51 protein-coding genes and 1 pseudogene (2 of these 52 only partly in view) are annotated in these 56,378 nt (G+C 61.2%); 31 read left to right on the top strand and 21 right to left on the bottom strand.

Translation table 11 applies throughout. The features are described from left to right. The 7 genes from ACK9YZ_RS28345 to ACK9YZ_RS28315 form a co-directional block, all read right to left on the bottom strand. Positions 1–225: the 5' portion of an extracellular solute-binding protein gene (locus ACK9YZ_RS28345; protein ID WP_416066925.1), read on the bottom strand. The gene continues 1,134 nt to the left of window position 1, outside the view; only the first 225 of its 1,359 coding nucleotides appear in the window; its start codon is at positions 223–225; its stop codon lies beyond the left edge, outside the window. Between the two features lie 419 nt (positions 226–644). Beyond that, positions 645–1,529, bottom strand: a complete 885-nt coding sequence (locus tag ACK9YZ_RS28340; RefSeq protein ID WP_416066924.1) for an HpcH/HpaI aldolase/citrate lyase family protein — start codon at positions 1,527–1,529, stop codon at positions 645–647. Beyond that, positions 1,526–1,978: a MaoC family dehydratase gene (locus ACK9YZ_RS28335; protein ID WP_416066923.1), complete on the bottom strand. Its 453-nt coding sequence runs from the start codon at positions 1,976–1,978 to the stop codon at positions 1,526–1,528. The genes ACK9YZ_RS28340 and ACK9YZ_RS28335 overlap by 4 nt, the downstream gene beginning before the upstream one ends. Then, complete coding sequence (locus ACK9YZ_RS28330; protein ID WP_416066922.1) at positions 1,978–3,843, bottom strand: acetyl/propionyl/methylcrotonyl-CoA carboxylase subunit alpha; 1,866 nt, start codon at positions 3,841–3,843, stop codon at positions 1,978–1,980. The genes ACK9YZ_RS28335 and ACK9YZ_RS28330 overlap by 1 nt, the downstream gene beginning before the upstream one ends. A gap of 9 nt (positions 3,844–3,852) precedes the next feature. Then, positions 3,853–5,463, bottom strand: coding sequence for a carboxyl transferase domain-containing protein (locus ACK9YZ_RS28325; protein ID WP_416066921.1), 1,611 nt, complete (start codon positions 5,461–5,463; stop codon positions 3,853–3,855). Further along, positions 5,460–6,605, bottom strand: coding sequence for an isovaleryl-CoA dehydrogenase (locus ACK9YZ_RS28320; protein ID WP_416066920.1), 1,146 nt, complete (start codon positions 6,603–6,605; stop codon positions 5,460–5,462). Before ACK9YZ_RS28320 ends, ACK9YZ_RS28325 begins: the two co-directional genes overlap by 4 nt. Before the next feature lie 65 nt (positions 6,606–6,670). Next, the gene (locus ACK9YZ_RS28315) at positions 6,671–7,684 is read right to left on the bottom strand and encodes an AraC family transcriptional regulator (RefSeq protein ID WP_416066919.1); all 1,014 of its coding nucleotides are present in this window, start codon (positions 7,682–7,684) and stop codon (positions 6,671–6,673) included. A gap of 146 nt (positions 7,685–7,830) precedes the next feature. Here ACK9YZ_RS28315 and ACK9YZ_RS28310 point away from each other — a divergent pair, with 146 nt between their 5' ends. The 7 genes from ACK9YZ_RS28310 to lpdA are packed head-to-tail and all read left to right on the top strand — an operon-like array spanning position 7,831 to position 15,906. Beyond that, positions 7,831–8,598 (top strand): 3-hydroxyacyl-CoA dehydrogenase, encoded by a 768-nt coding sequence (locus ACK9YZ_RS28310; protein ID WP_416066918.1) that lies wholly within the window; start codon positions 7,831–7,833, stop codon positions 8,596–8,598. 23 nt (positions 8,599–8,621) lie between these two features. Next, complete coding sequence (locus tag ACK9YZ_RS28305) at positions 8,622–9,809, top strand: acetyl-CoA C-acyltransferase (RefSeq protein ID WP_416066917.1); 1,188 nt, start codon at positions 8,622–8,624, stop codon at positions 9,807–9,809. A gap of 16 nt (positions 9,810–9,825) precedes the next feature. Next, positions 9,826–10,953, top strand: a complete 1,128-nt coding sequence (locus ACK9YZ_RS28300; protein ID WP_416066916.1) for an acyl-CoA dehydrogenase family protein — start codon at positions 9,826–9,828, stop codon at positions 10,951–10,953. Positions 10,954–11,012: 59 nt separating this feature from the next. Next, positions 11,013–12,245: a 3-methyl-2-oxobutanoate dehydrogenase (2-methylpropanoyl-transferring) subunit alpha gene (locus ACK9YZ_RS28295; RefSeq protein ID WP_416066915.1), complete on the top strand. Its 1,233-nt coding sequence runs from the start codon at positions 11,013–11,015 to the stop codon at positions 12,243–12,245. Position 12,246: 1 nt separating this feature from the next. Beyond that, a complete protein-coding gene (locus ACK9YZ_RS28290; RefSeq protein ID WP_416066914.1) occupies positions 12,247–13,260 on the top strand; it encodes an alpha-ketoacid dehydrogenase subunit beta in 1,014 nt (337 codons plus the stop codon). 3 nt (positions 13,261–13,263) lie between these two features. After that, the gene (locus tag ACK9YZ_RS28285) at positions 13,264–14,505 is read left to right on the top strand and encodes a dihydrolipoamide acetyltransferase family protein (protein ID WP_416066913.1); all 1,242 of its coding nucleotides are present in this window, start codon (positions 13,264–13,266) and stop codon (positions 14,503–14,505) included. A gap of 3 nt (positions 14,506–14,508) precedes the next feature. Beyond that, positions 14,509–15,906 (top strand): dihydrolipoyl dehydrogenase, encoded by a 1,398-nt coding sequence (gene lpdA, locus ACK9YZ_RS28280; protein WP_416066912.1) that lies wholly within the window; start codon positions 14,509–14,511, stop codon positions 15,904–15,906. Positions 15,907–15,924: 18 nt separating this feature from the next. Here lpdA and ACK9YZ_RS28275 read toward each other — a convergent pair whose 3' ends face one another. Next, the gene (locus tag ACK9YZ_RS28275) at positions 15,925–16,992 is read right to left on the bottom strand and encodes a LacI family DNA-binding transcriptional regulator (RefSeq protein ID WP_416066911.1); all 1,068 of its coding nucleotides are present in this window, start codon (positions 16,990–16,992) and stop codon (positions 15,925–15,927) included. Positions 16,993–17,337: 345 nt separating this feature from the next. Between ACK9YZ_RS28275 and ACK9YZ_RS28270 the strand changes: the two genes are divergently transcribed. The 6 genes from ACK9YZ_RS28270 to ACK9YZ_RS28245 are packed head-to-tail and all read left to right on the top strand — an operon-like array spanning position 17,338 to position 23,945. Further along, positions 17,338–18,444 (top strand): mandelate racemase/muconate lactonizing enzyme family protein, encoded by a 1,107-nt coding sequence (locus tag ACK9YZ_RS28270; protein WP_416066910.1) that lies wholly within the window; start codon positions 17,338–17,340, stop codon positions 18,442–18,444. Between the two features lie 27 nt (positions 18,445–18,471). After that, the gene (locus ACK9YZ_RS28265) at positions 18,472–20,070 is read left to right on the top strand and encodes an ABC transporter substrate-binding protein (protein WP_416066909.1); all 1,599 of its coding nucleotides are present in this window, start codon (positions 18,472–18,474) and stop codon (positions 20,068–20,070) included. Between the two features lie 32 nt (positions 20,071–20,102). Further along, positions 20,103–21,041 (top strand): ABC transporter permease, encoded by a 939-nt coding sequence (locus ACK9YZ_RS28260; RefSeq protein WP_416066908.1) that lies wholly within the window; start codon positions 20,103–20,105, stop codon positions 21,039–21,041. A gap of 50 nt (positions 21,042–21,091) precedes the next feature. Continuing rightward, complete coding sequence (locus ACK9YZ_RS28255) at positions 21,092–21,946, top strand: ABC transporter permease (RefSeq protein ID WP_216760379.1); 855 nt, start codon at positions 21,092–21,094, stop codon at positions 21,944–21,946. Then, a complete protein-coding gene (locus ACK9YZ_RS28250) occupies positions 21,943–22,935 on the top strand; it encodes an ABC transporter ATP-binding protein (protein WP_416066907.1) in 993 nt (330 codons plus the stop codon). The genes ACK9YZ_RS28255 and ACK9YZ_RS28250 overlap by 4 nt, the downstream gene beginning before the upstream one ends. Next, positions 22,932–23,945 carry an ABC transporter ATP-binding protein gene (locus ACK9YZ_RS28245; protein ID WP_216760381.1) on the top strand — a complete coding sequence of 338 codons (1,014 nt, stop codon included), beginning with the start codon at positions 22,932–22,934 and terminating at the stop codon, positions 23,943–23,945. The genes ACK9YZ_RS28250 and ACK9YZ_RS28245 overlap by 4 nt, the downstream gene beginning before the upstream one ends. A gap of 130 nt (positions 23,946–24,075) precedes the next feature. Here ACK9YZ_RS28245 and ACK9YZ_RS28240 read toward each other — a convergent pair whose 3' ends face one another. Beyond that, positions 24,076–24,534 carry a helix-turn-helix domain-containing protein gene (locus tag ACK9YZ_RS28240; RefSeq protein ID WP_416066906.1) on the bottom strand — a complete coding sequence of 153 codons (459 nt, stop codon included), beginning with the start codon at positions 24,532–24,534 and terminating at the stop codon, positions 24,076–24,078. A 392-nt stretch (positions 24,535–24,926) separates the two neighbouring features. On the opposite strand from ACK9YZ_RS28240, the gene ACK9YZ_RS28235 reads away from it, so the two are divergent. The 5 genes from ACK9YZ_RS28235 (at position 24,927) to ACK9YZ_RS28215 (ending at position 29,783) form a co-directional block, all read left to right on the top strand. Then, on the top strand, positions 24,927–26,129 hold the full coding sequence (locus ACK9YZ_RS28235; protein WP_416066905.1) for an MFS transporter: 1,203 nt from the start codon (positions 24,927–24,929) through the stop codon (positions 26,127–26,129). A 207-nt stretch (positions 26,130–26,336) separates the two neighbouring features. Then, entirely contained in the window at positions 26,337–26,897 is a 561-nt protein-coding gene (gene msuE, locus ACK9YZ_RS28230) for an FMN reductase (protein WP_216760384.1), read from the top strand. 239 nt (positions 26,898–27,136) lie between these two features. Further along, positions 27,137–27,973, top strand: a complete 837-nt coding sequence (locus ACK9YZ_RS28225) for a MetQ/NlpA family lipoprotein (protein ID WP_416066904.1) — start codon at positions 27,137–27,139, stop codon at positions 27,971–27,973. 87 nt (positions 27,974–28,060) lie between these two features. After that, positions 28,061–29,143, top strand: a complete 1,083-nt coding sequence (locus ACK9YZ_RS28220) for a methionine ABC transporter ATP-binding protein (RefSeq protein ID WP_416066903.1) — start codon at positions 28,061–28,063, stop codon at positions 29,141–29,143. Then, positions 29,124–29,783 carry a methionine ABC transporter permease gene (locus ACK9YZ_RS28215; RefSeq protein WP_183798883.1) on the top strand — a complete coding sequence of 220 codons (660 nt, stop codon included), beginning with the start codon at positions 29,124–29,126 and terminating at the stop codon, positions 29,781–29,783. Before ACK9YZ_RS28220 ends, ACK9YZ_RS28215 begins: the two co-directional genes overlap by 20 nt. Before the next feature lie 98 nt (positions 29,784–29,881). Here the strand turns inward: ACK9YZ_RS28215 and ACK9YZ_RS28210 are convergent, their stop codons facing one another. Next, on the bottom strand, positions 29,882–31,237 hold the full coding sequence (locus ACK9YZ_RS28210; protein WP_416066902.1) for an LLM class flavin-dependent oxidoreductase: 1,356 nt from the start codon (positions 31,235–31,237) through the stop codon (positions 29,882–29,884). A 117-nt stretch (positions 31,238–31,354) separates the two neighbouring features. Here ACK9YZ_RS28210 and scpA point away from each other — a divergent pair, with 117 nt between their 5' ends. After that, complete coding sequence (gene scpA / locus ACK9YZ_RS28205; protein ID WP_416066901.1) at positions 31,355–33,490, top strand: methylmalonyl-CoA mutase; 2,136 nt, start codon at positions 31,355–31,357, stop codon at positions 33,488–33,490. A 1-nt stretch (position 33,491) separates the two neighbouring features. Here scpA and ACK9YZ_RS28200 read toward each other — a convergent pair whose 3' ends face one another. Beyond that, positions 33,492–34,652: a fumarylacetoacetate hydrolase family protein gene (locus tag ACK9YZ_RS28200; protein ID WP_416066900.1), complete on the bottom strand. Its 1,161-nt coding sequence runs from the start codon at positions 34,650–34,652 to the stop codon at positions 33,492–33,494. Between the two features lie 369 nt (positions 34,653–35,021). On the opposite strand from ACK9YZ_RS28200, the gene ACK9YZ_RS28195 reads away from it, so the two are divergent. The 3 genes from ACK9YZ_RS28195 to ACK9YZ_RS28185 are packed head-to-tail and all read left to right on the top strand — an operon-like array spanning position 35,022 to position 37,561. Further along, positions 35,022–36,032: a Gfo/Idh/MocA family protein gene (locus tag ACK9YZ_RS28195; protein WP_416066899.1), complete on the top strand. Its 1,011-nt coding sequence runs from the start codon at positions 35,022–35,024 to the stop codon at positions 36,030–36,032. A 10-nt stretch (positions 36,033–36,042) separates the two neighbouring features. Beyond that, positions 36,043–37,140, top strand: coding sequence for a Gfo/Idh/MocA family protein (locus ACK9YZ_RS28190; protein WP_416066898.1), 1,098 nt, complete (start codon positions 36,043–36,045; stop codon positions 37,138–37,140). Between the two features lie 10 nt (positions 37,141–37,150). After that, the gene (locus tag ACK9YZ_RS28185; protein ID WP_216760393.1) at positions 37,151–37,561 is read left to right on the top strand and encodes a VOC family protein; all 411 of its coding nucleotides are present in this window, start codon (positions 37,151–37,153) and stop codon (positions 37,559–37,561) included. Between the two features lie 64 nt (positions 37,562–37,625). Here ACK9YZ_RS28185 and cydX read toward each other — a convergent pair whose 3' ends face one another. The 7 genes from cydX to ACK9YZ_RS28150 all read right to left on the bottom strand — a co-directional run bounded on the left by cydX (position 37,626) and on the right by ACK9YZ_RS28150 (position 45,406). After that, entirely contained in the window at positions 37,626–37,748 is a 123-nt protein-coding gene (cydX, locus tag ACK9YZ_RS28180) for a cytochrome bd-I oxidase subunit CydX (protein WP_183748231.1), read from the bottom strand. Between the two features lie 12 nt (positions 37,749–37,760). Next, positions 37,761–38,915, bottom strand: a complete 1,155-nt coding sequence (cydB, locus tag ACK9YZ_RS28175) for a cytochrome d ubiquinol oxidase subunit II (RefSeq protein WP_416066897.1) — start codon at positions 38,913–38,915, stop codon at positions 37,761–37,763. 6 nt (positions 38,916–38,921) lie between these two features. Continuing rightward, complete coding sequence (locus ACK9YZ_RS28170; protein WP_216760395.1) at positions 38,922–40,502, bottom strand: cytochrome ubiquinol oxidase subunit I; 1,581 nt, start codon at positions 40,500–40,502, stop codon at positions 38,922–38,924. Between the two features lie 77 nt (positions 40,503–40,579). Then, the gene (locus ACK9YZ_RS28165; protein WP_416066896.1) at positions 40,580–42,271 is read right to left on the bottom strand and encodes an amino acid ABC transporter ATP-binding/permease protein; all 1,692 of its coding nucleotides are present in this window, start codon (positions 42,269–42,271) and stop codon (positions 40,580–40,582) included. Then, positions 42,268–43,974 (bottom strand): thiol reductant ABC exporter subunit CydD, encoded by a 1,707-nt coding sequence (gene cydD, locus ACK9YZ_RS28160; protein ID WP_416066895.1) that lies wholly within the window; start codon positions 43,972–43,974, stop codon positions 42,268–42,270. The genes ACK9YZ_RS28165 and cydD overlap by 4 nt, the downstream gene beginning before the upstream one ends. Before the next feature lie 4 nt (positions 43,975–43,978). Further along, complete coding sequence (locus tag ACK9YZ_RS28155; RefSeq protein ID WP_216760398.1) at positions 43,979–44,554, bottom strand: GbsR/MarR family transcriptional regulator; 576 nt, start codon at positions 44,552–44,554, stop codon at positions 43,979–43,981. 252 nt (positions 44,555–44,806) lie between these two features. After that, a complete protein-coding gene (locus ACK9YZ_RS28150) occupies positions 44,807–45,406 on the bottom strand; it encodes a HupE/UreJ family protein (RefSeq protein WP_416066894.1) in 600 nt (199 codons plus the stop codon). Between the two features lie 245 nt (positions 45,407–45,651). Between ACK9YZ_RS28150 and ACK9YZ_RS28145 the strand changes: the two genes are divergently transcribed. Further along, on the top strand, positions 45,652–46,683 hold the full coding sequence (locus tag ACK9YZ_RS28145) for a hydroxyacid dehydrogenase (protein WP_416066893.1): 1,032 nt from the start codon (positions 45,652–45,654) through the stop codon (positions 46,681–46,683). Here the strand turns inward: ACK9YZ_RS28145 and ACK9YZ_RS28140 are convergent. Both ACK9YZ_RS28140 and ACK9YZ_RS28135 read right to left on the bottom strand, forming a co-directional pair. Then, complete coding sequence (locus tag ACK9YZ_RS28140; RefSeq protein ID WP_416066892.1) at positions 46,680–47,693, bottom strand: Tim44 domain-containing protein; 1,014 nt, start codon at positions 47,691–47,693, stop codon at positions 46,680–46,682. The two genes, ACK9YZ_RS28145 and ACK9YZ_RS28140, sit on opposite strands and share 4 nt — an antisense overlap. A 79-nt stretch (positions 47,694–47,772) precedes the next feature. Further along, entirely contained in the window at positions 47,773–48,231 is a 459-nt protein-coding gene (locus ACK9YZ_RS28135; RefSeq protein WP_216760402.1) for a YbaK/EbsC family protein, read from the bottom strand. Between the two features lie 190 nt (positions 48,232–48,421). On the opposite strand from ACK9YZ_RS28135, the pseudogene ACK9YZ_RS28130 reads away from it, so the two are divergent. After that, a pseudogene (locus ACK9YZ_RS28130) lies at positions 48,422–48,604 on the top strand (sugar phosphate isomerase/epimerase); the annotation flags it as partial. A gap of 78 nt (positions 48,605–48,682) precedes the next feature. On the opposite strand, the gene ACK9YZ_RS28125 reads toward ACK9YZ_RS28130, so the two are convergent. Next, entirely contained in the window at positions 48,683–48,871 is a 189-nt protein-coding gene (locus tag ACK9YZ_RS28125) for a hypothetical protein (protein ID WP_416066891.1), read from the bottom strand. A gap of 579 nt (positions 48,872–49,450) precedes the next feature. On the opposite strand from ACK9YZ_RS28125, the gene ACK9YZ_RS28120 reads away from it, so the two are divergent. The 7 genes from ACK9YZ_RS28120 to ACK9YZ_RS28090 all read left to right on the top strand — a co-directional run. After that, positions 49,451–50,797 (top strand): extracellular solute-binding protein, encoded by a 1,347-nt coding sequence (locus tag ACK9YZ_RS28120; RefSeq protein ID WP_416066890.1) that lies wholly within the window; start codon positions 49,451–49,453, stop codon positions 50,795–50,797. A gap of 63 nt (positions 50,798–50,860) precedes the next feature. Then, on the top strand, positions 50,861–52,162 hold the full coding sequence (locus tag ACK9YZ_RS28115; protein ID WP_416066889.1) for a carbohydrate ABC transporter permease: 1,302 nt from the start codon (positions 50,861–50,863) through the stop codon (positions 52,160–52,162). 2 nt (positions 52,163–52,164) lie between these two features. Then, the gene (locus tag ACK9YZ_RS28110; RefSeq protein ID WP_416066888.1) at positions 52,165–53,007 is read left to right on the top strand and encodes a carbohydrate ABC transporter permease; all 843 of its coding nucleotides are present in this window, start codon (positions 52,165–52,167) and stop codon (positions 53,005–53,007) included. Next, positions 53,007–54,056, top strand: coding sequence for an ABC transporter ATP-binding protein (locus tag ACK9YZ_RS28105; RefSeq protein WP_416066887.1), 1,050 nt, complete (start codon positions 53,007–53,009; stop codon positions 54,054–54,056). The genes ACK9YZ_RS28110 and ACK9YZ_RS28105 overlap by 1 nt, the downstream gene beginning before the upstream one ends. Positions 54,057–54,059: 3 nt before the next feature. Then, complete coding sequence (locus ACK9YZ_RS28100; protein WP_416066886.1) at positions 54,060–54,833, top strand: glycerophosphodiester phosphodiesterase; 774 nt, start codon at positions 54,060–54,062, stop codon at positions 54,831–54,833. Next, on the top strand, positions 54,817–55,824 hold the full coding sequence (locus ACK9YZ_RS28095; protein WP_416066885.1) for a LacI family DNA-binding transcriptional regulator: 1,008 nt from the start codon (positions 54,817–54,819) through the stop codon (positions 55,822–55,824). Before ACK9YZ_RS28100 ends, ACK9YZ_RS28095 begins: the two co-directional genes overlap by 17 nt. Beyond that, positions 55,824–56,378 carry the 5' portion of an inositol monophosphatase family protein gene (locus tag ACK9YZ_RS28090; RefSeq protein ID WP_416066884.1) on the top strand. The gene runs 261 nt beyond the window's last position, so 555 of the gene's 816 nt are visible here — the first part of the coding sequence; the start codon lies at positions 55,824–55,826; the stop codon falls past the right edge of the window. The genes ACK9YZ_RS28095 and ACK9YZ_RS28090 overlap by 1 nt, the downstream gene beginning before the upstream one ends.

The following is a 56,378-nucleotide window of genomic DNA, read 5'->3' as shown; positions in this document are numbered from 1 at the left end:
GTTCTGCAGCGAGGCGTCGTATGAGCCCTGGCTGGTGCAGACGACTTCATAATCGCCCTGGGACTGGTTGAAACGGTCGCACTGTTCCTGAACGCGCTTTGCGATGTCGCCCGAGTTACCGAACCAGAAATCGATCTTGGTCTTTTCGGCGGCGGCGGCAGGACCAGCAGCAAGGAAGGCTGAAGCGAGAAGGGCGCCTACGGCGCCGAGAAGCTTGGCTTGCATGAGAACCCTCGAAAAATAGGACGCGCCCCCTCTTGAGCGCACGCCCTATTAACTGGTTCAATTTGCGGTAACCAATGAAGTTTCTATGACATGAATAGAGTAGAAAACTTCTGTCACAAAATATTCATGTCGTAATTTCCTGAACATTCCGTGAGTGGCTGATAGATTAATTTCCCGCGCTTCGTCGTTGGTATCGGCTATATTTCAAATATATATAAAATATAGCTGAGCCAGCGAAAGCATATGGCGCTATTCAATTCTGTTAATAGATTTTATTATTAGGTTTATTTCGAAATCTCACGGAGGCCTAATCAAGAACAACCTGTCGCCAGAAGATTTCGACCTCGAAAATAGCTTTGCACAGCTGTGCGTTGAGCTATCGAAATGCGCCATTTGATATTCATTGCGCGACATTTCGGCTATTTTGCTTGTTTATTGGGCGCTTCCGGCGTCGCTGAACTGTGCCATTCACGGCCTTGCGACGCCAGAATGCGTTTCGCCAGTTTCAGATGCGGCAGGTCGAGCATGCGCCCGTCGATCTGGATAACGCCGATATCGGGTGAGACGGCAAAGGCGGCCACAACTTTTTCAGCCCAGGCGATTTCCGCTGCATCCGGCGTGAAGGCGTGGTTGATCGCTTCGACCTGGCTCGGATGGATCGCCATCATGGCAGAGAAGCCGTCGCGCCGCGCGCGGGCCGCGTAGGCCGTGAGGCCGTCGAGATCGCGGAAATCAGGAAAGACGGTTTCGATGGCAGGAATGGCGGCGGCGTGAGCGCCAAAGAGAACGAGGGAACGGGCGAGTTCGTAGGGCGCGGTATAGCGCCCATCGGCCTCTCGGGCAGTGGCCGCACCGATCGCGGCAGGCAGATCTTCCGCGCCCCAGGTCAGTCCGCAAAGATGAGACGCGACATCCCGGTAGCTGCCGATCTCGAAGATGGCCGCTGGCGTTTCAGTCGCGATCGGCAGGATGAGAGCGGAGGATGAGAGGCGGCTTGCGAGCTGGCGCACGGATGCCGAACCTTCCGCCTTCGGCAGCATGATCGCGAAGGGAGCAAGATCGCTGAGTGCAGCAAGATCGTCCTCGAAGGAGGGCGAGGCGAGGGGATTGATCCGGATGACAAGAGCGGTATCGGCCGCGCGGCGCATGGTGAAATCGTGCACGGCATCCCGCGCCTTCGGCTTGTTCTGTATGGAAACGGAATCTTCCAGATCGAGGATGACAGCATCGGCACCCGAGGCGACCGCTTTGTCGAAACGCTCCGGCCGATCGCCGGGCACGAAGAGCAGCGAGCGCAGCCTCATGACGGTTTCACCTGCAGCATGGCAGTGCGCAGGCACTGGCAGACGATCTCGTTTTTCTGGTTCAGCGTGATATGTTTGAACGTGATGATCCCGGCATCGGGCCGGGAGTTGGAGCGGCGCAGTTCCATCACCTCAGTTTCCACCCGCAGCGTATCGCCGATGAAGACCGGTTTCGGCATCGTGACCTTGTCATAGCCGAGATTGGCGACCAGTGTTCCAAGCGTCGTATCGCCGACCGAGAGGCCGACAGTGAGCGCGAAGGTGAACGTGCCATTGACGACGATGCGGCCGAATTCCGTGCCCGCCGCATAATCGGCATCGAGATGCAGCGGCTGCGGGTTATGAGAGAGCGTCGTGAAGAGCAGGTTGTCGGTTTCCGTGACCGTGCGGTGGATCTCGTGAACAATGCGGTCGCCGACCGTCCACTCGTCAAAATAACGGCCGGCCATCAGTCCTCTCCCTTTATGACGGTGACGACGAGCTGATTCTCGGAGACCCTGGCGCCCGCAGAGACAGGCAATTTGCCGACGATGCCGTCGAAAGGCGCGCGCAGCGTATGTTCCATCTTCATCGCTTCCACTGTCAGCAGCCGATCGCCCTTGGCGACATGGTCGCCTTCCGCAACATCGACCGAGATGACAAGGCCCGGCATGGGCGAGAGGATCGCGCCATCGCCAGCGCCTTGGTGCGCCTCGACTTCACTTGCGACGGGCAGGCCGATCGGCCAGGCATTACCGGCATCGAAAAGGACCATGGTTTCGCCGAACCTGATAGCATTGGTTTCGAGGCTGGGCCGGACACGGCCCCAATAGAGATGATCGCCAACGCGGACGCGCGTGCGGCTATCGCTTGTGCCGGATATGCGCAGGCCGGAAAGCGCGGACCAGGGATCGGTCTCGCCCTTTACTGCCAGCGCCGTAGCGGCCTTGTCGATCGTCACCGCGTCAGGCTCTTTTGGAAGCAGGGTCTCGCCGTGACGATCGAGGAAACCGGTATCGACCTTTGCTGCGCGGAAATCCGCATCGGCGGCGACGCGGGCCAGAAGTCCGGCATTGGATTTGACGGGCCAGACTTCGATATTTTCGCAGGCTTTGGCGAGTTTGGAGAGGGCGATTTCACGGTTCGAACCGTGAGTGATGATCTTGGCGATCATCGGATCGTAGAAGGCGGTGATCTCGTTGCCTTCCTCGACGCCGCTGTCGATCCGGACATGTTCTGGCAAATGCAAATGATCGAGCCGGCCGATCGAGGGCAGATAGCCGGAGGCAGGGTTTTCGGCATAAAGGCGAGCCTCGAAGGCCCAACCCTTCATCGTGATGTCTTCTTGTCGCTTCGGCAGCGGCTCACCTGCGGCGACCTTCAATTGCCACAGCACCAGATCCTCGCCGGTGATGGTTTCGGTGACAGGGTGCTCGACTTGAAGTCTCGTGTTCATCTCCATGAACCAGATGCGATCCGGACGCAGGCCCCGCGAAGCATCGGCAATGAATTCGATGGTGCCGGCCCCGACATAATCCACGGCTTTCGCTGCCTTGACCGCTGCTTCGCAGATTGCCGCACGGGTGGCGGCATCGAGGCCAGGGGCAGGCGCTTCCTCGATCACCTTCTGGTGCCGGCGCTGCAGGGAGCAGTCGCGCTCGAAGAGGTGGACGCAATTGCCGAAGCGGTCGGCGAAGACCTGTACCTCGATATGGCGTGGATTGGTGATGTAGCGCTCGATCAGCACGCGTTCGTCGCCGAAGGAGGATGCTGCCTCGCGGCGGCAGGAGGCAAGCAGTTCAGTAAAGTCTTCTCGACGGTCGACCCGGCGCATGCCTTTGCCGCCGCCACCGGCGACGGCCTTGACGAGTACGGGATAACCTGTCGCATCCGCCTCGGCAGCAAGCCGTTCGTCGCTCTGATCCTCTCCCATATAGCCCGGCGTGACCGGCACGCCGGCTGCCTGCATCAGTTGCTTGGCGGCATGCTTGAGCCCCATGGCGCGGATTGCGGCAGGTGGTGCACCAACCCAGATGATGCCGGCATTCTCGACCGCTTCCGCAAAATCGGCATTCTCCGAGAGGAAGCCGTAACCGGGGTGAATTGCGGCAGCCCCGGTCCTGTGGGCAGCCTCCAGAATGCGCTCCTGCGAAAGATAGCTTTCGCGCGCCGGGGGCGGGCCGATGGCGACCGCCTCATCTGCTTCCCTCACGAAGGGTAGGCCGGCATCGGCTTCGGAATAGACGGCGATGGTTCGAATGCCGAGGGCTTTCGCCGTGCGGATGATGCGGCGGGCGATCTCGCCCCTATTGGCAATGAGCAGGCTTTCCATCATTGCACGACCTCACATCCGGAAGAGACCGAAGCGCGGCCCTTTCGGGATCGGCGCATTCAGGCAGGCGAAAAGGGCAAGGCCCAGCACATCGCGCGTCTGGCGCGGGTCGATGATGCCGTCGTCCCACAGGCGGGCGGTGGCGTAATAGGGATTGCCCTCCGCCTCATAACCAGCCCGGATCGGCACTTTGAAGGCCTCCTCTTCTGCCGCGGGCCAGCTTTCGCCGCGTGCCTCCATCGCGTCACGGCGGATGGTCGCGAGCACTGAGGCGGCCTGTTCGCCGCCCATGACGCTGATGCGGCTGTTCGGCCAGGTGAAGAGGAAGCGCGGCCGATAGGCGCGGCCGCACATGCCGTAATTGCCGGCGCCGAAACTGCCGCCAATGATGACGGTGACTTTCGGCACGATCGCAGTCGCAACCGCAGTGACCAGCTTCGCCCCGTCCTTGGCGATGCCGCCGGCCTCATAACGGCCGCCGACCATGAAGCCGGAGATGTTTTGCAGGAACAGCAGCGGGACGCGGCGCTGGCAGGCGAGCTCGATGAAATGCGCCCCCTTCAGCGCACTCTCGGAAAAGAGCACGCCATTATTGGCGATGATGGCGACCGGCATGCCCCAGATGCGGGCAAAGCCGCAGACCAGCGTCGTGCCGTAGAGCGGCTTGAACTCATGCAGTTCCGAACCGTCGATGATACGGCCGATGACTTCGCGCACATCATAGGGCGAACGAACGTCCTCGGGGATGATGCCACCAAGATCTTGCGGATCGAGTTTCGGCGGGCGCGGGGCCTGAATGTCGATATCGACCGATTTTACGCTGTTGAGGCTGGCGACGATATCGCGGACGAGAAGCAGCGCATGCTCGTCGTTTTCGGCGACGTGATCGACGACACCGGAGCGGCGGCCATGGGTCTCGGCGCCGCCGAGTTCTTCGGCCGAAATGATCTCGCCGGTTGCAGCCTTCACCAATGGCGGGCCGGCAAGGAAGATCGTGCCCTGATTGCGCACGATGATCGTCTCGTCGGACATTGCAGGCACATAGGCGCCGCCGGCCGTGCAGCTTCCCATGACGCAGGCGATCTGCGGAATGCCTTCAGCCGACATCTGCGCCTGATTGTAGAAGATCGCTCCGAAATGATCGCGGTCGGGGAAGACCTCGGCCTGATGTGGAAGATTGGCACCGCCGCTATCGACCAGATAGATGCAAGGCAGCCGGTTCTGCATGGCGATTTCCTGCGCCCGCAGGTGCTTTTTCACCGTGAGGGGAAAATAAGCGCCGCCTTTGACCGTGGCGTCATTGGCAACGATCATCACCTCGCGGCCGCAAACGCGGCCGATGCCGGTGATGATGCCGGCCCCCGGCGCCTCGTCGCCATACATGCCGTTTGCAGCCAGCGTGCCGATTTCCAGAAACGGGCTACCGGCATCGAGCAACAGCTGAATGCGGTCGCGCGGCAGGAGCTTTCCCTTGCCGGTGTGGCGCTCACGCGCCGCCTGCGAACCGCCCTCGCGGGTTTTCGCCGAACGCTCATAGAGCTCGTCAATCAGGCTTCCGTTCTTGCTTGCATTGGCCTTGAAGGTTTCGCTGTCGCGATCGATGGCAGAGGAAATCACCGTCATGATGCGATGAGCTCCCGGCCGATCAGGTAGCGGCGGATTTCGTTGGTGCCGGCGCCGATGTCGTAGAGCTTGGCATCACGCAGGAAACGCTCGACCGGCCATTCCCTGGTATATCCCGCGCCGCCAAGCGCCTGGATAGCCTCCAGAGACACTTTCACGGCATTCTCGCTGGCAAAGAGGATGGCGGCTGCCGCATCCGAGCGTGTCGTGCGGCCGGCGTCGCAGGCCCGCGCCACGGAATAGACATAAGCGCGCGACGAATTCAGGGCGACATACATGTCGGCGATCTTGCCTTGCATCAGCTGGAAGTCGCCGATCGCCTTGCCGAACTGTTTGCGCTCCCGCACATAGGGCAGCACCACGTCGAGACAGGCCTGCATGATGCCGAGGGGGCCGGCGGCAAGCACTGCGCGCTCATAGTCGAGGCCCGACATCAGGATTTTTACGCCCTGGCCTTCCCGGCCCATTAGCGCTTCTGCCGGCACCTCGCAGTCCTGAAATACCAGCTCGGCCGTGTCGCTGCCGCGCATGCCGAGCTTGGAGAGTTTCTTCGAAACGCTGAATCCGGGCATGCCCTTTTCGATGATGAAGGCCGAAATGCCTTTCGGTCCGGCCATTGGATCAGTCTTGGCATAGACGACGAGCACATCGGCATGCGGCGCATTGGTGATCCAGAATTTCGTGCCGTTGAGGACGTAACGATCTCCCTTGCGCTCGGCCTTGAGCCGCATGGAAACGACATCCGAACCGGAGCCGGCTTCGGACATGGCAAGCGAGCCCACGTGTTCGCCGGAAATCAGCTTCGGCAGATAGCGGTGCTTCTGCTCAGGCGTTGCCCAGCGGCGGATCTGGTTGATGCAGAGATTGGAATGGGCGCCGTAGCTCAAGCCGACGGAGGCCGACGCGCGCGAGATTTCCTCCATGGCGACGACATGTTCGAGATAGCCGAGACCTGTACCACCGAACTCCTCCTCCACGGTAATGCCGTGCAGGCCAAGCGCGCCCATTTGCGGCCAGAGCTGGCGTGGAAATGTGTTGCTTTCGTCGATCTCCGCGGCCAGCGGAGCTATGGTGTCGGCGGCAAATCGCGCCGTCGCCTCGCGGATCGCGTCCGCGGTTTCGCCGAGCGAAAAATCAAACATGGCACTCCTCCCGCTGAAATATGTAGCGCGGGTTGCGCCCGGATCAAAGCTCCCTTGATCGAAGCCTATTCCCAACCTGCCGATTTTGTCTCCTCGCGCCGAAAAGCCTCGGGGCTCTTGCCCATCCATTTCCGGAAGGCGCGGAAGAAGGCGCTGGGTTCGGAGTAGCCAAGCTGCACGGCGATCTCGCCGATGGTCTTCGACGTGTTCATCAGCATGTCGACGGCGAGATCACGGCGGATATCGTCCTTGATGCCGGCATAGCTCTGGCCCTCGTCGTGCAGGCGGTGCCGCAGCGTCGAGGACGGCATGCGCATGTCGGCGGCGAGTAGTTGGAAGCTCGTCCATGCGGCGGGCGAGGTCTGTGAGAGGCGGCGGCGCACAGCGGCAGCGATGCCGGCATCGTAACGGTAACGCACGAGAATATTGGCTGGAGCGCCCCGCAGGAATTGCTTCAAGGCCTGTTCGCTGCGCGAAATCGGCAGATCGAGCAGAGAGCTGTCGAAGCCGAGCCGACTGATCGGTTGCGAGAAGCGCACCGGCGCGCCAAAGAAGAGCCGGTAATCAGCGCCCTGGCTCGGCTCCGGGCAACGGAAATCGACGAGGCGGATCGGGATGCGACGTCCGACCAGCCAGCAGATAATGCCATGCAGGATGATCCAATAAGTGCGATAGGCAAAGGCCGAACGCGGCTCGCCGGCGTCCCGAAGTTCGATCTGCGCGAGCCCATCACTGATGACGAGCGTACCGCGCGGATCGTCCAGAACGACATCGAGGAAGCGCAAGGCCCGCCGCAAGGCGTGGCCGAGAGTCGGCGCATGCAGTACACAATGGCAGAGCAGCGTGAAGCTGCCGCTGCGCATCGGCCGGGCGCCGATGCCGAAGAATTCGTCGTCGAGTTCTGCGGCAATTGCCAGCCACAATGCGCCATAGGTCTCGGCCGACACCGGCTGATCGATTGCCGGCGGGAGCCCGAGCTTGGCCAGAAGAGGCGCCACCGGTTTGCCGAGCCGGCGCAGGCTGTCGAGAGCTTCCTCGACAAACCCCGATGCGATCATACGTCGCTCGATTTCGGCCATAGCCGCTCCATCATGACATATTGAAAATGGCAAGACTGGCCGAAATAATGGGGCAGTTGCGTCATCGCTTGCAATAGGCCGAAGGAATAGAATCCGGTTTCGGCGGGCTCTGGAGGAGATATCTGCCGGGCAGGGAGGAACGATCCGTGCAGATCAGCGGCGCAAGTTTCATCGTCACCGGCGGCGGCTCCGGCCTCGGAGCAGCAACAGCACGCATGCTTATCGAAGCCGGCGGACGCGTGACGATCGCCGATCTCAACGTGGATGCAGGCGAGGCCGTCGCGCGCGAGCTCGGGCAGGATGTACGCTTCGTCCGGGCTGACGTGACCGATGATCAAGATGGCGGTGCAGCAATCGCCGCTGCAATGGATGCCTTCGGCACGCTTCGCGGGCTCATCAATTGTGCCGGTGTGGCGCCCGCCGAAAAGGTGATCGGCCGTGATGGCCCGCATCGGCTGGAAAGTTTTGCCCGCACCATTACCATCAATCTCATCGGCACCTTCAATATGATCCGGCTTGCTGCCGCTGCCATCCAGAATACTGAGCCGGATGCGGAAGGTGAGCGCGGTGTGATCATCAATACGTCTTCGGCGGCTGCTTTCGACGGGCAGATCGGTCAGGCCGCCTATGCTGCCTCCAAGGGCGGTGTCGCGGCAATGACGTTGCCGATCGCTCGCGAGCTTGCGCGTCATGGCATTCGTACCGTGTCGATTGCGCCCGGCATTTTCGAAACACCCATGATGGCAGGCATGCCGGCGGAAGTGCGGGAAGCGCTTGGAAAGAGCGTGCCTTTCCCGCCACGCCTCGGGCATCCGGCGGAGTTTGCCGCGCTGGTGCGCCATATCCTGGAAAACAGCATGCTGAACGGCGAGGTCATCCGCCTCGACGGGGCATTGCGCATGGGCGCGCGCTGAGCGTCTGGCCCGAAGGAGGACAAATGGCCCTGCAAGATCCCATCGTCATCGTCGGCGCCGCCCGCACGCCAATCGGCAGCTTTCAGGGCGAACTCAAGGATGCTGCAGCGCCAGAACTTGGCGCGGCAGCGATCCGCGCGGCCCTTGAGCGCAGCGGCGTTGCTGCCGATGCAGTCGAGGAAGTGGTCTTCGGTTGTGTATTGCCGGCCGGTCAGGGACAGGCGCCGGCCCGCCAAGCTGCGATCCATGCCGGACTGCCTTTTGCGACCGGCGCCAGCACCGTCAACAAGATGTGTGGTTCCGGCATGAAGGCGGTCATGATGGCTCATGATCTGATTGCTGCCGGCAGCGCTTCACTGGCGATCGCAGGCGGCATGGAAAGCATGACCAATGCGCCCTATCTCCTTGATCGTGCCCGTGCGGGTTACAGGCTCGGCCATGGGCGGGTCGTGGATCATATGTTCCTCGACGGGCTGGAGGATGCTTATGACAAGGGGCGCTTGATGGGCAGCTTCGCGGAGGATTGCGCCGAAGCCTATCAGTTTACGCGCGAGGCGCAGGACGCCTATGCGGTGACCTCGCTGACGCGGGCGCAGAAGGCGATTGCCGAAGGCTATTTTGACAGAGAAATCGTGCCCGTGACGGTGAAATCCGGCAAGGGCGAGCCGGTGGCAAGCCGTGACGAACAGCCGGGCAAGGCGAGGCCTGACAAGATCCCGACCCTGAAGCCGGCTTTCCGCGACGGCGGTACGGTCACGGCCGCCAATTCCAGTTCGATCTCTGATGGAGCAGCCGCGCTCGTGCTGATGCGTCGTTCGGAGGCGGACCGTCGCGGGCGGAAGCCGCTCGCCACCATTCTCGGTCATGCCACGCATTCGCAGGAACCTAGTCTCTTCGCCACCGCGCCGATCGGCGCCCTGCAGAAACTCTCTGACCGCACCGGCCTGCCGCTTTCCGAGGTTGATCTCTTTGAGATCAACGAGGCATTCGCCGTCGTTGCCATGGCGGCGATGCGCGACCTCGACCTGCCGCATGACAAGGTCAATGTGCATGGCGGCGCCTGTGCGCTCGGCCATCCGATCGGGGCTTCCGGCGCCCGTATTCTGGTGACGTTATTGGCGGCGCTGGAGCGTTATGACGTGAAGCGGGGTATGGCAGCACTTTGTATCGGCGGTGGCGAGGCGACCGCTGTTGCAATCGAGCGGCATTAGGGAAAGGGGAGGGCAGATGATCCTTTCCGAACTTCAGCAGCAAATCTGCGATCTGGCTCGTGATTTCGCTCGGGAGCGCCTGGCGCCCGGAGCGGCAAAACGCGACCGGGAATCTCTCTTCCCCCGTGAAGAACTGAAGGAAATGGGTGAACTCGGGCTTCTCGGCATGCTGGTGCCCGAGGCCTATGGCGGATCGGATACTGGTGTCATTGCCTATGCCGCGGCCCTCGAGGAGATAGCAGCCGGCGACGGTCCCTGCTCCACCATCATGAGCGTGCACAGTTCGGTCGGCTGCGTGCCCATCCTGAAATTTGGCAATGAGGAGCAGCGCCAACGTTTCCTGCCGAAGCTTGCCAGCGGCGAATGGATCGGCGGTTTTGCGCTGACCGAGCCACAGGCGGGCTCCGATGCCTCGAACCTCAGGGCGCGGGCGCGGCGCGACGGCGATCACTACGTGCTCGACGGCGCCAAGCAGTTCATCACCTCGGGCAAGAACGGACATGTTATCATCGTTTTTGCCGTTACTGATCCCGATGCCGGCAAGAAGGGCATCACCGCCTTCATCGTGCCGACCGATACGCCAGGTTACGAGGTGATACGGGTCGAGGAGAAGCTTGGCCTGCATTCCTCCGACACCTGCCAGATCGCCTTCAATGGCATGCGTATTCCAGCCGAGCTTCGGCTCGGCGAGGAGGGGGAAGGCTACCGGATCGCACTTGCCAATCTTGAGGGCGGGCGGATCGGTATTGCTGCGCAGGCCGTCGGCATGGCGAAGGCGGCCTTCGAGGCGGCACGCGATTATGCCCGCGAGCGCAGCGCCTTTGGCAAACCGATTGCCGAACATCAAGCGGTTGCCTTTCGGCTTGCCGATATGGCAACGCGCATCGAGGCGGCCCGGCAACTCGTTTTCCATGCTGCCTGGCTCCGGGAGGCCGGATTGCCATGTCTGTCGGAGGCTTCGATGGCCAAGCTCTTTGCCTCCGAAATGGCCGAACGTGTCTGCTCCGATGCGATCCAGATCCATGGTGGTTATGGCTACATGGCCGACTATCCGGTGGAGCGCATCTATCGCGACGTACGTATCTGCCAGATCTACGAGGGAACAAGCGACGTGCAGCGCATGGTGATTGCCCGCAACTTATAAGAACGAGGCCTGCTTCTGGAGGAGAGAGGCGGAGCCGATAAAGGGAGGAAAGAGACTACATGGTGGAATCTGCTCGTTTGAGCCTGCATGTCCCCGAACCTGCCGTCCGTCCGGGCGGCCAACCCGATTTTTCCAACGTCAAGATTGCAAAGGCCGGGGCCGTGCCCCGACCGGAGGTCGATGTTGCATCCGAGGATATCCGCGACCTCGCCTTTTCGATCATCCGTGTGCTCAATCGCGATGGGGAGGCCGTTGGCCCCTGGGCAGGGTTGCTGAGCGACGAGGAGTTGCTGACTGGGCTTCGCAACATGATGAAGCTTCGCGCCTTCGATGCCCGCATGCTGATGGCGCAGCGGCAGGGCAAGACCTCCTTCTACATGCAGCATCTCGGCGAGGAGGCCGTCAGCTGCGGCTTCCGCAAGGCGCTGCGGAAGGGCGACATGAACTTCCCGACCTACCGGCAGGCTGGCCTGCTCATTGCCGACGACTATCCGATGGTCGAGATGATGAACCAGATCTATTCGAACGAGAGCGATCCGCTGCACGGCCGGCAATTGCCCATCATGTACTCGTCCAAGGAACACGGCTTCTTTACGATCTCGGGCAATCTCGCCACGCAATATGTGCAGGCGGTTGGCTGGGCCATGGCTTCGGCGATCAAGAACGACAGCCGCATAGCGGCCGGCTGGATCGGCGACGGCTCGACGGCGGAATCGGACTTCCATTCGGCGCTGGTCTTTGCCTCCACCTACAAGGCACCGGTCATCCTCAACATCGTCAACAATCAGTGGGCGATCTCCACCTTCCAGGGCATTGCCCGCGGCGGCTCCGGCACCTTTGCCGCCCGGGGCCTCGGTTTCGGCATTCCGGCGCTGCGCGTCGATGGCAACGACTATCTCGCTGTTCACGCTGTCGCCCGCTGGGCGGCGGAGCGGGCACGCCGCAATCTCGGCCCGACGCTGATCGAATATGTCACCTATCGCGTCGGAGCCCACTCGACATCGGATGATCCAAGCGCCTACCGGCCGAAGACGGAATCCGAAGCCTGGCCGCTCGGCGATCCTGTCCTGCGGCTGAAGAAGCACCTGATCGTCAGGGGTGTCTGGTCGGATGCGCGCCATACCCAGGCCGAAGCGGAGATCATGGACGAGGTGGTCGAGGCGCAACGCCAAGCCGAGGCGCACGGTACGCTGCATGATGGCGGCAAACCTTCGGTGCGCGATATATTCGAGGGCGTCTATGCCGAGATGCCGCCGCACATTCGTCGTCAGCGGCAGAAGGCGGGGTACTGATATGGCCCGGATGACGATGATTGAGGCCGTGCGCAGCGCCATGGACGTCTCGATGGCGCGCGACGACAATGTCGTGGTCTTCGGTGAGGATGTCGGCTATTTCGGCGGCGTCTTCCGCTGCACGCAGGGCCTGCAGGCAAAATACGGCAAGACGCGCTGTTTCGACACGCCGATCAGCGAATCCGGTATCGTCGGCACGGCAATCGGCATGGCTGCCTATGGGCTGAAGCCCTGCGTCGAGATCCAGTTCGCCGACTACATGTATCCGGCTTACGATCAACTGACGCAGGAGGCGGCGCGTATCCGCTATCGTTCCAACGGCGATTTCACTTGCCCGATCGTCGTGCGCATGCCGACCGGCGGCGGCATCTTCGGCGGCCAGACGCACAGCCAGAGCCCGGAAGCGCTTTTCACCCATGTCTGCGGCCTGAAAGTGGTCGTGCCCTCCAATCCTCACGACGCCAAGGGCCTGCTGATATCAGCCATCGAGGATCCCGATCCCGTCATGTTCCTGGAGCCGAAGCGCCTCTATAACGGACCCTTCGACGGTCACCACGAAAGACCGGTGACACCATGGTCGAAGCATGATCTCGGCGAAGTGCCGGAGGGGCACTATACGATCCCGATCGGCAAGGCCGAGGTGCGGCGCGCGGGCTCGGCCGTGACTGTCGTCGCCTACGGCACAATGGTGCATGTGGCGCTTGCCGCTGCCGAGGATGCCGGCATCGACGCCGAGGTGATCGATCTCAGAAGCCTCCTGCCGCTTGATCTCGATACGATCGTCAAATCCGTCGCCAAGACCGGGCGCTGCGTCGTCATCCACGAAGCCACGCTGACCTCTGGTTTCGGGGCCGAGGTCGTGTCGCTGGTGCAGGAACATTGCTTCTATCAGCTCGAAGCCCCGGTCGTGCGCGTCGCCGGCTGGGACACGCCCTATCCGCATGCGCAGGAGTGGGATTATTTCCCTGGACCCGGCCGCGTCGGGCGGGCACTCGCCGAAGTCATGGAGGCCTGAGCCATGGGCGAATTCACCATCAAGATGCCCGATGTCGGCGAAGGCGTCGCCGAGGCCGAGCTCGTGGAATGGCATGTGAAGACAGGCGATCCGGTGCGTGAGGACATGGTGATCGCCGCGGTCATGACAGACAAGGCCACCGTCGAGATCCCATCGCCTGTCAGCGGCACGGTGACCTGGCTTGCCGGAGAGATCGGTGACCGCATCGCCGTCAAGGCGCCGCTCGTGCGCATCGAGACATCGGAGGAGATCGGCGCAACGAAGCTTGAAGCACCCTCGCAGCCGCTGCTTGCCGAGCCGGTGAAAGTGGAGGCGCTGAAACCCGCTCCGAAGCCGCCCGCACCCGCAACCCCATCCCCATCCTCACCTGCAGAAAAGCCGCTTGCCGCGCCATCCGTACGGCTCTTTGCGCGCGAGAGCGGCGTGGACCTGAGGCAAGTGCAAGGCACCGGGCCGGCCGGCCGTATCCTGCGCGAGGATGTCGAGCAGTTCCTGAACCAGGGTGCAGCGCCCGTTTCGGTGCGAGCCGGTTTGGCGAAGAAGACGGCGACCGAGGAGATCAAGCTGACCGGCCTTCGCCGCCGTATCGCAGAGAAGATGGCGCTCTCGACGTCGCGCATTCCCCACATCACCTATGTGGAGGAGGTGGATATGAGCGCGCTGGAGGAACTGCGCGCAACCATGAATACCGATCGCAAGGCCGATCATCCCAAGTTGACGGTGTTGCCCTTCCTGATGCGGGCTTTGGTCAAAGCGATCTCCGAGCAGCCCGATGTCAACGCCACCTTTGACGACGATGCCGGCATCATCACGCGCTATAGCGCGGTGCATATCGGCATCGCAACGCAGACCCCGGCGGGTCTGACCGTGCCTGTCGTGCGTCACGCCGAGGCGCGCGGCATCTTCGACTGCGCTATCGAAATGAACCGGTTGGCGGGCGCGGCTCGATCAGGCACGGCGACGCGCGACGAACTGTCGGGATCGACCATCACCATCAGCTCGCTCGGCGCGCTTGGCGGTATCGTCTCGACGCCGGTCATCAATCATCCGGAAGTGGCGATCATCGGCGTCAACAAGATTGCCACACGGCCGGTCTGGGACGGCACACAATTCGTGCCCCGCAAGATGATGAACCTCTCCTCCAGCTTCGATCACCGCATCATCGACGGCTGGGATGCGGCGAACTTCGTGCAGCGTATTCGCACGCTGCTCGAAACGCCGGCGCTCATTTTCATCGAAGGCTGAGCCATGAAAGAGATTGTCTGCAAGCTCCTCGTCATCGGTGCTGGCCCCGGTGGTTATGTCTGCGCCATCCGTGCCGGCCAGCTCGGTATCGATACCGTCATCGTCGAGGCCGGCAAGCCCGGTGGCACCTGCCTGACGGTCGGCTGTATTCCCTCCAAGGCACTTATTCATGCGGCAGAGGAATTCGATGCTGCGCAAAGCATGCTGGCGGGCAAGAACCCGATGGGTATCCACGTTGAAGACGCCTCCATTGACCTCGCCCGGACAGTCGCCTGGAAGGATGGCATTGTCGGCCGGCTGACCAGCGGTGTCTCCGGCCTCTTGCAGAGGGCACGGGTCAAGATCGTGCACGGTCGCGCGCACTTCCGGGACGGCAAGACCGTAGAGGTGGAGACGGAGACCGGCCAGCAGATCATCCGCGCCGAGACCGTGGTGATTGCGACAGGCTCCGATCCGGTGGAGCTCCCGAACCTGCCTTTTGGCGGCCGCGTCATCTCCTCGGCCGAGGCTCTGTCGTTGGGAGAGGTGCCGAAGAATCTCGTCGTCGTTGGCGGCGGCTATATCGGACTGGAGCTCGGGACAGCCTTTGCGAAGATGGGATCTCAGGTAACGGTGGTCGAGGCCACGCAGCAGGTGCTGCCACTTTATGACACGGACTTGGTGCGGCCTGTCATGCGCAAATTGACCGAGCGGGGAATTCGCGTGCTGACCGGTGCCAAGGCAATCGGCCTGTCCGATACCGGCGAAGGACTTGTCATAGAAATGCCCGACGGTCGGCAGCAGGCAGTTGCCGCGGACCGCATTCTCGTGACGGTCGGCCGCCGTCCGAGAACGGCGGGTTCGGGCCTTGAAGAGCTCGACCTCGATCGCGCCGGCCCTTATCTCAGGATCGATGATCGTTGCCGCACCTCCATGCGCGGCATCTATGCCATCGGCGATGTCACCGGCGAGCCGATGCTGGCGCATCGGGCCATGGCCCAAGGGGAGATGGTCGCGGAAATCGTTGCGGGCAGGAAACGCGCCTGGGACAAGCGCTGCATCCCGGCGATTTGTTTCACAGATCCGGAGATCGTCAGCGCCGGCCTGTCACCGGCGGAGGCGCGCGCTCAAGGCTATGATATCAGGACTGGCCAGTTTCCCTTCAGCGCCAATGGGCGGGCGATGACGATGCTTTCGGAAGAGGGGTTCGTGCGGGTGGTGGCAAGGGCAGATACCAATCTCGTGCTCGGCCTGCAGGCGGTGGGCGCAGGTGTCTCGGAACTTTCGGCCGCCTTTGCGCTCGCCATTGAAATGGGCGCCCGGCTGGAAGATGTCGCCGGCACGATTCATGCTCATCCAACCCGCAGCGAGGCGGTCATGGAAGCCGCACTCAAAGCCTTGGGGAACGCGCTGCATATGTGAGCTTACGTGCAAGCTATCCTACTGCGCCTTTGGCTCCGCGCCGGTCGAGCGCCTTTCTACGAGCTCCCCCGACAAGCGGATGATCGTCGCTGCCCGCAGCAGCGCCGACGTATCTCCCTCGATCATTTCAACGACGACCCGGACAATTTCGTCGACCGGCTGGCGAAAGGTGGTGAGGTTGTAATGCGGCCAGCCGGCCATCGGAATGTCATCGAAACCCGCAACGAAGATGTCGTCGGGAACGCGGCAGCCAGCTTCTTCCCGCAGCGCATCGATGCCGCCGATTGCCAGGATGTCGTTGGCGAAGAAAATCGCGTCGGTGCTCTTCTTGGCCGCGATTTCGAGTGCGGCCCTGTGGCCGGCATAATAGCTGTATTCCTGTCCTTCGATCCGGGCGCTCAGCGTCATGCCAAGCTCCGCAATCCGCGTGACGAAACCGTTCTGCCGTTCACGGTTGGTGGTCGTGTGGCTGAGGCCGGCGACATAGGCGACCCTGCGAGCGCCCTGCAGATAGAAATGATCGGCCAGCGCCCGGGCACCCTCGACATTGTTGCAGGCAACACAGCTGAGGTTGGTATCTTCGATGACGCGGTTGATCAGGATGGCAGGACGGCCTTCCGTTGCCCAGCTCAATGTAGAACCCGAGAGGATCGTGGCAGAAATGACGATGACGGCGTCCACGTTATAGCGGCGCAGCGCCGAAAGCTGCTCCTCGAGGTTGGAGCCCTTGGTGATGTTGAAGAGAAGGCTCTGCAGGCCGATGCGCTGCAGCGACCGGGAGAGTTTCTCGATCAGGCCCGGATAGAAGGGGTTCTGCATATCGGAGACGACGATGCCGATGATGTTCGTCCGGCTCTTCGACAGCATGCTGGCGATTGCGTTCGGCTGATAGTCAACCTCAGCCGCATATTTCAGGATCCGCTCACGCAGATCCGCCGCGATGCTCGCGCCCGGGGTAAATGCGCGCGAGACGGCCGACTGGCTTACGCCGAGCATACGTGCCAATTCACGAGCCGTCATCGGCTTGCGGCTCAGCGCTTCACCGGACGGCTCCCCTTGCAAGGACGGTGATCCCTGTTTGCGCATGATCCATTTCCCCGGTTGCCAATCCCTATCTTCCTATCCTTGTTGCATTCGGATGCAACAATTTCAACCGCTTCCTGCGCATGGCTGCCGATTCTTCCTTTGATAGCTTTTCGCTTTCGAAAAGAGATGAATGCGTGCGTTGCAGTAGCAGAAAATCGCATGAAATAAGGAGATATCCGGCTTTCTTATATTGGATATCCAGAAACCGGTATTTTTGCAAATTTTGACATAAAACCTGTTCCGATTCCAATTCAATCGCTGTGTTGCATACGGATGCAAATTGGAAGATGCTTCTCTCAACAACAACACCGGCGCTGAAAACGTCTGTTCTCCGAGGGAATGCCAGTGGGTACGATCATCAAGTCCGTCGAAGCTTTTCAGGTGAAGTGGGAGCCCAACGAGCCGCCGGGCCGCCGCACGGCTTTCGTGCGGGTGACGACTGAAGACGGCATCGTCGGGCACGGCGAGGCCTCGCCGATGATGGGGGGCGAACACTCGCTCGGCGTCGTCAGGGATTTTGCGGCCTCGCTCGTCGGTGCCGATGCGCTCGACCAGGCGGTCCTCTACGACCGTTTGCTGCATAAATATGTGAAGCTTGGCCCGGAAGGCGCCGTCACCGGTGCGCTTGCCGCTCTCGATATCGCCCTCTGGGACATCAAGGGCAAGCACTTCAATCAGCCCGTCTACAAGCTGCTTGGCGGTGCCTGGCGCACGGAACTGCCTTTCTATGCCTCGATTGGCAACAATGCCGGCCGCACCGTCGATGAAACGGTTCGCGTGGTCGAGCAGCGCTGGAGGGCCGAAAAGCCCGCGGCGATCAAGATCCGCTGGGATGGTGACCGCACGCGCCAGGACTACGACATTCCGGGCGACATCGCCAAGGCCAAGGCCGTGCGTAAGCTGGTGGGCGACGACTTCCCGCTCGCCTTCGACGCCAATAACCAATATTCCGTCGGCGGCGCTATCCGCGTTGGGCGTGCGCTCGAAGAGCTCGGCTATATCTGGTTCGAAGAACCGGTCCAGCACTATAACGTCCGTGCCATGGGGGAGGTCGCCCAGCGCCTCGACATCACGGTTTCGGCTGCCGAGCAGTCCTATACGACGCAGGCCGTCGTCGACATGATCAATGCGGGCGTGCGCATGGTGCAGCCTGACATCGTCAAGATGGGCGGCATCACCGGCCTCATGCAGTGCGCTGCGATCTGCTTTGCCCATGGTGTCGAACTGGTTCCGCACCAGACGCAGCCGACCATTGCTCATGTGGCAAACCTGCATGTGCTTGCGACGCTGATGCACAACACCAAGCCCGCCGAATTTTCCGATCCGTCGACGCGCATGCATGTCGGCTTCGCCAATCCGCCGATTCCGGAAGACGGCAAGTTCAAGGTGCCGTCCGGCCCGGGTCTTGGCCTGACCGTCAACGATGCCGAGCTCGACAAGCGGCGAAGCTGAATATTCTGACACATGGGAGGAAATGACATGAACTTGAGAAGACGCCAATTTCTGGAATTGAGCGCAGCCACAGCTGCAATGAGCATGCTTGGCCCCGCTCTCGCCCGTGCGGCGAGCGATCCCGATACGATCCGCATCGGCATTGCCGCTAACGGCCCGCGCACCAGCGATCCGAACTACACGACGCAGGGCGGCGACAACTGGGCGACCGAGCAGATGTACGAACAGCTCGTTCGCCCGGATGACGGCACGTTCGCGACGACGCCGGACCAGTATCGGCCCACGCTTGCAATCGAATGGTCTGCCTCGTCGGATGCCAAGACCTGGACCTTCAAACTCCGTCAGGGCGTGCAGTTCCACAAGGGTTTTGGTGAAATGACGTCCGAAGACGTCGTCTTCTCCTTCAAGCGCGCCATGGCCGACGGCACGAACAAGCCGATCCTGTCGAATATCGCCGATGTCGTCGCTACCGGTCCCTATGAGGTCGTCATCACGCTGAAGAATTCCGACGTGAACCTGCTGGGTACGTCGATCTTCCTCAACAACACCGCGGTCGTGTCCAAGAAAGCTGTCGATCAGATGGGTGCGGAGAAGTTCAAGACCGATGCGGTCGGCACCGGTCCCTACGAACTCACCCGCTTTGACAGCAAGTGGGGCACGGCACTGAAGCGCCATGAAGGTTATTGGGGCGAAAAGGCGAAGGTCGCCAAGGTCGAATCCGTCTACATCGCCGACACGACGGCGCGCACGCTGGCGCTGCTGGCAGGTGATGTCGATATGATCGAAGCCGTCCGCGCGCCGGGCTGGGTCGACTCCATGTTGCAGCGCGACTCGACCCTGCAGTTCGACATGACGTCGCCGGGTTCGTTCAACACGCTGCATATCAACCTCAAACGCAAGCCCTTCGACAATATCAAGGTGCGTCAGGCGATCATGTATGCTGTCGATCGCCATGCGGTTGCCGAGGCCATGAAGCCGATGGGGGGCTTTACCGCCGACCTGCAACCCGAGTCTTTCCCGGGTGGCTTCAAGACCGAAGATTTGCCGCCCGATCTTCAGTACAATTACGATCCGGAGAAGGCAAAGGCTCTGCTCGCCGAAGCCGGTTTCCCTGATGGCTTCGACTTCGACAGCAATGTCAGCCAGCGCGAGGACTATGCATCGATCATGTTGATCGTACAGGAGCAACTGCGTGCTGTCGGCATGCGCATGAACCTGCACATCGGCGATCACACCGCCTATCACGCTGACAATCAGCACGACAAGAATACGCTCGCCCTGCATTCGTCCAGCTACCCGCCGATCCCGACCCAGCTTTACGTTCAGCAGCTTTCGACGAAAGCGGAAGTCAAGCCGGACGGAACGGGCGGCATTAATTACAGCCACTACGGCGTAGCCATGCCCGGTATCGACGACCTGCTTGCCAAGGCGCTGCAGGCGACCGATTACAAGGCCTATGTCGACTATTGCAGGCAGATCGAACTTCAGGTCCTGCGTGATCTGCCGCTGATTGGCATGTCGACGCTCTCCTTCACAGTCGCCCGCAACGCACGCCTTGACCTCGGCTACAAGGTACAGAGCGGCTATGCGCGCTGGCGCTTCCATCACGCCACCAAGAAGGCCTGATCACAGGTCGTGATGAATACGAGTGAATGACCATGGCTAGATATTTTCTCCTCCGGCTGGCGGATGCCATTCCGACAATCTGGCTGGTGCTAACGCTCGTGTTCACCGCGATGCGTATCCTGCCTGGCGATCCGGCGATCGCCGCTCTGGGAGACATGGCTCTCCCGGAGCAGCTGGCAGCCTTCCGTCATAAGATGGGGCTCGATGTGCCGCTCTGGCAGCAATACATCAACTTCCTCATCGGCGTGCTCAGCCTCGATTTCGGCCAGTCCTATATGAACGACGAGCCGGTGCTGAACCTGATCGCCGCCAATCTTCCCTACACGATCGAACTCACCGTTGCGGCGATGATCATCGGCGTCGGTGCGGGTGTGCCCTTCGGCGTGCTGGCCGCAACCCACCGCGACCGGCTGCCGGATTCCGGCATGCGTGTTTTCTCGCTGCTCGGTTATGCCATTCCGGATTTCTATCTCGGCGCACTGCTGCTGATCGGCTTTGCGCTGAACCTCGGCTGGTTCCCGATTAATGGTGGTGGCGATGGTTTCATGGACCGCATGTACCATATCGTCCTTCCGGCGCTGACGCTCGCACTGGTAAAGGCCGCTTTCATCGGCCGGCTGACGCGAACCGCACTTCTGGAAACGCTCGGCAAGGATTATGTCCGCACCGCTCGCGCCAAGGGTGCCCGCGAACCACGCGTCATCTACCGGCACGGTCTGCGTAATGCGTTGCTGCCGCTCTCGACCGGTATGGGCTTGAGCCTGCTTGCCACGCTCTCCGGCTCGGTCGCCGTCGAGCTGGTCTTCAACAGGCCTGGTCTCGGACGCCTCCTCATACAGGCGATCAACGAGCGTGATTACGGCATCATTCAGGGCGGCGTTGTTGTCTTCGCGCTTCTCGTCCTTTTGATCAATCTGGTGATGGATCTTCTCTATATCGTCATCGATCCTCGCATCCGGGTGAAATCATGAGCACCATCACTCAAACGTCAGGGTCACCTTTGCAGGCCTCTGAGCAGCCCATGATGGCTCCCGCGCCCGGCCTGCTGTCGCTTCTGTCCAGAACCCTGCTGCGACGACCATCGGCTATCTTCGCGCTGACAATCGCGCTCATCTTCCTTCTGGTCGCGCTTTTCGCCCCGTGGCTCGCGCCCTATGATCCGTTGGCGCAGAGCATCCTCTCGATCAACAAGGCTCCATCGGCCGCGCACTGGTTGGGTACGGACCAGTTCGGGCGCGATGTCCTCTCGCGCATGATCCACGGTTCGCGCAATTCGCTGCTCTTCGGCCTGATCTCGCCTGCGCTGGCCGCGCTGTTTGGCACCGCGCTCGGCGTAACCGCCGGCTATTTCGGCGGGCTGGTCGATCGCATCATCAGCCGCCTCATCGATCTGTTGCTTGCCTTCCCGGAACTGCTGCTGGCAATCATGATTGCGGCCGTGCTCGGCGGCGCCTTCTGGAACATCATCGCCGTCATCACCGTCGCCTTCATTCCCGGTTTTGCCCGTGTGGCGCGCGCCTCGACGCTTTCTGTGAAACAGGAACCCTATGTAGAAGCCGCAATTGCCGTTGGCGTGCGCACGCCCGTCATCATCTTTCGGCACATCATTCCGAACATTGCGGCACCAATCGTCGTGCTGATGACGCTCTGGGTCGCCTCGGCCATTCGTCTTGAGGCGTCGCTGAGCTTCCTCGGTATCGGCACCCGTGCCCCCAATCCGAGCTGGGGCAATATCATCCGTGACGGCCTCAATAATCTCTTCGGTTCGCCCTGGCCGATCATTGCTGCCGGTTTTGCCATCACCTGCGTGGTGTTGTCCTTCAACCTGATCGGCGATGCGGTGCGTGACATGCTGGATCCGGAGACGAGCCAATGACGTCGAAATCACAGAGCCCGCTGCTCAAGGTCGAGAACCTCGCCGTCGAGTTCGGCCATAAGGATGCGCCGATTCGCGTTGTGAACGGCGTTTCTTTCGAAATCGAGGCTGGCGGTTCGGTCGGCATTGTCGGCGAATCCGGTTCGGGCAAGTCGATCACGTCACTCGCAATCATGGGGCTGATCCCAAACCCTCCCGGCCGTATCGCTCAGGGTCGCATCGAGCTGGAAGGCGTCAACCTCCTCGATCTGCCGAAAACGAAATTGCCCGAGATTCGCGGCCGAGACATCGCGATGATCTTTCAGGAGCCGATGAGCTCGCTGAACCCGGTGATGACGATCGGCGACCAGATCGGCGAAGCGATCAAGCTGCATGAGAAGATGAGCCGCGGAGAGCGCCGCGCCCGCATCATCGAACTTCTGAAGCTCGTCGGCATCCCCAATCCGGAAGGGCGTCTCGATGCCTATCCGCACCAGTTTTCCGGCGGCATGCGCCAGCGCGTGATGATCGCCATGGCGGTCGCCTGCAATCCGAAGCTCTTGATTGCCGACGAACCGACGACGGCACTCGACGTCACCATCCAGGCCCAGGTCCTCGACCTGATGGCGAGGGTGAGAAAAACGCTGAACACCGCCGTGCTGCTGATCTCGCATGATCTTGGCGTCATCGCCGAGGTCTGCGACCGGGTGATCGTCATGTATGCCGGCCGTGTCGTCGAGGATGCGGATGTCCGCTCGATCTTCAGCACTCCCAGCCATCCCTATACCCGCGGTTTGCTGCAATCCATTCCGCGTCTCGATGACGATCGGAAGCGCCTCTACCAGATCCCCGGTTCCGTGCCGCTCGCCGGCACGATCAAGCAGGGCTGTCCCTTCTATACCCGCTGCAGCGACCGGATCGACAAATGCGCGGCCGAGATGCCGCCCATCTTCACCGTTTCAGAACGCCACAAGGCGGCTTGCTGGGTCACCGCCGGAGCAACAGCATGACAGAGATGAGCAGCGTCGACGACCTGTTGACCGTCCGCAATCTTGGCAAGACCTTTCCTGATGCGAGCGGGCTTTCCTTTGGTTCTTCTTCGGGCGGTGTGCGCGCCGTGGACGGCGCGTCTTTTTCCGTCAAGCCGGGAGAAACGCTGGCGCTCGTCGGTGAATCCGGTTGCGGCAAGTCTACGCTCGGCCGTCTTCTGTTGCGGCTGATCCAGCCGACCGATGGCGAGGTGCTCTTCGAGGGCCGCGATATCACCGCCCTCAATGCTGCCGAAATGCGCATGATGCGCGCCAAGATGCAGATGGTCTTCCAGGACCCCTATGGATCGCTCAGCCCGCGCCGTTCGATTGCGCAGATCATTTCCGAACCGCTCGAAGTCTTTGGGCTGGCGAGATCTTCGAGAGAACGGCGCGAGCGCGTGGCGGAACTGCTGGTGCAGGTCGGTCTGTCGCCGAGTTTCATGGACCGTTATCCGCGTCAGTTTTCCGGCGGCCAGCGCCAGCGCATCGGCATTGCCCGCGCCATCTCGGTCAACCCCCAGTTCATCGTCGCCGACGAGCCAGTCTCTGCGCTCGATGTCTCCGTGCAGGCGCAGATCGTCAACCTCTTGCAGGATCTGCAGGCCGAGCGAAAATTCTCCTACCTCTTCATTGCCCACGATCTCGCGGTCGTGCGGCATATCGCAGACCGTGTGGCGGTGATGTATCTCGGCAGGATCGTCGAGATCGGACCGAAGAAATCGGTCTATGCCCTGCCGCAGCATCCCTATACACAGGCGCTGCTGTCGGCTGCTCCCGAGCCCGATCCGGATCGCAAGGCGAACCGCATCGTACTGCAGGGCGACGTGCCGAGCCCGTCCCGCGTCCCGCCGGGCTGCAGCTTCCACACCCGCTGTCCGATTGCAAAGGACATCTGCAAGGTCGATCGGCCGTTGCTTCGCGAAGTCTCGCCCAACCAGTTCTCGGCCTGTCATTTCGCCACACCCAATCCGCTGACGCAGGCAGGGTAAAACGATCGGCCTTCAGTGCACCAGGCCCGCCGGTGATTCTTCGTTCGTTCCCTCGACCGGCAAGTCCATGCCGCAGCGTATCGGCATAAATGACTCGAGCCTGAAGGTCATGGACCGGTATCGTCCGCTTTCACTCTGTACGGGATTCCGGCTTGTCCATCCTCAGTGCGTCCAGCGGAATGTCGCTGCTTTCGGCCTGCGCCATCGCTTTGACGAGCGAGATGATCGTTTCGCGGATACGACGGTCCTCGATCTTTACGAAGGCCTTGTTGAGGACGAGGCCTTCCTTCGACCGCAGAAATTCTGCGACCGGATCGATGGAGGCGGAAAGGTCGAGGCCGGCAAAGATCGGCGCTTCCGAATCATCCTGTTCGAAAAAGAAGGCCGGTGAGGTGCGCAGCGCTTCGGCGATTTTCTGCAGGCGGCTTGCGCCGATGCGGTTGATGCCCTTTTCGTATTTCTGCACCTGCTGAAACGTAACGCCGATCTGTTCGGCAAGCCGCTCCTGGCTCATGCCGAGAAGCTGCCTGCGCCTGCGCATGCGCATGCCGACATAGGTATCAATCGCGTTCGGTGTCTTGACGTTCATGGCCTACCTTCTGTCTCTTTCGCATTTCAGTCCATTGCCTTGTAGACGGCATCGCGCCGCTTTTCTACGTGTTTTTGATATCATATTAGACATCCAAGAATTGCAATATCACACATCTAAGAATTGCGCGGGACTGTGGCATATGGCCCGGAACCATCACTAATACGGGATCGGTGCGTGGGTGACCGAATTGCAGGATCCTGAACAAAAATCTTAAAACTGCGTACCGATCTGCGTGAAACTGGGCTGTAATTGTTGCTCTTCATACGATAAATGCACTTTCAGCGACCGCCGCCGACAATTCACTTCCCAAGCCCCGATCGCCCTAATAACAGCCCGCAAGAAAATCGACGACGGCCCGGCATGTTTCCGGCCGCGCAGGAGGAAGACCCATGGCGTCTGTTGCCGAGAGCGCCCCCCGCTTTGAAAAGACAGCAATGTCCATCCTGGTGGCAGTCAGCTTCTGCCACATGCTCAACGACATCATGCAGTCGCTGCTTGCCTCGCTCTATCCGCTCTTCAAGGCCAATTACAACCTCGATTTCGTGCAGATCGGCCTTCTGACCATGACCTTCCAGGTCACGGCTTCGCTGCTCCAGCCGCTCGTCGGCATCGTCACGGACCGTTGGCCGATGCCTTATTCGCTGCCAGTCGGCATGGCGAGCACCTTCTGCGGACTGATCCTGCTCGGCAATGCCGGCAGTTTCGAGCTGCTGCTCGTTGCCGCAAGCCTCATCGGCTTCGGTTCGGCCGTCTTCCATCCGGAATCTTCGCGTGTCGCGCGTCTTGCTTCCGGCGGCCGCCACGGTTTTGCCCAGTCCTTCTTCCAGGTGGGCGGCAATGCCGGCCAGGCAATCGGTCCGCTGCTGGCCGCCTTCATCGTGCTGCCGAACGGTCAGCACAGCGTGTCCTGGCTTTCCGCCATCGCCATGGTCGGCATCGTGGTCCTGAGCTGGGTCGGCAACTGGTATATGAGCCACCGCCGCCAGAACGCCAGCAAGGCGGCCCCGAGCCGCACGCTGCCTCTGCCTCAGAGCAAGGTCGTCTGGGCACTGCTCATTCTCGTGCTGCTGACTGCCACGAAGAACGTCTATATGGCAAGCGTCTCGAGCTACTTCACCTTCTACGTCATCGACCGTTTCCAGCTCGATGTGCAGCAGGCACAGCTCATGCTCTTCCTGTTCTTGGGGTCTGTTGCCACCGGCACTTTCCTCGGCGGCCCGATCGGCGATCGTTTCGGCGCCCGCTTCGTCATCTGGTTCTCGATCCTCGGCGTCATCCCCTTCGCGCTGCTGCTGCCCTATGCGAACCTTTTCTGGACGGGCGTGCTCAGCGTCGTCATCGGCCTGATCTTCGCCTCTGCCTTTTCGGCCATCGTCGTCTTCGCGCAAGAGCTGGTGCCGGGTCGCGTCGGCCTGATCGCCGGCGTTTTCTTCGGTTTCGCCTTCGGTGCGGGCGGCCTCGGTGCGGCCTTGCTCGGCGGTTTTGCCGACTCGCGCGGTATCGCCTTCGTCTATCGTATCTGCTCCTACCTGCCGCTGCTCGGCCTGTTTACCATCTTCCTGCCGCGCATCCCGAAGAACCGAGCGGTTTAAGTTTCGCGCTCAGAAAGAGGCACCGAGAAGCGTTTCGGTGCCTCTTTGGTATCCGGGCAAGCGCACGGCGTGGTGTTGCGTTCGAATGAACATATTTTCCCCGGCCTTTGGCGAAGACGGATCGTCATTTCTTTAATCTACTATTTTGATGGATAATATCCATCTTATGATGCAGCCCGTAACGGCGCGATAGTGGAAGGAAGTGACATGTCTGCACCCAAACTGGTCGGTCTTGCCGGCAGCTTCAATCGTCCCTCGAAGACCTTTGCGCTGGTCGAGAATATTGCCGGTCTCGCCGCCGAAAAATATGGCTTCGACAACACGATCTACGACCTGACGGATGTCGGTCCCTCGCTCGGCCAGGCGCTGCGCCGTGACGACCTCGACAATCGTGCCAGGGAAATCATCGCCGATATCGCCAATGCCGACGTCCTCGTCATTGGCGCGCCGACCTTCAAAGGCAGCTATCCGGGTCTCTTCAAGCATCTCATCGATCTCATCGATCCGCATGAACTGCGCGCCAAGCCGATCGTCATCACCGCCACCGGCGGCGGCGACCGCCATGCGCTGATGGTCGAGCATCAGCTTCGCCCGCTCTTCGGCTTCTTCATGGCCCATACCCTGCCGACGGCCGTCTATGCCTCTGAACGCGATTTCACCGACTATCGCGTTTCCTCCGAACAGCTTTCCAAGCGTATAAGGGAGGTCATCGGTGAGCTCACCGCCTTCTTTCCGGGCAGAAGTTCCACGCTGATCGCAGCGGAATGAATGCCATCCCGAGACTGATTTCAGCGGCGCCATTGGGTGCCGCTTTCGCTTGAGCGTTATTTTAGGCTGACATTAATCCACAAATTTGATAGAATTTTTATCCTGCCGGTATCGACAAGGCGGCAAGAGTTTTTCCGGCGATGAGAAGACATCGGACGTTCGTGCTTCGCTCGCAATGAGCGCATTTGCAATTATCCGCCTGCTCGGGGCTCGGCCTCATCAGTCAGACGGGATATAAAATGACCAAGAACAAGAATTTCAGCGCCATTTCGCTTTCGCGCCGCGCGGCCCTCGCTGTTGCCGCCTCTGTGGCAGCACTCATCGCCTTTGCTGCGCCGGCTCCTTCCTTTGCAGAAGACAAGTCGATCAAGGTCGGCATCATGAGCGGTGAGGATGAGGATGTCTGGCGTGTCGTCACCAGCGAAGCCGCCAAGAAGGGTCTCAAGATCGAGACGATCACCTTCAACGACTATACCCAGCCGAACGAAGCGCTGGAGCGCGGCGAAATCGACGCGAACGCTTTCCAGCACCAGCCTTATCTCGACAACCAGATCAAGCAGAACGGCTACCATATCGTCCGCGTTGGCTATACCGGTGTCTGGCCGATCGGCCTCTACAGCAAGAAGCACAAGTCCGTTGCCGAACTGCCCGAGGGTGCCGTGATCGGCGTGCCGAATGACCCGTCCAACGAAGGCCGTGCTTTGCGCGTTCTGCAAAACGAAGGACTGATCAAGCTGAAGGATGGCACGGGCATTCTTGCGACGATCGCCGATGTCGCTGAAAACCCGAAGAATATCGAGATCAAGGAGCTGGATGCCGGTATCGTCGGACGCTCGATCGATGATCTTGACGCCGGCGTCGTCAACACCGACTGGGCGCTGAAGAGCGGTCTTTCGCCGGCAGAACGCGTCGCGCAGGAGCCGATCGCCGACAATCCCTATCGCAACTTCATTGCCGTGAAGGAAGAGAACAAGGATGCCGATTGGGTGAAGACCCTCGTCTCCTCCTATCAGAACGACACGGTCAAGGCCGAGTTCGACAAGGTGTATCAGGGTACCGGCCTCAGCGCCTACTGATCCACACGCCCTCCGCAGGGCGTCAACAACAGAGGCGGCCCGGGTCTTTCTGCCAGGGCCGCCTTCAGCATTTGTGAAGGAACGAGCATGAATTCAATTGTCTCCGCCTCGAGGATCGAGACGCGACCGGCTGATGCTGAAGAGGTCGTGCGGCTGAAGGATGTCAGGCGCAGGTTCGGCGCGACACCAGCGCTCGATGGCATTTCGTTGAGTTTGAAGAAGGGTGAAATCCTCGGCATTATCGGCCGCAGCGGCGCCGGAAAGTCGACGCTGATCCGCTGTCTCAACGGTCTCGAGCGCGCCGATAGCGGCGAGATCGTCATCGAGGGCCGCAACATCACGGGTCTTGCCGAGCAGGAACTGCAGCCTTTGCGCCGTCGCATCGGCATGATTTTCCAGCATTTCAATCTGCTGTCGGCCAAGACCGTCGAGGAGAATGTCGCACTGCCGCTGAAGATTGAAGGCCTCGCCAGGGCCGAGCGGCTGAGGCGGGCGCATGAATTGCTGGAACTCGTCGGCCTTTCCGACAAGGCCAAGGCCTATCCGTCTTCGCTATCCGGCGGCCAGAAGCAGCGCGTCGGCATTGCCCGCGCACTCGCCGCCCGCCCGGCCTTGCTGCTCTCGGATGAGGCGACCTCGGCGCTTGACCCGGAAACGACACGCTCGATCCTCGCGCTTCTGAAGGATATCAACAGTAAGCTCGGGCTTACGATCCTGTTGATCACTCATGAGATGGAAGTGGTGCGCGGCATAGCCGATCGCGTCGCCGTCATCGATGCCGGTCGCATTGTGGAAGAGGGGCAGGTCTGGTCGATCTTCGGCGATCCGCAGACGGCGATCACCAGGAGCCTGCTCGGCGGCATCCGCCCGCAGCTTCCCGAACATATCGCCGCGCGCCTGTCTGAGGCCGGCGGCACGGAAGCGATTCTCAGCGTCGATCTCGCCGGGCCGGAGGCACAGGGCGCTCTCTTTGCCGATCTGTCGGCAACGCTGCCGCATTCCTTCCGCCTCGTACACGGCGGCATCGACCACATCCAGAACCAGCCTGTGGCGCGGTTCTTCATCGCCGTTCCAACGCGCGATCCTGCGCTTGCCGAAAAGGTCGAACAATTTCTGAAGGCCCGGTCCGCCCGGGTGGAGGTGCTTGGTTATGACACCGATCATGATTAATCTGCTTTTGCGCTCCCTCTGGGAGACCGTGCTGATGACGGCGGCTTCCGGTGTGATATCGCTTGTTGCCGGCTTGCCGCTCGGGCTGGCGCTGGTATTGACGAACCGCGGCGGCATTGCCGAAAATCCCTGGATCAACCGCATCCTCGGCGCCGTCATCAACGGTTTCCGTTCCGTACCCTTCATCATCCTCCTGGTGGCACTGATCCCGCTGACGCGGTTGATCGTTGGTACGGCAATCGGCACGTGGGCGGCCATCGTTCCGCTCGCCATCGCTGCCACGCCCTATTATGCGCGCATCGCCGAAGTGTCGCTGCGCGAGGTCGATCGTGGCCTGATCGATGCCGTGCGGGCCATGGGCGGCAATCGCTGGACGATCATTCGCGAGGTTCTGGTGCCTGAGGCGCTGCCGGGCATTGTCGCCGGCTTCACGGTCACGCTGGTGACACTGATCGGCGCATCGGCCATGGCTGGCGCCATTGGTGCCGGCGGCCTCGGCGACCTCGCCATACGCTACGGTTACCAGCGGTTCGAAACCAACGTGATGATTGCAGTCGTTGTCGTCCTTATTGTTCTCGTCTGCGGCATTCAATGGCTGGGCGACCGGCTGGTTGCCCGCCTTGATCATCGCTCAGCCTAGAGCAATTCCAGCAAAAGTGCGTAGCGGTTTTGCGTCCGGAATTGCGTGAAAACAAAGAGATAGAGCACTTCCGTGATTCGAAGATAAACGGAAATGCTCTACCGCCTGAACCGTGCGGCGGGATGGCCGGCTGGCAACCGGTCGTTTCCGTCGAAGAGCTTGCGGCGCAGTGATCCTTCCGCATAATCGGCCTTGAACAGGCCGCGCTCCTGCAGAACGGGCACCACGAGATCGACAAAATCATTGAGGCTTTCCGGCGCCACGGTGCGCGCCAGATTGAAGCCGTCGATACCGCCCTCTTCGATCCAGTGCTGCAGGATGTCGGCAATCTGCTCCGGCGAACCGACGATCGGCTTCATCCGGCTGCCGAGCACCATCTGGTCGATTATTTGCCGCTTCGTCACCGGTTTTGCCGCCTGCTTGGTGATCGCCGCCAGCGCCGACTGATTGGCATTCGTCGAGCTTTGGTCGATCACGTCATCGAGGTCGTATTTCGAAAAATCGACGCCGACGGAGGCGGAATAATGCGCCAGCGAGGCCTCGACGCTCGTATGTCGGCGATAGTCCGCGAGCTTTTCTTGTGCCTGGCTTTCCGTCTTTCCGACGACGACAGTTATCAGGCTCAGGATCTTTATCGCATCCGCGCCGCGACCGTTCGCCAGCGTCTTGGCGCGAAGCGCATCGACAGTCGGGCGCGCCGATTGCGGTGTCGGCCCTGCGATGAAGACGCATTCGGCATGACGGGCAGCGAAATCCTGCCCGCGCGCGGACGCGCCGGCCTGGAAGAGCAGGGGCGTTCGCTGTGGCGAGGGCTCCGAGAGATGGATGCCCTCCATCTTGTAATATTGTCCCTGATGGCGGACGGCGCGGACCTTGGAGGCATCGGCAAAGACGCCGCGCTCCCGGTCGCGCAGCACGGCATCGTCGTCCCAGCTTCCCTCCCAGAGTTTGTAGAGGATTTCGAGATATTCCTCGGCGGCGTCGTAGCGCGCATCATGCTCCGGCAGTTTGTCAAAGCCCATGCTGCGGGCTGCACTATCAAGATAGCCCGTCACGATGTTCCAGCCGATCCGCCCCTTGGTCAGATGGTCGAGCGTCGACATGCGTCGTGCCAGAAGGAAGGGCGGCTCATAGGTCGTATTGACTGTCACGCCGAAGCCCAGATTCTTCGTAACGTAGGCCATCGCCGAAATCGGCATCAGCGGATCATTGACGGGGATCTGCGCGCCCGTTTCGATAACCGGGGCCGGGCTGTTCTTGTAGACATCGTAGACGCCGACAATATCGGCAAGAAATATCCCGTCCAGCTTGCCGCGTTCTGCTGTGCGCGCAAAATCCGCCCAATAGTCGATGTCGGTATAGTTTACCGAGCGATCGCGCGGATGTGTCCACATGCCGTGGTTTATATGGCCGACGCAGTTCATGTCGAAGGCGTAGATCTGCATTTTCTTCATAGGAATGGCCCCAGGACCGTGGATAGAAATCAATGTTTTGTGTCGCAAAATATCCTAAGCCAGTAGCACGGACAGGCTGGAGGATAGTAGGGTGGAGACGAAAAGGCGGAGGATGAAATGACGAAGAAGACGCTGTCGGACTGGGAAGCACTGGCGGAAAAGGAGCTGCGTGCACCGCCGGAAACGCTGACCTGGCACACGCCAGAAGGCATCGACGTCAAGCCGCTCTATACGGCCGCCGATCTTGACGGCGCCGACGCGGACACTCTTCCCGGCTTCGCACCTTTCACTCGCGGTCCGCGCGCCACCATGTATGCCGGCCGGCCCTGGACGATCCGGCAATATGCCGGCTTTTCGACCGCCGAAGAATCCAACGCCTTTTATCGCCGCAATCTTGCCGCGGGCCAGAAGGGGCTTTCCGTCGCCTTCGACCTCGCCACCCATCGCGGTTATGACAGCGACCATCCGCGTGTCGTCGGCGATGTCGGCAAGGCAGGCGTGGCGATCGACAGCGTCGAGGATATGAAGATCCTCTTTGATGGCATTCCGCTGCAGGACATGTCCGTCTCCATGACCATGAACGGTGCAGTCATCCCGATCCTCGCGAATTTCATCGTCGCCGGCGAAGAGCAGGGCGTCTCGAAGGCGGAATTGTCGGGGACCATCCAGAACGACATTCTCAAGGAGTTCATGGTCCGCAACACCTATATCTACCCGCCGGAACCCTCGATGCGCATCGTTGCCGATATCATCGAATATACGGCAAAGGAGATGCCGAAATTCAATTCGATCTCGATCTCTGGCTATCACATGCAGGAGGCGGGCGCGACGCTGGTGCAGGAGCTTGCCTTCACGCTGGCCGATGGGCGCGAATATGTGCGTGCGGCGATCGCCAAGGGGCTGAATGTCGATGATTTCGCCGGGCGGTTATCCTTCTTCTTCGCAATCGGCATGAACTTCTTTATGGAAGCAGCCAAGCTTCGCGCTGCCCGGCTGCTCTGGACCCGTATCATGGAGGAGTTCCAGCCGAAGAGGGCCTCGTCGCTGATGCTGCGCACCCATTGCCAGACCTCGGGCGTGTCGCTGCAGGAGCAGGATCCTTACAACAATATCATTCGCACGGCTTTCGAGGCGATGTCGGCCGTGCTCGGCGGCACGCAGTCGCTGCACACCAATTCCTTCGACGAGGCGATCGCGCTGCCGACGGAATTTTCCGCCCGCATTGCCCGCAACACCCAGCTCATCCTGCAGCACGAGACCGGCGTCACCAAGGTCGTCGATCCGCTTGCCGGCTCTTATTACGTAGAGAGCCTGACGAAGGAATTGGCCGACAAGGCCTGGGCGCTGATCGAGGAGGTCGAGGCGCTCGGCGGCATGACGAAGGCAGTCAACGAAGGCCTTCCTAAGCGCCTGATCGAGGAAGCCGCCGCCCGTCGTCAGGCCGCCGTCGATAAAGGCGACGAGGTCATCGTCGGCGTCAACAAGTACCGGCTGGAGGCCGAACATCCGATCGATATTCTGGAGATCGACAACAGTGCGGTGCGTGCCGCGCAGATCCGCCGCATCGAGGACACCAAACGACGACGCGATGGCGTGAAGGTGAAGGAAGCGCTGGCGACGTTGTCTGAGGTCGCCCGAAGCGGTGACGGCAACATGCTTGCAGCAGCCGTCGAAGCTGCCCGGGCACGCGCCACCGTCGGTGAAATCTCCGATGCGATGCGCGAAGTCTTCGGCGACCATTTCGCCACACCCAAAGTTATCAGCGGTATCTATGGCAGCGCGTATCGCGACGAACCCGAGCTCGACGTCCTGAAAACCCGCATGGCAGACGTGACCGAGGCCATGGGCCGCAAGCCGAAGATCATGGTGGCCAAGCTTGGCCAGGACGGGCACGACCGTGGCGCCAAGGTAATCGCCTCGGCCTTCGGCGATGTCGGTTTCGACGTTCTCGCCGGCCCGCTGTTCCAGACGCCTGAAGAGGCAGCCGGCATGGCGGTCGGCGAGAAGGTCAACGTCGTCGGCGTCTCATCGCTGGCGGCCGGTCACCGGACCCTGCTGCCGCAGCTGATCGAGCAGCTGAAGGAGCGGGGCGGTGGCGATATCATCGTCGTCTGCGGCGGCGTCATCCCGCGACAGGATTACGAATTCCTGCATGAACACGGTGTGGCCGCCGTCTTCGGTCCGGGTACCAATGTACTGGAGGCCGCGAATTCAGTTCTCGACCTCCTGCAGGGTATCCGGCGGAACCAGTAGCTTAGAGCAGTCCGCGCTTTGCGAGATTGCCCATCAGGGATGAGATGCCGAAGGTCCAGGGGGGGCATTCGGTGGAAAGCCGGACCGTATTGACCAGCGCGCCGAGGCCGGCGGACGAAATTTCCACGACATCGCCGATCTTGTGCGTGAAACCCTGGTTCTTTGCGTCGCGATCCTGCGTCGGCGCAAAGAGCGTGCCGAGGAACAGCATGAAACCATCGGGATACTGATGGTGAGCGCCGACCGTCTGCTTGACGAGATCGGTCGGATCGCGGCTGATCTGCGACATGGAGCTCTTGCCATGCAGGACGAAACCATCCTTGCCGGTGACCTTGAGATCGAGCTCGGCCCTGCGAACGTCATCAAGGCTGTAGCCCGCATCGAAGAGCCGGACAAAGGGACCGATGGAGCAGGAGGCGTTGTTATCCTTCGCCTTGCCGAGCAGTAGCGCGGAGCGGCCCTCGACGTCACGCAGGTTCACGTCGTTGCCGAGTGTGACGCCCTTGATCTCGCCGCGGCTGTTGACCGCCAGCACGATTTCCGGTTCCGGATTGTTCCAGGTCGAGATCGGGTGAAGACCGATATCGGAACCCCAGCCGACCGATGAGAGAACCGGCGACTTGGTGAAGACTTCCGCATCCGGGCCGATGCCGACTTCCAGATATTGCGACCAGATGCCTTCCTCGATCAGCGCCTGCTTGACCTTGGCGGCTTCCGGCGAACCAGCCTTGATATTGGTGAGGCTGCCGCCGATCAGCGTGCTGACGCGCTCGCGGATGGACGCGGCCCGATCCGCATTGCCGGCGGCCTTTTCTTCGATGACGCGTTCGATCATCGACTGCGCAAAGGTCACGCCGCAGGCTTTGATCGCCTGCAGGTCGGCCGGCGCCAGAAGATAGGTCTTACTCGCATCCGGCCTGCCGGTGCTGTTGGCTGCGATCTCCTCCAGCGTGCCAAGCGGCTTGCCGGTTGCGGCTCGGACGAACTCCGCCGCATCGGCTCGCTCCAGCAGCGCGCTGAGGGTCGGGGCCTCGGCAGAGGTGATGTCGATGAGGGCGCCATCGCGCAGTGTCACGATGCTTGGCCCGGCTACCTCCGGGTTCCAGGCGCGACCGACAAAGAGACCGCCCGAAGCGGCAGCATCGAGGGGGAAATGGGACATGGTGATCTTCCGTCACAGGCGGAGCGGGGAGCGCTCCTGCAGAATGGGATAGCTGCCGTCCTCCTACCCGACGGCGGAGAAAATCGAGCACATTCGTCTGGCAAGAGCAAGTCTCAACAGACGAATAGCGGTTCGTGTTTGCTTTATGCTCGTGCAAAACAACGAAGTGCCGAAGCGGCATTTCGCCATAACTTATAACTATTTAGATACAAAATAACCTTTCTATTTCATATATTTACCAAGGAGGCAAAACTCTTTTGCCGCAGATCTTGCCTTGACAGGGCCTCTCTTTCGTTATCTGTTTTCCACCACGGAGGAGGGTCGGCGGATGCCGACCTGCGAAAGTTTTCCCGGGAGGATAATACTGCGATGCTGAGATTTGCCGTCGTCGGGATCGACCATGGGCACACGTTCGATCATGTGAAGGGATTGCTGGCCGCGGGCGCCGAATTCGGCGGCTATTGCCCGCAGACATCAGTGCCCGCGATCCGCGAAATGTTCGAGAAGACCTATCCGGATGCGCCGCAGATCGACCGGGAAAAGATCTTCGCCGATCCCTCGATCGACGTCATCTGCATTGCCGCCATTCCGCGCGACCGCGCTGGCTTAGCGATCCGCGCCATGAAGGCCGGCAAGGACGTCATGACCGACAAGCCGGGTGTGACGACCTTCGCGCAGCTCGAAGAGGTCAAGCGCACCGTCGCCGACACCGGGAAGATCTTCTCCATCTGCTTTTCCGAGCGCCATTGCGTGCGCTCCGCGGTCAAGGCCGGCAAGCTGGTGAAGGAAGGGGCGATCGGCAAGGTCATTCAGACGCTGGGCACGGGACCGCATCGGCTGCAGTTGCCGACGCGGCCGGACTGGTTCTTCGATCCGGAAGCCTTCGGCGGCATCATCGTCGATATTGCCTCGCACCAGATCGACCAGTTCCTTTTCTATACCGGCTCGACGACGGGCGAGGTGGTCGCCAGCTCGATCGGCAATTTCGGCATGCCGGAGAAACCGGCTTTCCAAGATTTCGGCGACGTGTTGCTGCGTTCCGACACGGCAACCGGTTACATCCGCGTCGATTGGTTCACGCCGGAGGCGCTGCCGACCTGGGGTGACGGACGCCTGACGATCCTCGGCACCGAGGGCTATATTGAATTGCGCAAATATATCGACATCGCCGGCCGGCCGGGTAAGGATCACCTCTTCCTCGTCAACGGCAAGGAGATGACGCACATCGATTGCAGCAGCGAGAAGCTCGACTATTTCGATGCTTTCGCAGCCGATGTACGCGACCGCAACGAGACGGCGATGACGCAGAGCCACGTCTACGAAGTCTGCCGCCTCTCCCTCGAAGCACAGACGAAGGCCGCCCGCATCGGTACCCGCTAAGGAAAACACCATGAGACGGAAACTGCGCGTCGGCGTCCTCGGCGCAGGCATTGCCGAACGGCACCTGACAGGCTTCAGTTGGAACAGCGATCTCTTCGAGGTTCCCGTTCTCTGCTCCCTCGACGCGGATCGCGGCAAGGCGCTCTGCGAGGAGCACAGGATTCCCGAATATACGCAGGATACGGATTTGCTCTTTGCTCGCGACGATCTCGATGTCATCGATATCGCCACACCGCCGAGTTCGCATTTCGACCTGTGCAGAAAGGCGATCGAGCGCGGCAAGCATGTGATTTGCGAAAAGCCGCTCTTCGGTTCGATTGCCGAAGTGGATGAGATGGCGCGCATCCTCGCTCGGTCGAACGGCAGCAAGCTGATGCCGATCTTCCAGTATCGCTATGGCAGCGGCCTGCAGAAGCTGAAGCTCCTGATCGAGCGCGGCCTCGCCGGCAAGCCGTTCCTCACCACAATCGAAACGCATTGGTGGCGTGGACCGGATTATTATGCGGTGCCGTGGCGCGGCAAATGGGCGACGGAACTCGGCGGCGGCCTGCTCGGCCATGCGATCCACGCCCATGACATGTTGAACTATGTGCACGGTCCCTGCGCCGAGGTGTTTTCCTACGGTGCGACGCTCGTCAACCCGATCGAGGTCGAGGATACTGCGTCGCTGTCGGTGAAGATGAAAAACGGCTCGCTCGCCACGCTCTCCATGACGCTCGGCTCCCGCAAGGAAATCTCCAGGCTGCGCTTCTGTTTCAGCGATCTCGTCGCCGAAAGCATTCTGGAACCCTACACGATGGGCCGCGACCCCTGGACCTTCATCGCCGGGACAGACGAGCATCAGGCCCGTATCGACGCCGCGCTTGCCGGCTATGAAGTAAAGGAAGACGGCTACACGCGCCAGTTTGAGCTCTTCCATCAGGCGATCGTCGAAGATCGCGATCCGCCGGTGACCTTGCAGGATGCGCGCAACTCCCTGGAACTGGTGACTGCCGCCTATCACTCGCAGCGTACCGGCCAGCCGACGCCGATGCCCATTGCGGCCGATCATCCGCTTTACCGTTCCTGGCTTCCGGCAGAAGAACGGCGTCCTGCCGCCGGAGTTTAGGGCAAGGATCATGCTGAGATCATTCGAACATATCGGCATGACGGTCAGCAATATGGACCGTGCGATCGAATTCTATTGCGGTCTGCTCGGCCTGAAACTGCATCTGCGCAAAAAGATGCCCGACGGCATGCAGGTCGCCTTTCTCGACGCCGGCGGTGGCATGCTGGAGGTTTTTGCGCCGCCTGGCGGTGCCGCCAGAGCTGTCGATCTTCAAGATGGAACGGCCGGCGTCAAGCACATAACCTTCCATTTCGAAAACGTCGAAGAAACGTTCGCCCGGCTGGAAGCGGCGGGCGTGGACATCAAGGAACGGCCGCGTTTTGCGGTCCATTCCGAGATGCTGAACAGGATTGCGTTTGTCCGTGATCCGGACGGCATCATCGTCGAGCTTGCGGAGCGGTCGCAGAACCGGCTTGCCTGACGGCGACATGCCGATCGCGATGAGCTGAAAGGAAAGGGCGCGGTGTGAACCGCGCCCTCGGCTTTTATCGGCGTTCTCCCGAAGCCTTTTTCTTGGCTTCGTCATCCACTAGTTCATACCACATGGCGTTGAGGACGGCGAAAGCGGCTGCCAGCGGCAGGCCGAGAATCCATGCGAAATACCACATCGTTTCGTCTCCTCAATAAGCGTGGCTGTTCTTGTCGGTTACGCTCTTCTCGTCGACCTTGCCCCACAGCACCTTGTAGACCCAGGCGGTGTAGGCAAAGATGATCGGCAGGAAGATGATCGTGGCCACCAGCATGATGAACAGCGTCAGGTGGCTGGACGACGCATCCCAGACCGTCAGGCTTGACCTTGGATCGAGCGAGGAGGGCAGGATGAACGGGAACATCGAAAGACCGACCGTCGAGATGATGCCTGTTATCGCGAGGTCGCTGAAGAGCAGCGCTGCGACCTCGCGGCGGACCCGCATGGCAAGGAATGCCGCGCCTGCGCCCAGGAAGCCGAGGATCGGTGCTGCGATCATCCAGGGATAGGTGTGGTAATTGGCAAGCCATGCACCGCCTTCCGGCGTCACGGTCTTCAAAAGCGGGTTCGACGGGCCGATCGGGTTGATATCGCTGGTGATGCGATAACCGCCGACACCCATCCAGAGGAACAGGCCGCCGAGCGCGAAGAGCACGATGACGGCGAGTGCCGCGATACTGCCGTAGCGACGACTGCGCTCGGCAACCGGTCCCGTTGACTTCAGCACCAGCCATGCGCCGCCGTGCATGACGAGCATGGCCACGGAGAGCAGGCCGCAGAGGAGGGCATAGGGGTTCAGAAGCGCGAAGAATGAGCCTTCATAGAAGATGCGCATGTCGTTCGCGAAGCGGAAGGGCACGCCCTGCAGCACATTGCCGACGGCAACGCCGAAGATCAGCGACGGCACGAAACCGCCGACGAAGAGTGCCCAGTCCCAATTGCTGCGCCACCGAGGGCTCTCGCGCTTGGAGCGGTATTTGAAAGCGACCGGGCGCAGGATGAGCGCAAGCAGAATTGCGAACATCGCCAGATAAAAGCCCGAGAAGGAGACCGCATAGAGCGGCGGCCAGGCGGCGAAGATGGCGCCGCCGCCTAGGATGAGCCAGACCTGGTTGCCTTCCCAGGTGGCGCCGATCGTATTGATAGCGATACGGCGTTCCGCATCGGTCTTGGCAACGAAGGGCAGGAGCGCACCGACGCCAAGGTCGAAGCCGTCGGTGGTCGCGAAGGCTATCAGGAGCACGCCGAGCAGCACCCACCAGATGATGCGCAGGGTTTCGTAGTCGATAAGTTCGTGAAGGATCATGACGGTTCACTCCGCGGCTGGAACGAGGGTTTCGGAAACAAGCTTTGCTTCCGGCTCGTGGTCCGGTTCCGGTCCTTGCTGGATTGCCTTCAGCATCAGCTTCATCTCGATGACGATCAGCGTTGTGTAGAGTACGGCAAAGCCGCAGATCGTCAGCAGCACCGTGCTGGCGCCGAGGCTGGAGACGGCGACGGCCGTCGGCAGCACCCCTTCGATCACCCAGGGCTGACGGCCGAACTCGGCAACGATCCAGCCGAGTTCGATCGCCACCCACGGCAGCGGGATGGCAAATACCGCGATGCGCAGGAGCAGCGGATATTTGTCCAAATGCCGGCGGGCCGACAGCCAGAAGAAGGTTGCCGTCAGCACGATGAAGAACATGCCAAGGCCGACCATGATGCGGAACGACCAGAAGAGCGTTGGCACATGCGGGATGGTGTCGCGTGCGGCCTGAGCGATCTGTTCGTCGGTTGCCTGACGCGGATCGTCGACATAGCGCTTCAAGAGCAGGGCATAGCCGAGGTCGTGGCCGAGATCTTCGAAGGAGCTGCGGACTTCCTGGGCAACCTGATCCTGGGCAGGTGCTGCGCGGATCTGCATCAGCGCATCATAGGCCTTGATGCCGTCGCGAATGCGGGTTTCTGCCTGTTGTTCCAGCTGATCGATACCAGGGATTTCCGTCGTCAGCGAGCGGGTGCCGATGAGGCCCATGACCCAGGGGATATGAACGGCGAAATGCGTCTCGCGTGCTTCCTGATCCGGAAAGCCGAAGGCGGTGAAGGCAGCCGGAGCCGGTTCTGTCTTCCACATGGCTTCGATCGCAGCGAGCTTCATCTTCTGGTTTTCGGTGGCGAGATAACCGCTTTCGTCACCGAGAACGACCACCGACAGGGCCGAAGCGAGGCCGAAGGAGGCGGCAACCGTCATCGAGCGTTTGGCAAGTTCGACGTGCCGGCCCTTGAGCAGGTACCAGGCAGAAACGCCAAGCACGAAGATCGAGGCACAGACATAACCGGCCGAAACCGTGTGGACAAACTTCGCCTGGGCGACGGGGTTGAAGACCACGTCGAAGAAGCTTGTTATCTCCATACGCATCGTCTGCGGATTGAGCGCCGAACCGACAGGGTTTTGCATCCAGCCATTGGCGACAAGGATCCAGAGCGCCGAGAAATTCGACCCAAGGGCCACCGCCCAGGTGGCGACCAGATGGCCGACCTTCGACAGCCTGTCCCAGCCGAAGAAGAAAAGGCCGACGAAAGTCGCTTCGAGGAAGAAGGCCATCAGGCCCTCGATCGCCAGCGGCGCACCGAAGATATCGCCGACATAATAGCTGTAATAGCTCCAGTTCATGCCGAACTGGAATTCCATGACGATGCCGGTTGCGACGCCGAGCACGAAGTTGATGCCGAACAGCGTGCCCCAGAATTTCGTCATCTGTCGCCAGATCTGGCGACCCGTCATGACATAGGTCGTTTCCATGATGGCAAGCAGCACGGAAAGGCCGAGCGTCAGGGGCACGAACAGGAAGTGGTAAAGCGCGGTCAGCGCGAATTGGAAGCGCGATAGCGCTACGATGTCTAGTTCCATTGTCTTTCTCCCACGGTCCCACGGGGTATCATGAGTTTCTGCGTGGCCGGCCGGCCATGCAGGGCATGCCTGTTCGCTCAATCTGGCCGAAGCCGGTCGAGCGCCTTTTCGAACGCCGCCTCCCCACGGCGCGAAACCTCTGTGATGCGGCCGTCCGCGATGACGGCGATGCGGTCTGCGAGCGCCGCCTCACGGCGCATATGCGTGGCGATGACAAGCGCGCGGCCTTCGGCTCTCAGCGCGAGGCGATGCAACACGTCACGCGCGGTGCGGCCATCAAGCCCCTCGGTCGGCTCGTCGAGCAGCCAGAGCGGCGCATCGCGCAGGAAGAGACGCGCGAGCGCCAGCCGGCGCGACTGGCCGCCGGAAAGTCCCATGCCGCCTTCGCCGAGCGGCGTATCGAGACCTGATGGCAACGCGTCGACATCGGCAAGCAGGCCGGCTGCGGCGAGCGCGCCGCGCAGGTGATCGTCATCGGCACCGGCTGCCGCGAGCAGCAGGTTGCCGCGCAGCGTATCCTGGAAAAGCTCGGTCCGCTGGGTGAGCAAGGTTGTATCCAGTGCTGCGGCCACGCCGGCAGCCGGCCGCAATTCGCCTGAAAGCAGCGAGAGCAGGGTCGATTTGCCGGCGCCGCTGCTGCCGACCACGGCGATGTGCTCGCCGCGCCGCAACTCGAGCGTCACGTTGCGCAATGCAGGCCGTGTCGCCCCGTCATGTGCGACGGTGATATCCTGGAGCGCGAAAGCAAGCTCATGGGCCGGAGCTTTTGGCGTGAGGTCTGCTTCGACGGCCGAAAGACGTGGTGCGATGCGTTTGGACGCCAGCATCGTCCTGCCGAATTCCAGGGCGCCGCGGCGCAGTGCGGCGAAAGGTTCGGTTGCGGCAAATGCGACGAGCACGCCGAGCGCGGCAACAGGCGCGGTGATCGCGCCGGTCCGCATCAGCAAGGCCACGATCAGCAGAGACGCGACCAGAAGCGCGGTGGAGAAAAGGCCGAAGCCGAAGGTGACGCCGCTCTCGATGCGGTTTAACCGGTCGTCGGCCTTTGCGGTATAGGCGTCAGCAGCGGCGATGGCTTGCTGCTGTGCGGCAAGCCGGTTCGCCATGAGAAGATCGGTCTGCCCGGCAACGAGATCGATGGTCCTGGACCGGATGATTTCGATGCCGTAAGCGCGGCGGCGCGCGTACTTCAACGCCAGCCGGCCGGCAGCGAGCGGCAGGCCAAGCCCCACCAAAACGAGACAAGCGCCGAAGAGGAGGCCGAAGAGCGGATGCATCAGCCCGAGCGCGACGCTGGCAACGAGTGCCGCGCCGACTGCCACGGCCGCCGGCACAAGAACACGAAGATAGAGTGAATCCAGCGCATCAATATCGGCCGTCAGGTGGAAAAGCAGCCGGGCCGGTCGATTGAGAAGCGTGCGTGTTGCGCCGGCGGCGGCCCAGCCGCGGAACAGACGCTCGCGAAGGGCAGCAAGCACGGCAAGCGTTGCATTATGCGTTGTCAGACGTTCGCCGTAACGCGCCGCCGTGCGCAGGATCGCCAGGAAACGAATGCTGGCCGATGGTGCAAAGACGTCAAAGGTCACGGCAACGGTTGCCGAAAGACCTGCAAGCGCGGTCGCGGTGATGAACCAGCTGGAAAGGCCGAGCAGCGCAATGCCAGCCGTGACGGTCGCAGCCGACAATGCGGCGCCGAGCAGAAGCTCCCTGCTGCGCGTCTGCATGAAGAGACGCAAGACCGGCTTGATATCGTTGAAGAAAGAGCTCATTCGGCAGCCTCCTGAACACGATCCGCATCAAGGCGGATGGCGCGGTGCATGCGTGCTGCAAGCAGCGGATCGTGTGTCGCGACGATCAGTGTGCGCCCTTTTGCGAGCGCGAGCAGGCTCTCTGTGATCTCGGCAGCCGTCTGGGCATCGAGATGGGCGGTCGGTTCGTCGGCAAGGATGATGCGGATATTGGGATCGCAGGCAGCCCGCGCGATAGCAAGCCGCAGTGCCTCGCCGCCCGAAAGACCGATGCCGGCCTCGCCGAGCGGGCGATGGCCATAGGCCTGTGCGACACCGCCAAGCTTTGCGAGATCAAGTGCCCTGGAGACGTCTGTCTTTTTGATACCGGGTCGGCCGAGCGCAATATTGCTGGCAATGGTGCCCGCGAAAATATGCGGCTTCTGGCCGATCCAGGCCATTTTGCCGCGACCCGCGTTCGCGCCGCCGATCAGAACCCGGCCTTGATTGCAGGGTGCCAGGCCGGCGATCAGCGACAGGAGGGTCGACTTGCCGGTGCCACTGGCGCCGAGCAGTGCCACGTGTTCGCCGGCGGCGATACCGAGGTTGAATGTGTCGAAGATCGGTCCCTGCTCAGGTCTATAGCGGAAGCCGACATTTTCCAGGCGTATATCGAAGGCTTCTGAAACGGCGGTAACCTGGGCATTCTGCTGAACGGGAAGCACCAACCCGCCGGCGGCTAGCCCATCCAGCGCCTTCAGGGCAGCCTCGCCCGAGGCGCGATCATGCCAGACGGCCGAGAGCTCACGCAGCGGCTCGAAGAAGGCAGGTGCGAGCAGTAATACGAACAGGCCCTGCGAAAGGTTGAGACCGCCGGACCAGGCGCCGAACCGGATTTCGCCGAGCAGGCTGAAGCCGACATAGACGGCGGTCATCGCCACGCCGAGCGCTGAGAAGAGTTCGAGCACGGCGGAAGATAGGAAGGCGATCTTCAGCACGGCCATGGTGCGGGTGCGCTGTGATTCTGCCTCCGCGCGAAGCCGGAGCGCCGTGGCATCGACTGCATCGAACGAGCGGATCGTTGCAAGTCCGCGCAGGCGATCGAGCAGGAAAGCGTTCAGGCTGCCTGTTGCGACAAGCTGCTTTTCGCTTGCAGCCTGCGCCCGCCAACCAATCAATGCCATGAAGATCGGAATGAGCGGCGCTGCAAACAGCAGGACGAGTGCCGCGATCCAGGAGATCGGAAAAATGCAGGCGAGGATGACAAGGGGCACGAGGCTCGCCTTCATCCGCGCCGGCTGGAAACGGGAGAGATAGGGCACGATCAGCTCGGCCTGTTCGCCGAGCACACTGGCGGCCTCGCCAGATGCAGGGCGGCCGGCATCGACTGGCGAAAGACGGGCAAGCAGCTCCACTGCGGCAACGCGCTTTTTACTGAGTTCGGCTCGTGCTGCGCGGAAGGCAATGCGGCCGCCCGCCGCATCGAGACAGCTTTTGACGACGCCGAGCAGCAATACGAAGACCGCTGGCCAGAGGGTATCGGCAAGGCCGCCGCCATCGGCGAGGCGGCCGATGGACCATGCAAGCAGACCTGCCTGCGGAATCCAGAGCGCGGCCGCGAATGCCTGTAACATTGCGGCGCTGCGCAGTCGGCTTCTGGTCCCGCTCGGCTTGTGCGCCGCGGCCTCGCGGGCGGGCGCCCCCGCCATTTGCCGGTCTCTCGCGTCGAAGAAAGCACTGCTCATGGCGCTAGCTCTTGTTGGCAGGATTGGGACGGCGGCGGCCAAGCGAAACGACCTTGTCCTTGGCCTCCAGAAGTTTGGTCACCTTCGCGCCAAGCGAGAGTAACGTTGCAAGTCTTTCTGTTTCAAGTTGTTTTACGTCTTCATACCAGTGCGTGAGCTGTTCGATGAGCGTATGCATCTCGCTCATGCGCTCCTGCGCATGGCGTTCGGCCTCGCTTGCCGGGCGCTGCATGAGGATCTCGCGCAGCATCGACAGCGTCGGATCGACCTCGCGCTTCTTGCGCTCTTCGGCAAGCGTTCTGAGGATTAGCCAGACATCGTCGGGTGTCGTGAAGAAGTCGCGCCGGTCATCCGGCTTGTGGCGCAGCAGCACCAGGTTCCAGGCCTGCAGTTCGCGCAGACTCATGGAGACGTTCGAGCGCGATATTCCGAGTGCATCGACGATCTCCTCGGCGCAAAGCGGTGAGGGCGAGACGTAAAGCAGGGCGTAGATCTGGCCGACCGTGCGGTTGATTCCCCAGCGGGAGCCCATTTCACCGAAGTGCAGAACGAAGGACTGAACGAGAGGCGGAAGGTTCATTGTCGTTTCCGTTGCGTCTGTGATTTCAGAAATTTCTGAAATCACTATACAGACTTTCGCGTTTGTGCCGCAATTGAGCAGGCGGGGCTGCGGCAATTTGGATGCATGCTTCGATGGTCCGCCTTTTTAGTAGACGGACACCGCACGCCTGGAATTGATTTAAGTCAAATTGCGTAAAGACAGAACGCCCGGCAGACGGGTGTCTGCCGGGCGTTCAAGCTCGGATAAATTAGTCGAAAGGGGTGCGAGCCTTCAAATCAGGCCGGTCAGGATGCCGACGCCGGCAACGGCAGCAAGGCTGCCTGCGGTGCGAATGACGAAGGCGCCCTGACGCTCGCCGAAGCGGACAATCAGGAAGCCGAGACCGAGACCTGCCATGTGCAGCAGGGCAGTGGCGATCATGAAGCCCGCGGCATAGGCAGCACCTCCGGCGTTTTCAGGCATTTCGGCGCCATGCGCATGACCATGGAAGATCGCAAACAAGCCGACGATACCCATCGCGACAGCCGTGGAGGCGCGGATGTTCAGGGCAACGATCGTGCCGAGCACGATGACGGAAAGCGCGATGCCCATTTCAACGAGGGGTACATTGATGCCGGCGATGCCAAGAGCGCCGCCAAATGCCATGACGAGCACGAAGGTCGTCGGCACGGCCCAGACGGCCCGGCCACCAAGCTGGAAAGCGAGGACACCGACCATGATCATGGCAAGGATATGATCGAGGCCGGAAATCGGATGGCTGAAACCATGCACAAAGCCGGCCGTCTCGCCGATGCCGGTATGGGCATAGGCGACTGCCGGAAGCGCCGCGGCGGCAAGCGCAAGAGCGCCGCTTTTGAAGATTGATTTCATTATGGAATTCCCTCTGAGTTTTTAGATCCCGCGGCTGCCGACACCTCAGGCACGGTTTCAAGTCGCGTCACCAAGCTAGTCCACCGAGATTTTCCCGTCAACGGAAAGTACAGGAATAGATAGGAATTTCAATTGCTTATATCCTATGCAATTGCCTTTTTGAAAGGCGACTTCACAAGGGGCGCTCAACCGGATTATCAATCATCTTGCGAAGGCGAGAGCCGCCGCATCTTGAGGAGGATCCCATGAGGAATACCGAAAGGCCGCTGGCGATCAGCGCGCCGGAGCCGCGCACGCTGGACCTGATTTTCAGCGACAAGGCGCGCGCCGAACTCAACGCGAAATACGAGATCGTAGAGGCCGATCCAGACGATATCGCCGGCCTTGGCGATGATATCCTCCGCAGGACGCGCTACATCATCGGCCAGCCTCCGCTGTCGGCGGAGACGCTTGATCATATGCCGCAGCTTCGCTCGATCCTCAATGTCGAGAGCAACCTCCTCAACAACATGCCCTACGACATCCTCTTCCAGCGCGGCATCCATGTGGTGACGACCGGGCAGGTGTTTGCAGAGCCGGTGGCGGAAATCGGCCTCGGCTTTGCGCTGAGCCTCGCGCGCGGCATCGTCGATGCCGATGCGGCGTTCCGGGAGGGACATGAACTCTGGGGCGGCGAAGGCAATGCCAGCGCCCGGCTGATATCGGGCTCCGAGATCGGCATCATCGGTTTTGGTGATCTCGGCAAGGCACTGCGGCGGATCCTGTCTGGCTTCAAGGCCAGGATCAGGGTGTTCGATCCCTGGGTGCCACGTTCGATCCTGGAGGAAAACGGCGTGGAACCGGCGAGCCTGAGCGACGTGCTGACGCAGAGCGACTTTGTTTTTGTCGTCGCCGCCGTCACCAGCGAAAACAGGGGCTTCCTCGGCGCGGATGCCTTCGCCAGCATGCGAAGGGGGGCTGCCTTCATCCTCCTCAGCCGTGCCGATGTGGTGGATTTCGATGCGCTGATGGCGGCCGTTTCCTCCGGTCATATCGTTGCGGCAAGCGATGTCTATCCGCAGGAGCCGCTGCCGTCGGACCATCCTGTGCGCAGCCTCAAGGGTTTTATCCGCTCGGCCCATCGCGCCGGTGCGCTCGATAGCGCCTTCAAGAAAATGGGCGATATGGTGCTGGAGGATATGGATCTGATGGATCGCGGCCTGCCGCCGATGCGCTGCAAGCGGGCGGAGCGCGAAACTGTGTCCCGTATGCGCTCCAAACCCGTCTCTGTGAACTAAGCGGCGCGCTGGCCGGTGCCCTGGATGGCGGCAAGCTTCCAGTCGGCGCCGGACTTGCGCACGAAGGTCCAGATCTCGGTGCTTTCGCTCGCGCGGCGGTCGTCGCCCGAGACGAGGCGGCCACTGTCGCGCTCGACTATCGCGTCGATCGAGGAATAGCGCATCGCCAGCGTCGCATATTCCTGACCGTTCTCACGCCAGGCTTCGGCGATGTCGCCCTGCAGCAGCTTGACGTCGGTAACCTGGTTGCGGACGCCGTTGGTGGCGTTCTCGCCAAGCTCTTCGGCAAGGTAGGACATGGCTTCCGGCGTCGTCAGGCGGCGCAGCGCACCATAATCCTCCGCACCATAGGCGGTCTGAACCTTGGTCAGCAATTCCTCGAACTGATCGAGATCCGCCTGGGCAAGGCCGATCTCATCGCGTGGGCGCGCATTGCTCCGCTGCTGGGAGCCGGAGCCCGAACCGATGGCCGGAATATGGAAGGTCGAACCGCCATTGGCCGGCGACATGTTGTAGGACTGCGGTCCGCTATAGCTCTGGCCACCTGCGCCGTAGGACGGCTGGCGGCGATTGGCGAAGAAGCGCATCGCAAGCATGATCGCACCGAAGATCAGCGCGATCTGCAAGAGCATGCCGAGGAAGCCGAAGCCGCCGCCGAAACCGTGGCCGAGCAGCATGCCGAGAAGACCGCCGGCAATCAGACCGCCGATCATCGAACGGCCGAAGCCGCCGAAAAAGCCGGGGCGCTGCTGGGCATAACCGGGCTGCTGCGTGTTATAGGGCGCGGTCGTCTGCGGGCGCGGTGTCATCGAGCGTTCGATGGGCGCAGCCGGGGCGGGGGCGGTGCTGGTGGCAGGAGGCGCGCTGAAGGTGCGCGTGCCGCGGCTTCCGAATCCGCCAAAGCTGCCTGCGCGGCGCGCATCGGCATCACCGATCGAAGCAAAAACGGTAGCGCCTGCAAGAACGGCAATCCCCGCGATCCTGGCAAAACGCGAAACGGCACTGGGCATTCAAACCTCCTGTCATGCGCTCAACGGCATGTCACGGCCTAATATAGGTATTCTTTCCGCTCTGTGAAGTTGTGCGTTGCTACTGGCAGACGTCGACCCATTCGGCTCCGGTGATTTCCGCCAACCGGCCGGTCGAAATACGCACTGCAGAATTGGTCGACCCGGCGGCCGGCACGACTTCCTCGAACTGCTTCAGCGACACATCGCAATAGACAGGCAGCTGCGCAGGCAGGCCGAAGGGGCAGACCCCGCCGACCGGATGGCTCGTCACCGCCAGCACTTCCTCGGCATCGAGCATGCGCCCCTTGCCGCCGAAGGCATCCTTGAACTTCCTGTTGTCGAGACGCGAGGTGCCGCTCGCCACAATTAGCATGGTGCGGTCGCCCACGCGCAGGCAGATCGTCTTGGCGATCTGCGCGGGCTCGACGCCGTGCGCCGCGGCCGCGAGCGCGACGGTCGAAGAGCTTCCGGCCGTTTCGATGATGGCGATGTCGGGAGCGTTGGCGGCGAAGAAGGCGCGGACGGATTCAAGACTCATGGGATGGGATACTTTTGGAGTGAACGGTCAATCTGGAGTCGCATGAGAATGCGACGTGGGATTCATGTATTTGCGGTCCAACTTAATATTTAGATTTCAGAAAATTCAATCGCGTAGTTTCCGAGAGAGCATTTCTGTGCGCCTCGAAAGGCGATCTGGTTGCTCCCGATGCCTAAGTCATGGATATTGCTGGGACTGCGGCATGCGCGAATGGCGCAGTCGTGCGGCTTCGAATGCCGAGCTGGTCTTCACCTGCGAGTTGGGGCCGAAGCCCTATGCGATCGCCGGGTGAGACGGCAACGATACCACCGATCGGTGGGCGGAGGCGCTAGTGCTTCGGCAGATGCTTCGTGACCTCTGGGCCAGGATTTGATTGCCATATCGCATTGGCCGAAAACCGGCGGGGATGATCTCCTCTTGAAACCATTCCCTGCCGGATACTACTTCCGATCTAGTCACCGGATAAAGCGAGGTCCCGGCGCAGCCAGGATGGGAAGGTGTCGACGCTGTTCACCATGCGACGACGCCTCCACCGGGCAACGATCGTCGCGACGAGAATCTCTCTGAAACTGAACCGCGAGCAAAGCTCGCGCATGGATGCCGACAGGCTTTCGCCGGCGCGTTGATTGGTCATGATCATCAGCGGTCAGAATCCTGAGCCGCCCTTCTTTCAAGCTGAAAGTGCGCAGCGACATAGCGCGGACATCACCGCGCCCAGACACTGCGTGCGAAACGATGCCATCTTTGGATGGGGAAGCTTGAAGGATCTCGGATGTGATCGAGGGTTGGGAGCTTCGAAGGCCTATGCCAAAGAGGCGTTGGACGAAGAAATATCTGCCATTGCACGCCTCCATTGTTGAACGGCTCCGGCGCAATTATTAGCCGATTAAGAAAATACAGGCAAGCGCGCGATTTTGAACGATGCGAAGAGCTGACGGCGTGGTCGTGACGAGGCCATGTCGCGGCTGTCGACGTTGCCTCAGCACCCTTCGATGACGATTTTCACTGGCAACTGGCCCCGTCTTTTGATCGGCAATTGACCGCGCCGAGAACATCGTCATAATAAATTTGCACACGTGCTCAATTTTGTCATTCGGCCGTTACGTTCGCCCTCTAGAGCGGGATACGCCACGTTTTCGTGGGGTTATCGGAACGGCCGTCAACACCAGTGATGACCCGTCAAGAGGCCTCACACTGCTCTTCTGGGGAGATGAAGAAAATGACTCTTTTGCCGACACTGAAATCCCTCACCGTCGCAGCCGCCATCCTGGCTTCGACTTCCGCTCTCGCGCTTGCCAAGGACGTTCACATCAGCGTCTGGGCCGGCGGTACCGGCCCGAACGACGTCTATCGCCTCGATGCCATCGAGATCGCAGCCCAGCAGCTGCAGCGCGAAGCTGCGCTGAAGGGTGAAGACCTGAAAATCACCGTCGAGAAGAAGCCCTATTCCGCCTGGGAGGATTTCAAGCAGGCGCTGACCCTTGCCGCAGAAGCCAAGACCGCTCCGAACATCGTCGTCAGCGGCCATGAAGACATCGCGCCCTGGTCGCAGGCCGGTCTCATCGTCCCGATCGAGGACTATGTCGATCTCGACTCCTGGCCGCTCAGCGACATCTATGAAAACCTGATGCAGATCGCCTCCTATAACGGCGCCGTCTACGGCATTCCGCAGGATGCCGAATCCCGGCCGATGTTCTTCTGGAAGCCCTACATGAAGGCGATCGGCTACAGCGATGCCGATCTCGATGCCTTGCCGCAGAGTGTCCAGGACGGCAAATACACGATGAAGAACCTGCTCGAAGACGCCAAAAAGATGCAGGACAAGGGCCTCGTCCAGCCCGGCTACGGCTTCTATCCGCGCACCAGCAACGGCCCTGACTACTGGCAGTTCTACACGTCCTTCGGCGGCACTATGGAAGAAGACGGCAAGCTTGTCTTCGACAAGGCGGCGATGACCCGTACCTATCAGTTCTTCGCCGATGCCGTTAAAACCGGCGTTACCAAGAAGAACCATATCGGCATGCCGGGCGACCAGTGGTGGAAGGAAGTTTCCACGGGCAAGGCCGGCATCTGGGACGCCGGCACCTGGCACTATGCCCGCATGGTCAATCAGGAAGGACTGAAGGACTTCTTCGGCAATATCGTCTTCACGCTGATCCCGGCCGGCGAAGGCGGCAAGGCCAACACGCTGACCCACCCGCTCGTCTACCTCCTGACCGCAGGTCACGATCAGGAAGACACCGAGATCGCCGCTCAGCTGGTCAAGATCGCCTCCGAGCCACGCACCAACGCGCTGCATGCGGTCAAATCAGCCCATCTCGGCATCTCCAAGTCGGAATCCACCGTCGACTTCTACGCGGCCGACCGCTGGACCCGCGAAGCCACCGAGCGCCTGCTGCCGCATGCCAATGCGATGCCGAACAATTCCGATTTCGGCAAATATTGGAACATCATGTGGAAGAACCTCGAAGCATCCTGGACCGGCGCCAAGACCGTAGACGCCGCGGTCAGCGATGCAGAGGGCGAGCTGAAGAGCACGCTCGGCGACAAGATCGTCATCCGCTAAGATCGAAGCACTCTTCCGGGCGGCGGCCACCGCCGCCCGGTCGGTTCGCGATAAGAGGCTTCCATGAAATCGTCCAGAACGCTCGGACTGGTGATGATCGCGCCTGCGGCGATCATGATTGTCCTGTTCTTCCTGATGCCGGTGGTTCTGACGGCGGTCTTCTCGATGACCAACATGACGACCGCGACCGGCATATCAGGCGGTGTCTACCAGATCGCACCCAACTCCCTGATCGCACTGAAATCGGCGATGCCCGACATCGCCGCCGAGATGGCCAAACCGCGCTACACAATCGACGAGGCGGGCCTCACGGCCGTCGAGGGCCTCGGGATGGCGCCGGGGATTGCTGCGGAATTGCGCGCCAAACATATAGGCGAGGTTTTCCCGGCACGCCGCGACGTCGAGCGCATGATCAAGGATCTCGCCGAGCGACCTTCGACACGCGAGGTCAAGCAGATCTCGGAACAGTTCAACCGCTCCGTCCTTAACACCCGCTTCGACAGCAAGGACCAGCTCTTCTCCGCTCTCGATACGCTTGGTTTCAAGCTGACCCCGGAGCAGAAGGAAGCCGTCGCTAAGACCACCTATACCGGCTGGACCTGGACGACCGACAATTTCTCACGCATGGCCAACTCGCCCGACATGGCGCGCGTGCTTTTCAATACCGTACTTTATGTTGCGCTGGTGCTGATGCTCTTCAACGTCGGTTATGCGCTGCTGCTCGCCATCTGGACACATTACATGCCGCCGACGTCAGCCTCGATCTTTCGCGGCATCTGGCTCCTGCCGCGCATCACGCCTGTCGTCATCTACGTCATGCTGTGGAAGTGGCTCGCCTGGGACAGCGGCTTCATTTCGATCCTGATGGGGAAGTTCGGCTACCCCCCGAAGAACTACCTGCTCGATACCGCTTATAATGCCTGGTTCTTCGTCGTGCTGATCAACGGCTTTATCGGCGCCTCGATGGGCATGCTGGTGTTCTCGTCGGCGATGAAGGCCATTCCTAAGAGTCAGTTCTATGCGAGCGAGGTCGACGGCGCCTCGCGCTGGCAGCAGATCCGTTACATTATCCTGCCGCAGATGCGCTGGCCGATCCTCTTCGTCACCTGCTATCAGACCCTGTCGTTGCTTGCCTCCTTCAATGAAATCCTGCTCGCCACCAATGGCGGTCCGGGCAACGCGACCGAGGTCTGGGCGCTCTCCGCCTATCACACCGCGCTCAGGAACTATGCCGGCAATCTCGAATACGGGTTGGGTGCCGCCATGGCGCTGGTGCTCGTCGTCATCGGCGTGACGCTGTCGCTTCTTTATCTGCGCGTTTTCAACTACGGCACGCTTGTCGCCAAGCCCCTGATCGAGGATTGACCATGGCCGAACGCTCGCAGCCCTCGGCAAATTATCGCAGTTGGCCTGTCATAACGGCACTGACCATCGTCAGTCTGCCGCTGCTCCTGATGTATGTCTATCTCTTCCTCGACACCGTGACGGTGAAGCAGCCGGATGCCTTGCTGCCCTCCGGCCTGACGCTCAATCACTGGCGCTTCCTGTGGCAGACGACGGCGGGCAAGGCGAACATCTGGCAGGTGACGTTGAACACGCTGCTGTTTTCGGCCTGCACCACCAGCCTGGTGCTCATCGTCTCGTCGATGGCGGGCTATGTGCTCTCGCGGCTCAATGTCCCTGCGCGCGGCTTCTTCCTTGCCGGTGTCATGGTACTGCACGCTTTCCCGTCGGTGACGCTGATCATCGCCATCTTCATCGTGCTGCAGATGATCGGTCTCTACAATTCGTTGATCGGCGTGATCCTGGTGAAGGCGGCGATCGATCTGCCGCTCGGTATCTGGTTGATGAAGGGTTTCTACGACACGGTGCCCTGGGAGATCGAAATGGCCGGCGTCGTCGACGGCGCTTCGCGGTTCCGGGTCTGGCGCAGCCTCGTGCTGCCGCAGGTCAAACCCGGCATCATGGCGCTCGGCCTTTTCTCCTTCCTCTCGGGCTGGGGCGAGTTCATCCTGCCGCAGGTGCTGGCGCCGGGCAATCAGGTGCAGGTGCTCTCGGTCTATCTCGCCGGCTTCCTTGCCGACGACAACAACTACGATTTCAACATGTTCAAGGCGGTTGGCCTCTTCTACCTCATTCCGGTGCTGATCGCCTACGCACTCTTCAACAAATACCTCATGAACATCTATGGCGGCGGGAGCAAAGGCTGATGCGCATCCTCCTCGACAATTTCTCGAAGAGCTTCGGCTCCACCAAGGTCATCGAGAACATGACGCTCGAAGTCGGCAGCGGCGAGATGCTGGCGCTGCTCGGCCCCTCGGGCTGCGGCAAATCGACGACGCTGTTTGCCGTCTGCGGCATCCACCGGCCGACTGGTGGCCGCATCCTCTTCGGTGATCGCGACGTAACCGACCTGCCGAGCCAAATGCGCAATGTCGGCGTGGTCTTCCAATCCTACGCGCTCTATCCGCACATGACGGTTGCCGAAAACATCGGCTTTCCGCTGAAGGTCAAGGGCGTCAATACCGCCGACATCCGCAAGGAGGTCGAGCGGATTTCCGGCCTCGTACACATCGGCAACCTGATGGAACGCCGTCCGGCACAGCTCTCCGGCGGCCAGCAGCAGCGTGTGGCCCTTGCCCGCGCGCTGATCCGCAAACCGGACGTGCTGCTGCTCGACGAGCCGCTCGCCAACCTCGATGCCAAGCTCCGCCTCGAAATGCGCTCGGAAATTCGCCGCATCCAGCGCAAGACAGGCATCACCGCGATCCTCGTCACCCATGATCAGGTGGAAGCGATGAGCATGTGCGACCGCATCGCCATCATGAAGGAAGGCGAGATCGTGCAGATCGCCACGCCGTCCGAAATGTATAGTGATCCACGCACCGCCTTCGTTGCCGGTTTCCTCGGCAATCCGCCGATTACCTTCCTGCGTGGCGTGATGAAGGACGGCACTTTTGCCATGCCTGAAAGCGAGATCCGCGTGCCGGTTTCGGTCCAGGCTGCCGAGGGCACCAAGCTGACGCTCGGCGTGCGCCCTGAACATTTCAATCCGGCCGGCGATATCGCCGTTACGGGCAAAGTCACCTTCGCCGAAACGCAGGGTCGCGAGAACCTTTACGACGTACGGCTTGCCGGCGGCTCGCTGCTGCGTTCCATCCAGCCGGTCCGCAATGACATCACCGTCGGTGATGAGGTGAGGTGGGCGATCGACAGCAAGGGCGTGTTCGTATTCGACGAAGAAGGTCGGAGGCTCTGAGCGATGCGTGACTTCTCGACTTTCTTCGAACGCTACGGCTGGCCCTCGAACAAGGGATATCTGCCTTTCTGCATCGGCCATCGCGGCGCGAGCGGCCATGAGCGGGAGAATACGCTCGAAGCCTTCCAGCGCGCTGCCGAACTTGGCGCGGAAATGTGGGAACTCGACATACAGCTCACCAGGGACGGCGTGGTCGTGGTCTCCCACGACGACCATCTGGAACGTGTCTTCGGCATCGATCGACGCATTTCCGAGATGACGGCCACCGAACTTGCGGCCCTCGAAGGCGTCGATGTTCCGACCTTCGAGGCGGTCGCGGCTCTCGGCCGGCGGACCAATACGGGCCTTTACATCGAGCTTAAGGCGCCGGGCACGGGGCTTCTGTGCTGGAAGCAACTTCACGAAAAGAACCAGCGCTTCGCCTGCCTCGGCTCCTTCGATACGGCACAGGTGCGCGAGCTTCGCGATGCCGGTTGCGACTATCCGCTCTCGGTGTTGATCCGCGTCGGCCACGATCCGCATGCGGCGGGTGACGAGGCCGGTGCCAATATCCTGCATCTCTGCTGGGAACGGGCCGGCGAACGGCCGCAGGATCTCGTGAGCGAAGAGCTGATGCAGCGGGCATTCGGCGAGGGCCGTGAGATCGTGTTGTGGCATGAGGAGAGGCCGGCCATTCTTTCCGACATCATAAAGCTTCCGGTGCTCGGCATCTGTACAGACCTGCCCGATCTGATGCGCCCGGCCGCTGGGGGTGAGAGACATGGCAGACAAGGATAACAAGGGGCCGAGAAAGGTCACCTCCTTCGACGTGGCGCGTGTGGCAGGCGTCTCGCGTGCCGCCGTTTCGCGCGCCTTCACGCCGGATGCCAGCGTTTCGCCGAAAACGCGCGAAAAGGTCTATCAGGCGGCGAAGGATCTCGGCTATCGGGTGAACTATCTCGCCCGCAGCCTGACCAATAAGCGCTCCGATCTCGTCGGCGTTGTCGCCGCCGGTCTCGACAATCCGTTCCGTACGCTGCAGATCGAGCATCTGGCACGTGTCCTGCTCGCCCGCAACTTTCGTCCGATCCTGCTGCCGACCTCAAAGGAAGCCGACACCTCGACCGTCATTGGCCAGTTGCTGCACTATGCCGTCTCGGGCGTCATCGTCACGTCGGATGCACCGCCGACGGAGATCTGCGAGCAATGCGCTGCCGAAGGCGTGCCGATCGTGCTGATCAACAAGGGCGATGATATTCCCTTCGTCGATCGTATCATCTCCGACGATCGCATGGCTGGGCATCTTGCCGCCACGCATCTCATCGAAAGCGGCGTCAAGGCGCCGGCGGTCATGGCCGCGCCTGCCATCTCTTATACGGCAAGGCGACGCAGCGAAGCCTTTATGATGACCTGCCGTCAACGCGGCCTCGATCCACGCTTCGTGGAGCTGAAGGTTAACGACTATCGGAACGGTTATGACGCCGCCGCCGGTCTTGCCTCGCTCGGCATCGACGGCCTGTTCTGCGCCAATGACTACATGGCCTGCGGCGTGGTCGACCGGATGATGAGGGAGCATGGCCGCGAGGAGCAGCCACCGATCCGCATCATTGGCCATGATGACATTCCCCAGGCAAGCTGGGCGGCCTACGACCTCACGACCATCCGCCAGCCGTGCGATGTCCAGGCTGAACAAACGGTCAATCTGCTGATGTCCAGGATGGCCGAACCGGATATGACCGCCCGCGTCGAATTTACCCCCGTGACGCTGATCAAAAGAAGGACTGCTTGATGAGTTCCGCATTCGATGCCTCTGCTCTGACCGCGCGGGCGGAGGTCGCAATCGACGTGGCCCGCAACGTTGGACGCGAGGCTGCGCGCTTCAGGCGTGAAGGAAAGCCGGGCGCGCTCAACGTCCAGAATAAGGGATTGCAGGATTTCGTCACGATCGCAGACAGGCAAGCAGAGCAGGCGATCCGCGCGGGACTGCTGGCGCGCTTCCCTGAGGATACCTTCATGGGCGAGGAAACCGGCGGTGAGTCCGGCTCGGCAGGAACCTGGGTCGTCGATCCCATTGACGGGACGACCAATTATATCCGTGGCTTCCGCCACTGGGGTGTTTCCATCGCCTTCGTCGTCGATGGCAAGGTGGGGATCGGCGTGATCTATGATGCGGCCAATGATCAGGTCTTTTCCGCTATCCGCGGCTGCGGCGCCTTCAAGGAGGGCCAGCCGATCCACGCCGCCCCGACCACCGATCCCGCCAATGCGATCGTCGTTCTCGGCCATTCGCGCAAGACGAGCTTTGACGACTATGCGGCGCTCTCCAAGCGGCTTTACGAACGT

The sequence above is a fragment of the Rhizobium sp. ZK1 genome, assembly GCF_047782645.1.
In the GTDB taxonomy this organism is placed as follows: domain Bacteria; phylum Pseudomonadota; class Alphaproteobacteria; order Rhizobiales; family Rhizobiaceae; genus Rhizobium.
The sequence above is the reverse complement of the archived record's forward strand: the minus strand, read 5'-3'. Positions and strand labels throughout refer to the sequence as shown.

What these genes read in the sequence shown, in the direction of transcription:
- ACK9YZ_RS28340 (WP_416066924.1), bottom strand. Translation starts at nt 1,529, where the DNA reads ATGAGGCTGCGCTCGCTGCTCTTCGTGCCCGGCGATCGGCCGGAGCGT.
- ACK9YZ_RS28335 (WP_416066923.1), bottom strand. Translation starts at nt 1,978, where the DNA reads ATGGCCGGCCGTTATTTTGACGAGTGGACGGTCGGCGACCGCATTGTT.
- ACK9YZ_RS28330 (WP_416066922.1), bottom strand. Translation starts at nt 3,843, where the DNA reads ATGATGGAAAGCCTGCTCATTGCCAATAGGGGCGAGATCGCCCGCCGC.
- ACK9YZ_RS28325 (WP_416066921.1), bottom strand. Translation starts at nt 5,463, where the DNA reads ATGACGGTGATTTCCTCTGCCATCGATCGCGACAGCGAAACCTTCAAG.
- ACK9YZ_RS28320 (WP_416066920.1), bottom strand. Translation starts at nt 6,605, where the DNA reads ATGTTTGATTTTTCGCTCGGCGAAACCGCGGACGCGATCCGCGAGGCG.
- ACK9YZ_RS28315 (WP_416066919.1), bottom strand. Translation starts at nt 7,684, where the DNA reads ATGGCCGAAATCGAGCGACGTATGATCGCATCGGGGTTTGTCGAGGAA.
- ACK9YZ_RS28305 (WP_416066917.1), top strand. Translation starts at nt 8,622, where the DNA reads ATGGCCCTGCAAGATCCCATCGTCATCGTCGGCGCCGCCCGCACGCCA.
- ACK9YZ_RS28300 (WP_416066916.1), top strand. Translation starts at nt 9,826, where the DNA reads ATGATCCTTTCCGAACTTCAGCAGCAAATCTGCGATCTGGCTCGTGAT.
- ACK9YZ_RS28295 (WP_416066915.1), top strand. Translation starts at nt 11,013, where the DNA reads ATGGTGGAATCTGCTCGTTTGAGCCTGCATGTCCCCGAACCTGCCGTC.
- ACK9YZ_RS28290 (WP_416066914.1), top strand. Translation starts at nt 12,247, where the DNA reads ATGGCCCGGATGACGATGATTGAGGCCGTGCGCAGCGCCATGGACGTC.
- ACK9YZ_RS28285 (WP_416066913.1), top strand. Translation starts at nt 13,264, where the DNA reads ATGGGCGAATTCACCATCAAGATGCCCGATGTCGGCGAAGGCGTCGCC.
- lpdA (WP_416066912.1), top strand. Translation starts at nt 14,509, where the DNA reads ATGAAAGAGATTGTCTGCAAGCTCCTCGTCATCGGTGCTGGCCCCGGT.
- ACK9YZ_RS28275 (WP_416066911.1), bottom strand. Translation starts at nt 16,992, where the DNA reads ATGCGCAAACAGGGATCACCGTCCTTGCAAGGGGAGCCGTCCGGTGAA.
- ACK9YZ_RS28265 (WP_416066909.1), top strand. Translation starts at nt 18,472, where the DNA reads ATGAACTTGAGAAGACGCCAATTTCTGGAATTGAGCGCAGCCACAGCT.
- ACK9YZ_RS28260 (WP_416066908.1), top strand. Translation starts at nt 20,103, where the DNA reads ATGGCTAGATATTTTCTCCTCCGGCTGGCGGATGCCATTCCGACAATC.
- ACK9YZ_RS28255 (WP_216760379.1), top strand. Translation starts at nt 21,092, where the DNA reads ATGATGGCTCCCGCGCCCGGCCTGCTGTCGCTTCTGTCCAGAACCCTG.
- ACK9YZ_RS28250 (WP_416066907.1), top strand. Translation starts at nt 21,943, where the DNA reads ATGACGTCGAAATCACAGAGCCCGCTGCTCAAGGTCGAGAACCTCGCC.
- ACK9YZ_RS28245 (WP_216760381.1), top strand. Translation starts at nt 22,932, where the DNA reads ATGACAGAGATGAGCAGCGTCGACGACCTGTTGACCGTCCGCAATCTT.
- ACK9YZ_RS28240 (WP_416066906.1), bottom strand. Translation starts at nt 24,534, where the DNA reads ATGAACGTCAAGACACCGAACGCGATTGATACCTATGTCGGCATGCGC.
- ACK9YZ_RS28235 (WP_416066905.1), top strand. Translation starts at nt 24,927, where the DNA reads ATGGCGTCTGTTGCCGAGAGCGCCCCCCGCTTTGAAAAGACAGCAATG.
- msuE (WP_216760384.1), top strand. Translation starts at nt 26,337, where the DNA reads ATGTCTGCACCCAAACTGGTCGGTCTTGCCGGCAGCTTCAATCGTCCC.
- ACK9YZ_RS28225 (WP_416066904.1), top strand. Translation starts at nt 27,137, where the DNA reads ATGACCAAGAACAAGAATTTCAGCGCCATTTCGCTTTCGCGCCGCGCG.
- ACK9YZ_RS28220 (WP_416066903.1), top strand. Translation starts at nt 28,061, where the DNA reads ATGAATTCAATTGTCTCCGCCTCGAGGATCGAGACGCGACCGGCTGAT.
- ACK9YZ_RS28215 (WP_183798883.1), top strand. Translation starts at nt 29,124, where the DNA reads ATGACACCGATCATGATTAATCTGCTTTTGCGCTCCCTCTGGGAGACC.
- ACK9YZ_RS28210 (WP_416066902.1), bottom strand. Translation starts at nt 31,237, where the DNA reads ATGAAGAAAATGCAGATCTACGCCTTCGACATGAACTGCGTCGGCCAT.
- scpA (WP_416066901.1), top strand. Translation starts at nt 31,355, where the DNA reads ATGACGAAGAAGACGCTGTCGGACTGGGAAGCACTGGCGGAAAAGGAG.
- ACK9YZ_RS28200 (WP_416066900.1), bottom strand. Translation starts at nt 34,652, where the DNA reads ATGTCCCATTTCCCCCTCGATGCTGCCGCTTCGGGCGGTCTCTTTGTC.
- ACK9YZ_RS28195 (WP_416066899.1), top strand. Translation starts at nt 35,022, where the DNA reads ATGCTGAGATTTGCCGTCGTCGGGATCGACCATGGGCACACGTTCGAT.
- ACK9YZ_RS28190 (WP_416066898.1), top strand. Translation starts at nt 36,043, where the DNA reads ATGAGACGGAAACTGCGCGTCGGCGTCCTCGGCGCAGGCATTGCCGAA.
- ACK9YZ_RS28185 (WP_216760393.1), top strand. Translation starts at nt 37,151, where the DNA reads ATGCTGAGATCATTCGAACATATCGGCATGACGGTCAGCAATATGGAC.
- cydX (WP_183748231.1), bottom strand. Translation starts at nt 37,748, where the DNA reads ATGTGGTATTTCGCATGGATTCTCGGCCTGCCGCTGGCAGCCGCTTTC.
- cydB (WP_416066897.1), bottom strand. Translation starts at nt 38,915, where the DNA reads ATGATCCTTCACGAACTTATCGACTACGAAACCCTGCGCATCATCTGG.
- ACK9YZ_RS28170 (WP_216760395.1), bottom strand. Translation starts at nt 40,502, where the DNA reads ATGGAACTAGACATCGTAGCGCTATCGCGCTTCCAATTCGCGCTGACC.
- ACK9YZ_RS28165 (WP_416066896.1), bottom strand. Translation starts at nt 42,271, where the DNA reads ATGAGCTCTTTCTTCAACGATATCAAGCCGGTCTTGCGTCTCTTCATG.
- cydD (WP_416066895.1), bottom strand. Translation starts at nt 43,974, where the DNA reads ATGAGCAGTGCTTTCTTCGACGCGAGAGACCGGCAAATGGCGGGGGCG.
- ACK9YZ_RS28155 (WP_216760398.1), bottom strand. Translation starts at nt 44,554, where the DNA reads ATGAACCTTCCGCCTCTCGTTCAGTCCTTCGTTCTGCACTTCGGTGAA.
- ACK9YZ_RS28150 (WP_416066894.1), bottom strand. Translation starts at nt 45,406, where the DNA reads ATGAAATCAATCTTCAAAAGCGGCGCTCTTGCGCTTGCCGCCGCGGCG.
- ACK9YZ_RS28145 (WP_416066893.1), top strand. Translation starts at nt 45,652, where the DNA reads ATGAGGAATACCGAAAGGCCGCTGGCGATCAGCGCGCCGGAGCCGCGC.
- ACK9YZ_RS28140 (WP_416066892.1), bottom strand. Translation starts at nt 47,693, where the DNA reads ATGCCCAGTGCCGTTTCGCGTTTTGCCAGGATCGCGGGGATTGCCGTT.
- ACK9YZ_RS28135 (WP_216760402.1), bottom strand. Translation starts at nt 48,231, where the DNA reads ATGAGTCTTGAATCCGTCCGCGCCTTCTTCGCCGCCAACGCTCCCGAC.
- ACK9YZ_RS28125 (WP_416066891.1), bottom strand. Translation starts at nt 48,871, where the DNA reads ATGATCATGACCAATCAACGCGCCGGCGAAAGCCTGTCGGCATCCATG.
- ACK9YZ_RS28120 (WP_416066890.1), top strand. Translation starts at nt 49,451, where the DNA reads ATGACTCTTTTGCCGACACTGAAATCCCTCACCGTCGCAGCCGCCATC.
- ACK9YZ_RS28115 (WP_416066889.1), top strand. Translation starts at nt 50,861, where the DNA reads ATGAAATCGTCCAGAACGCTCGGACTGGTGATGATCGCGCCTGCGGCG.
- ACK9YZ_RS28110 (WP_416066888.1), top strand. Translation starts at nt 52,165, where the DNA reads ATGGCCGAACGCTCGCAGCCCTCGGCAAATTATCGCAGTTGGCCTGTC.
- ACK9YZ_RS28105 (WP_416066887.1), top strand. Translation starts at nt 53,007, where the DNA reads ATGCGCATCCTCCTCGACAATTTCTCGAAGAGCTTCGGCTCCACCAAG.
- ACK9YZ_RS28100 (WP_416066886.1), top strand. Translation starts at nt 54,060, where the DNA reads ATGCGTGACTTCTCGACTTTCTTCGAACGCTACGGCTGGCCCTCGAAC.
- ACK9YZ_RS28095 (WP_416066885.1), top strand. Translation starts at nt 54,817, where the DNA reads ATGGCAGACAAGGATAACAAGGGGCCGAGAAAGGTCACCTCCTTCGAC.